This is a genomic window from Nannocystis bainbridge, from assembly GCF_028368995.1.
Classification (GTDB): Bacteria; Myxococcota_A; Polyangia; order Nannocystales; family Nannocystaceae; genus Nannocystis; species Nannocystis bainbridge.
This window is the reverse complement of sequence record NZ_JAQNDL010000001.1, coordinates 2,184,166-2,241,836: the sequence shown is the minus strand read 5'-3', so window position 1 is coordinate 2,241,836 and position 57,671 is coordinate 2,184,166. Positions and strand designations below refer to the sequence as shown.

The following is a 57,671-nucleotide window of genomic DNA, read 5'->3' as shown; positions in this document are numbered from 1 at the left end:
GCTGGTCCGCTACATGGACGGCACGCTGACGCCGCCCGAGCTGCACGAGAGCGTGGTCGCGGCGATGCGGCAGATGCTCGACGCGCACGCGCAGCCGAGCCTCGACGCGTGGCTGCGGGTGCACGCCGACCGGGCCCGCTACGCGCTGGTGTTCCGCGACATGCGCCGCGAACGCTCGCGGGCGTCGGCGCCGCTGCTGGTGGCGACCGGCTGACGGGCCCGACCCGACGTCGGGGAGGATGCGGGAGTGCGGCGTGGTCCGGCAGCGCATGGGCCCGGCGCGAACGGTTTGCCGGCGGCGCGCGCCCGGCCTTCGTGCTTAGATGCGGAGATGCGGACCAAGCCTGGGCTCGCCCTCGCACTCGCGCTGGCCGCCGGCTGCGCCGACGACGTGGCCCAGCCGACCGGGCAGCCGACGACCTCGAGCGAGGCGACGACCGGCGGTGAGACCACGGCTTCGACGACGACGCCGCCGCTGACGACGAGCACCGGCACGGTCACGAGCGAGACGAGCACGGGCGAGCCGACGGTCGGGACGACCACCGGGCCGATCGACGACGGGCTTTGCACGCGCCTCGGCGGGCCGGACGGGGCCGAGGCGCTGGCGGTGGCGATCGCCGGCCAGGTGGTCGCCGACGACCGCATCAACGCCTATTTCCTCAACGCGGAGTTCGACGGCGGCCGCTTCCTCGGCTGCCTGGTCGACCAACTGGCGACGCTCGCGGGCTGCCCGGGCGCGACCTACACGTGCAAGGGCATGCAGTCGGCCCACGCGGGGCTCGGGGTGTCGGCGATCGATTTCGCCGACTTCGTGGCCGACGTGGCGACGGCGCTCGACGCCCACCAGGCCGGGCCGGGCCAGGAGCTGACCGAGGCCGACCGGGCGGCGCTGCTCGACTCGCTGACGGCGCTGGCCGGCGAGGTGGTCGAGGATCCCGGCGACGACGCGACGCTGTACCAGCGCCTCGGTCGCAAGCCGGGGCTGCAGGCGGTGACGGGCGCGTGGCTGGCGAGCGTGACGGGCGACGCGGCGCTGTCGGGGTTCTTCGCCGGGGTCGACGACGTGCGCCTTGGGACATGTCTCGTGAGGCAGCTGGCGGACGTCGACGGGCCGGCGGTCTACGGCTCCGAGGTCGATGCGCCGGCGGGCGTCGAGCCGGGGGTGAGCGCGGCGGCGCCGTGTCGGGCGATGCAGCCGGCGCACATGGGGGTCAGCAACGAGATGCTGGGCGGGGCGCCGATCACTTCGGCGGACTTCGTGGCGATGCTGGGGCACCTCGGCGCGGCGCTGACCGAGGCTGACGACAAGGACGCGGCGGCGCTGCAGAAGGCGCTCGAGCCGCTGTGCCCGGAGATGGTGGTCGATCCGGAGGACTGCCCCGGCGCGACCGAGGTCGAGGTGTTCGCCGAGGTCGACCTCGGCATGGCGCTCGCGGACGGGGCTTACGACGGCACGCCGGCGACGATGGCCTGCGCGACGCTGATGGTGCCGCCGTCGGAGTTCGACGTGGTCGCGGGGGTGGAGGTCGAGGTCGGGATCGACACCGGCTACGCGGGCGACCTGACGATCAAGCTGCTGTCGCCGGCGGCGGAGACGGTGACGCTGGTCAGCCGCCCGGGCCTCGCCGAGGCGACCGACGACGGCTCGGGCTGCAGCGGTGACAGCTCCAACCTCGCCGCGACGGCGCCGCTGATGTTCAGCCTCGCGGGCCCGAAGGACGCGGAGCTGATGGGCGACGGCCTCGGCACCGACGGCGTGATCTGCGAGGACGACGGCGCCTGCAGCTACACGCCGAACCCGGGCGCGGCGGTCGGGCCCGATCTGGCGAGCCTGGCCGGCTCGGCGGCCCCGGGCGCGTGGCAGGTGTGCGCGGGCGACAGCTGCGGCGGCTTCACGGCGACGCTGCAGGTGGTCCGCCTGCACCTGACCCGCGGCAAGTGAGGCGCGCGCCAGGGGCGTGGGGGAGGCCCTGGCGCGCCGCGTGGTGGGCTGCTCAGGGGTCGTTGAAGGCGCCGGGCACGAGGCAGGCGGCGAGGTCGCTGCGGCGGATGAAGACGCTGCGTCCGAGCCTCACAGACGGGATCTGGCCGCGGCTGATGCGGTGATAGATGGCCTTGCGGCTGGTCTTGAGCATGGTCGCGACCTCGTCGACCGTGAGCAGGTCGAGCGCCGCGGCGTTGTCTGAGCGAGGCTTCGCGCTTTTCCTATCCCCACGCGGGACCATCGGTGCCCTCCCCGTTCCCCGTGGTCACGCTAACCCAAGCCGCGTCGGGAGCACAATGGCCGCTCGGAGGGGCTCTGGGGCTCGCTTCCGCGAGGTTCGGGGCTTGCTTCGCGGCGACCGGCGGCGCAAGACTGCGCGGCCGATGTCGCTCGCCGAGCTCCTCCACGTGTCTGGCCTGGAACAGGCGCGCCTGTTGCGGCGCCGCGAGATCCGCAGCCAGGAGCTCGTCGCGCTGTACCTGGACCGTATCGCCGCGCACAACCCCGCGCTGTCGGCCTTCGTGTCGGTGTTCGACGCGCGGGCGCGGCGAGCGGCCCGGGCCGCCGACGATGCGCTCGACCGCGCGGCGCGGCGCGGCGCGCTCGACTCGGTCCCGCCCCTGCTCGGGGTGCCGATCGGCGTCAAGGACCTCAATTTCGTCCGCGGCTCGCGGACCCGCATGGGCTCGCGCGGGGTGCTGCCGCTGTACTCGCCGATCGACGACGCGACGGTGGCCAAGCTGCGCGCGGCGGGCCTCGTGGTGCTCGGCAAGCTGGCGACGTCGGAGCTCGGGGCGCTGCCGGTGACGGAGCCTGACACGCACCCGCCGACGCGCAACCCGTGGGACCCGGCGCGCACGGCCGGCGGCTCGAGCGGGGGCTCGGGCGCGGCGGTCGCCGCTGGCCTGCTGCCGTGGGCCCAGGGCAGCGACGGCGCCGGCTCGATCCGGATCCCCTCCGCGTTCTGCGGCCTCGTCGGCCTCAAGCCGTCGCGCGGGCGGGTCGCCAACGCGTTCGGTCGCGACGACCGCACGCTGCTCTACACCTGCGGGCCGCTGGCGCGCTCGGTCGCCGACGCGACGGCGCTGCTCGACGTGATGGCCGGGCTCACCGTCGGGCGGCCGCACTGGCTGTCCCCTCCGCCATGTCCTTACGGACAGATGCTGGAGCCGTCGCCGCGCCTGCGGATCAAGCTGGCGGTCGACTCGCCGCTGGCCGCCGCCGCGCCAGAGTGGGCCGCGGCGACGCGGTCCGTCGGCGAGGCGCTCGCCGGCGCGGGCCACCGCGTCGAGGAGGTCGAGATGGCGCGGGGGTCGGTCGACGATTTCTTGCCGATCTACCAGCGCCTCCTGTCCGAGGTGCCGTGGGTGCGGGCGGACCGGCTGCAGCCGGCGACGCGCTGGCTCGTCGAGGCCGGTCGCCGCAACTCGCCGGCGCTGGCCCACGCGGCGTTCGAGGCGCTGCGCGAGCGGGTGCTGGCGTGGGTCGGTGACGCCGAGTTGGTGCTGACGCCCGCAGTGGTGGGACCTCCGCCGCCGATCGGGGCGTGGCGCGGACCCGACGGCGAGGCGGTGTTCCGCGCCTACGCGGTCTACGGGGCGTTCACGGCGCCGTTCAACGTCACCGGTCAGCCGGCGGTGGCGCTGCCGGTGGCGAGCTCCCGCGAGGGCCTGCCGATCGCGGTCCAGCTGGTCGGCCCGCTCGGCCGCGAGGATCGGGTGCTGGCGGTCGCGCGCGAGGTCGAAGCGATGTTCCCCGGGCGCCCGCGAGTACCTGTCTCTCCGAGCATGTCCTGACAGCCAGATAAATTGGCCGCCAGCGGCGCCGTCCGTCACCGCGGGCGGACAAATTGTCGCGACGGAATCTCACAGGAATGCGATGCGTTTCGCAGAGGTCGGATCGCCATCTCGGTGCGTGATCTGCAAGAGAGCACCGAGATGTGCGAGATCGAAACGGTGTCGGACATCGAGTGATCCGACACGCGGCCCCCCGCCGCTACAAAGACGCAGACCTTATCGCGGAGAACGTGCCATGACCCCCCCCAATGCTTCCAAGCTGCCCCTCTACGTGCTGACCGGCGTGTACTACCTGATGACGGCGCCGCGCTCGGTCCGCAGGCTGCAGAAGAAGCTGCTTGCGCTGACTTAATGAAACCCCGCGGCGGTCGGTTCGCCGGCCGTCTCGGGCATGTGTCCGGGCGACGCGCCCGCCCTCGACGATGGCGCGAACTTAAAATACCGACCTCTGCCACCGCGAATGTGACAGCGGTGTCAGGCCCAGTGGAGCTCGCTGACCATGGATGTCGCGGTGAACTTGCCATGGGCGTCGCGGGTCAGCTTGCTGGCCGCGACATCTGGATCGTGGGTGTAAAAGACGGTGCCGTCGTCGGCGAGGATCCGGGCCAGCAGGGCCTCCTTCTCGTCGATGAGGAGCTCCGGGAAGCGGTCGTAGCCCATGGTGATCGGCAGGTGGACCCACGGGACGCCGGGCACGAGATCGCCCATGAAGGTGACGGCGCCCCGCGGTGTCTCGATGCGTGCGAGCAGCAGCCCCGGTGTGTGACCGTTGGAGACCGTGAAGGTGTAGCCGGGCCCGAGCAGCTCGCTGCGGTCGCCGCTCACGCGCTCGAGCCGACCCGTGGCGAGGAGCAAGTCGGTGAGGCCGGGGATGAACGAGGCCCGGTCGCGCGGGTGGGGGTGCAGCGCGCGCTGCCAGGCGTCCTCGCCGACGACGTAGCTGGCGCGCGGGAATACCAGGGCCGGCGCCTGTCCTTCGGACCAGGTGGTGAGCAGGCCGCCGGCGTGATCGAAGTGGAGGTGCGAGAGCACGACGATGTCGATGTCGTCGGGCCCGACGCCGAGGGCGGCCAGCGAGTCGAGGAGGACGTGCTCCGACTCGACGACGCCGAAGCGCTCGCGCAGCTTGGGCTCGAAGAAGGCGCCGATGCCGGCCTCGAAGAGGATCGTGCGGCCGCGGTCGTCGCGGACGAGCAGGCAGCGACAGGCCAGGGAGATCCGGTTGAGGTCGTCAGGCGGGGCCCAGCGCTGCCACAGGGGCCGCGGGACGTTGCCGAACATCGCGCCGCCGTCGAGCCTCTGGGTGTTGCCGCGCACGCTGTCGAGCCGCATGCGGGCGGTGTATCACTTCTCCGCAGGCAGCGCCCGCACCAGGCGGGCGAAGGTGTCGCCGCGTTCGCCGTAATTCTTGAACCAGTCGTAGCTGGCACACGCCGGCGAGAGGACCACGGCGTCGCCCGGGCCGGCGAGCGCGGCCGCGAGCTCGACGGCCTCGGCCATGGAGTTCGCCCGGCGCGCCGGCACGAGGCCGTCGGCGAGGGGGTAAAAGGCGTCGGCCGACTCGCCGATGGCGACCAGGGCGCGGCCGCTGCGGCCCAGCAGGGCGCGCAGGGGCGTGAGATCGTCGCCCTTGGCCCGGCCGCCGGCGATGAGGACGACCGGGCGGTCGAAGCCGTCGAGGCTGGCGAGCACGCTGGCGACGTTGGTCGCCTTGGAGTCGTCGTAGAAGCGGACGCCGGCGCGCTCGCGGACGAAGGTCATGCGGTGCGGCAGGCCGTGGAAGCCCTCCAGGCCGCGCACGCAGGCGTCGTGGTCGACGCCGAGCCGGCGGGCGGCGAGCAGGGCGAACAGGGCGTTCTTGCTGTTGTGGCGGCCGGGGATCGGCAGGGCCCGGCGGGCGAAGGTCTCGCCGTCCGGGAGGACGAGGCTGTCCCCGGGGCCAGGTCCGAGGAGGCGCGCGCCGTCGGGGTCGTCGACGAGCACGAGCCGGCCGGCGCCGACGCGGGCGCGCAGGAACGACGTGAAGCCGTCGCCGGCGTCGAGCAGGGCCAGGCCGTCCGGGCCCAGGCCGGTGAACACGCGCGCCTTGGTGGCGGCGTAGTCGTCGAGGCCGGGGTAGCGGTCGAGGTGGTCGGGGGTGATGTTGAGGACCATCGCCACGTCGGTGGCGGCGTGCTCGAGGGTCTCGAGCTGGAAGCTCGAGCACTCGAGCACGAGGGCGTCGGGCGCGGGGGCGCGGGCGCGCAGGAGGCCCAGCAGGGCGGCGGCCAGCGGGACGCCGAGGTTGCCGCCGACGAACGGCTTCAGGCCGCCGGCCTCGAGCAGGGCGCCGGTGAGGGCGGTGACGGTGCTCTTGCCGTTGGTGCCGGTGATGAGGACGGTCGGCAGGCGGCCGAAGCGGGCCGCGGCGATCGCCAGGCTCAGGCTCATCTCGCCGTGGACCCGGGCCTGCGGGGCCCAGCGTCGCTGGGCGTCGCGGAAGCGGGCGGGCGGGACGCCGGGGCTCAGGATCATGAGGCCGAGCCCGGCGAAGGCCTCGGCGGGCAATTCGGCGGCGCCGAGGACCGGCTCGACGCCGGCGGGCACGGTGGCGTCAGGGTTCTGGTCGTAGAGGCGGACGCGAGCGCCGAGGAACACCAGCAGCTCGGCGGCGGCCCGGCCGCTGGCGCCGGCGCCGATGACGAGGGCGGTGGTGCGGGCGAAATCGAGTTCGGGCGGGGCCGACGAGGCGGACGGATCGGGGTCACCCGGCGAGCCCGCGGCGCTTCGGATCGCTGGGGTCGAAGCGGTCGGGTCGAGGCCGCTCGCGGACGTCGGGGGCGAAACGGCGGCCGCCGACGCGGAGGGGGCTCTCGCGTCGGCGGGGTCGGAGGGGGACGTGTGGTCGGCGGTCACGTGGGGCTCAGCGCAGCTTGAGGGTGGCGAGGCCGATGAGGGCGAGCATGAAGCTGATGATCCAGAAGCGCACGACCACCTTGGGCTCGCTCCACCCCTTGAGCTCGAAGTGGTGGTGGATCGGCGCCATCTTGAACACGCGCTTGCCGGTCAGCTTGAAGCTGACGACCTGGACGATCACGCTCACGGCCTCGAGCACGAAGATGCCGCCGACGACCACGAGGGTGAACTCGTTCTTCGAGGCGACGGCGAGGAAGCCGATGCCGGCGCCGAGCGGGAGGCTGCCGACGTCGCCCATGAAGACGCTGGCGGGGAAGGTGTTGTACCAGAGGAAGCCGATGCCGGCCCCGCACATGGCCCCGCAGTAGATGGCGAGCTCGCCGACGCCGGGGATGTGGGGGATGTTGAGGTAGCGGGCGATGTCGAAGCCGGCGATCAGGGTGCCGGCCGCGTAGGTCAGCACGAGGAAGGTGGCGGCGCTCATCACCACCGGGCCGATCGCCAGGCCGTCGAGGCCGTCGGTCAGGTTGACGGCGTTCGAGAAGCCGACCACGACCAGAGTGGCGAACGCCAGGTACATCCACTCCGGGAGCACGAAGAAATGCTCGTAGAAGTCGGTGAACGGCATCGCCAGGCGGTAGCGGATGCCCTCCGGCATGAGGCCGCTGAGCGGGCTGAAGAGGTACCAGACGGCGGCGCCGGCGATGATGAACTGCAGCAGCAGCTTCATCTTGCCGGGCAGGCCGCCGGAGTGCTTCTTGCGGATCTTGAGGCCGTCGTCGACGAAGCCGATGACGCCGCAGCCGGCAGTGACGGCGGTGGCGAGCAGGACGAAGCCGTTGCTCATGTCCGACCACATCACCGTCGGGATGATGAGGCAGAAGAGGATCAGGCTGCCGCCCATCGTCGGCGTGCCGCGCTTGGAGAAGTGCGACTTGGGCCCGTCGTCGCGCACGACCTGGCCGAGCTGGATCTTCTGCAGGGTCCGGATGAACCACGGGTAGAGGATCAGCGACAGCACCAGGGCCGTCAGCGTGGCCAGCAAGATCCGCGTGGACGTGTAGCGCAGGACGTTCAGCCAGCGCAGCCAGCTCACGTCGTCGTGAAGCGCGAAGAGCAGTTGGTACAGCACGTCGCAAGCCGGCTTGCCATGCATGGCCCCGATGGCGCAACTATTCGCCGAACGCGCCGCCAGGCGGCGCCCGGGCCGCGCGGGGAATCAGGGTGGGTGGCCGCGCGTGCGCGTCGGTCCACGTCGGCCCGCAGAGGGCTGTGCGCGCGGGTCGGAGAGCCGCGGCGATCGCCAGCGCTCGCGGGCGTCGATGTCGAGGCGTGCAGCGATGGATTTCGCCGCCGGCGCTCAGACGGGACGGCGATCGCCAGCGCTCACGGCCGATGTCGAGGCGTGAGCGATGGATTTCGGCGCCGGCGCTCAGGCGGGACGGCGGCGGTGCAGGCCGACGAGGGCCGCGGCGAGGATCACCAGCACCGCTTCGACCGCGCCCGGGACCACGCCGGCGGCGATCCAGCCGACGAGCGGGACGGCGGCGAGCAGGGCCACGAGGGCGGTGTGCAGCAGCGCGGGGGCGCGGGCGAAGATCCGCGCGAGCAGCAGCGCCAGCACGAGCACCGCCAGGAACACGCGCAGCGCCACGTCCTCGGCCCGCGCCAGCGCCGGGACGCGCGACAGCAGCAGCAGGGCGCCGGTGGCCAGCGGCAGGCCGTAGCCGAGGCCGGCGAGCCAGCGACGCAGGCGCTCGGCGGAGCGGGCCTCGCCGCCCTTCTCGCGCCGGCGGGCCAGCAGGAGCCCGCCGAGCCACGACAGGGCCACGAGGCCGGCGCCGAGCAGGACGTAGGCGAGGTCGACCAGCCACCCGGGGCCCCACTCGCCGTAGTGCAGCGCGATCGAGGCGAGGAAGGCCTGCAGGCCGGGGCCGGCCGCCGGCAGGGCGCGACAGTCCCGCAGGCCGCCGTCAGCGTCGCGGGTGAAGGAGCCGCGCTGCAGCAGGCCGTCGCCCTCGAGATCGATGCGCACGGTGCCGCTGGCGAGACCGGGGTGACGCACGCGCAGCTGGTGGACCTCGGCCTCGGGGAGGTGGGCGTCGATCAGGGGGCAGCGGGCCGCGAGCAAGCGCTGGAGGTCGGGCCGCGGGGCCGGGGCGTCGACCAGCGGCGGGCGATCGCTGGCGAGCACGTCGCGCATCAAGGCGGCCCGGTCGCCGCCATAGGCTGCGCCGCCGACGATCGGGACGACGATCAGGGTCAGGCCGAGCAGGGCGCCGGTCCAGGCCCACAGCAGCGCGGCGGGCAGGGTGAAGAAGCCGACCCACTGGTGCATGCGCATCGCCAGCGGCTGGGCCGGGCGGCGCCGGCGGACCAGGTTGCGCAGCCAGTCGCGGCGGGTGGCCAGGCCGGTGCAGAGGATCAGCGCGAGGGCGAACCCGAGCAGGCCGAGCACGGTCTCGCCGAGCAAGGGTTGGGTCAGGAGCTGGCGGTGCAGGTCGCGCACGACCCACAGCGGGCCGCGTCCCTCGGCGATCGGGGCGCCGCTGCGGGGGTCGAAATCGACGCGGACCGGGACGCGCGTGGGGCCGAAGTAGACGACCTCGATCCACGGGTGCTCGGGGCCGGCGGGGTGGATCGAGATTTCGCCGCGGACCAGGGCCGGCTGGGCCTCCAGCAGGCCGGCCAGGACGCCGTCGATCGGCTGCTCGTGGACCGGCGGGACGTCGCTCGCGGCCGCGTGCACGACCTGCCAGCGCGCGAGGGCGCGGTCGAGCACGGCGCCGACGCCCGAGCCGAAGGTCAGCACGCCCGCGAGCGCGAGCGCGCCGCCGAGGCCGCGGTGGACGGCGAACAGGCGCCGCCGACCGGAGCCCGCAGGGGCGCGGCGCCGCCAGGCGAGCAGGGCGAGGGCGAGCAGGGTCCAGATCGGGATGAAGGCGACGCTGGCGACGGTGGCGCGCTCGGCCGGGGAGTCGGGCCAGAAGCGCGCGAGCGCCCAGGTGAGCAGGACGGCGCCGAGGCCGGCGAACACGACCAGGCCGAACTGCGCGCGCGCGCCCAGCTTGCGCGGGGCGTCGGGCAGGTTCGGCGCGGGGGCGCCCCGCGGGGGCGCGTCGCCTGCTGTGAATTCGAGAGCGTCGGGTTCGCGGGGGAGTTCGACCGCCTCGATCGAGCCCGGCTCGCGCGAGGCCTCGCCCGCGAGTCCGCGGGAGCCCGGCTCGCGCAGGGCCTCGCCCGCGACCTCGAGGGCGCCCGGCTCGTGCGGAGCTTCGCTCATCGCGACCTCGCGTCCGCGCGCGGGCGGGCGCGCCAGCGCACCAGCTCGCGCTCCTGCTCGACGGCGAAGCGGCGCCGGCCGAGCACGTCGTTGAGGATCACGGCGGAGCGCCAGGCCATCAGGCTGAGCTGCGACTCGGCGATCCCGTGGGTCGAGCGGCCGCCGTTGACGATGTAGAGCCGGCCGTCGCCGGCGGCCTGGCGGCGCAGCACGAAGTTGGCGTCGACCTGCAGGCCGCCGTGCTCGTCGCGCTCGAGCGCGGGCAGCAGCGACTCGATGCACGGCGGCAGGTGCTCGCGCAGACCGGTGCAGAGGATCACCGTGTCGGCGGCGACCTCCTCGTGCTCGCCGTCGAGGTTGTTGCGGGTGTGCAGCTCGAAGCCGGACCCGCGCGGGCTCAGCGACTCCAGCTCGCGGCCCGGCAGCAGCTCGACCCGCGGGCCGGCGCGCAGGGCGGTGAGCTGGTAGACGCGGTCGTGCAGCTCGCGCAGGGTCGACAGCGAGATGCCGTCGCCGGCCAGCTTGTGGCGGGCCAGCAGCGACTGCCGGCGCGGGCGGTCGAGCTCGTGGAAAGCGGCGACGAAGCCGGGCGTGAACAGGTGGTTGGTGAACGGGCTCTCGTCGAGCGGCTCGAAGTTGAGGCGGCGCGAGACCCAGCTCAGCTCGGCGATCTCGCCCCAGCTGCCGCGCAGCAGCTCGAGCACCACCTCGGCGCCGGTCTGGCCGCCGCCGACCACGGCGACCCGGGCCCCGCGCAGCTCGAGCGGGCGCGCGAGGATGTCGATCGCGTGGAAGCAGCGCGGCCCGAGGTGGGCCCGCGCGCACTCGGGGATGGCGGGGACGCGACCTGTCCCGAGGACCACGTGACGCGTGCGCGTGCGGTCGTGGTCGTGGCGCAGCTCGAAGCCGCCGGGCACCGGCACGACGTCGCGGACCTCGACGCCGAAGCGCAGCGACGACAGCCGGCTCGCCACCCAGCCGAGGTAGTCCGCGAACTCGAGCCGCTCGATCGCCGAGCTGTCTGCGGCCAGGAACGCGTGGAAGCGGCCGTGCTGGACCAGGTAGTTGATGAAGGAGTGCGCGCTGGTCGGGCTGACCGCCGTCACCAGGTCCTTCAAGAAAGAAGTTTGCATCCGCGAGCCGCGGAACAACAGGCCCGGGTGCCAGGCGAACCGCTCGCGCTTCTCGAAGAAGCGGGCTCGCAGCTCGGGCAGCTCGTCGGCGAGCGCCGCGATGCTGAGGTTGAAGGGCCCGACGCCCACGCCTGCGAGATCGATCTCATCGTTCATCGTCCACCTCCCTCACCAACGGGTTATGCAGCGGCGGACCGAGCGCGGGCAGCGGGCGCGTGGCGCCGCCGCCGTGGCCGATCCGCAGACGGGCGCGGTTGAGGCAGATCCGCTCCATCTCCGGACGGAACAGATCGAAGCGCGCCGTCGCCTCGTGCGGCACCGAATCACAGTAGGCGGCGAGCACCGCGGACAGCAGCCGCAGGAACTCGCGCTCCGGCAGGCCGAAGCTGCGCTCGCACAGCGGCGCGACGAACCGCAGCACGCTGACGAAATAGCCGGTGTAGAGGTCGTGCACGATCTGGCCGGCCGGCAGCGCCTTGAGCCCGCGCAGCGCCGGCTCGTGATCGAAGCGGTCGTCGGCCACCCGGCGCACGTCGCCGTGCACGTCGCGCAGCAGGATCGCCGTCGGCATTCCCGCGCGCAGCACCAGCCCGAGGTTCTGCCCGTGGGCGATCACGCCGATGCCGTGGCGGCACAGCAAGTGATAGAGCGGCGCCGCGGTGCGCTCGAACAGCGCGGTCAACCACGCCGTGATCGAGGCGCCGCTCTGCTCGACCCATGTGCGCAGCAGCGGCTCGCCGCGGAGGTCGGTCTGCTGCAGCGCCGCGGCCGCGACCTCGCGCTCGTCGGCGCCGAGGCGAGCCGTCGCGCTCTCGCGCCACAGCGCCCCCAGCTGCTCGCGCAGGCGGTAGGGCGCGGCGCCGAGGGCCTCGAACTCGGGCTGCGGCACGTGCACGCCGCCGAGGTCGGCGAGCACGTGCACGCCGTGCAGCAGAGGATCGCCGGCGACGCGCCGCCGCAGCGCCGCGCCGATGCCGACGCCCTGCTCGATGTGCTCGCCGGGCAGGCCGCGCCAGCACGAGGTGTTGAGGATCGTCAGCGCCAGCTTGACGTCGGCGCGCTCGGGTCGCGAAGCGTCGGCGAGGGTGCGGATCGAGAGGCGCGGCGCGTAGGCGTCGCCGAAGCGGCCGAGCGAGACGATCGCGCCGCGCGTCAGCGCGTCGATATACTGGGCGGCCAGGTGGTGCTGCCATTGCCACGGGTGCACCGGCACCAGCACGCCGCCGCGCGCGAGCCCGGGGGCGCGCGCGTGCAGCTGCTCGAGCAGGCGGGCCCGGGCCTCGGCGTCGCAGCTCTCGTCGACCAACTGCAGCTGGCCCGGACCGGCGGCGCCGCTGCAGCGGGCCAGCTCGGGCGCGACGACGAGCCAGTGCAGCTGCACGCGGCTGGCGGACTCGGGCGCGTAGGCTGCGAGATCGGCGACGCCCCAGCCGACGCGGCCGCGGTGCGCCACCAGCTTGGGGTGGCCGTCGAGGTGCTGCTCGAGCGCGGCGCCCGACAGCGCGGCCAGCTGCGGCGCGCGCAGCTCGGCCAGGCGCGCGCACTGCTCCGTCTCGGCCAGCAGGCTGTTGTGGAGCTCCTCGAGGAACTCGGCCAGCGCGTCGGCGCCGACCCCGAGCGCGGCCCGGGCGTCGAGGATCAGCTGCACCGGCGAGGCGGCCGGTTGCTCGTCGCCGTCGCCTTCGCGGCGGGTGATGCCGTCGGCCTCGACGTGCAGCCCGCCCCACGCGCTCGGCCGCCCTGTGAACGAATAACATGTCCCATCGGACAGATCGAGCGCCCAGCGGTCGTCGCCGAGCGGACGCGGGTGCAGCAGCCCCTCGAAGCTGAGCTCGCCGATCGCCTGCGCCAGCCGGCGCCGGCCGGCCAGGCGGGCGTGGTCCTGCCACTCGGAGGTCTCGCCGGGGTTCACGTCGTCAGCCCTCGAAGGTGGCGAAGAAGCGCTCGCGGGAGAGCACCATCAGCACGGCGGTCTTGTGCGGGAAGTGGACCTCGCCCCACTCCTCCCACGGGGTGGAGTTGGCCCAGTTGCGCACGCGGGCCTGATCGACGCGCGGCTCGCCGACCAGCCGCTGCGTCCGCGGGTCGTCGAGGAACAGGTAGTGCGCCATCGAGAGGAACCACTGCCGACCCCAGCCGCGGTGACGCACCTCGGGGTCGCCGATCGCCATGTGGAACCCGCGGTCGAAGTCGTCGGCCGCGTAGTGCGGGCCGAGGCGGTCCTCCTTGGCCCAGTAGATCTCGTAGTAGGCGACCGGCCGCTCGTCGAACCAGCCGATCGCGGGGATCGTGTGCGGGTCGGCCTGCCGCTGCTCGATGTAGTCGAGCAGCTGCGCGCGCGGCCAGGCCTGCTCCCAGAATTTCGCGACCACCGGGTCGTTCATCCAGGCGCAGAACAGGTCGAGGTCGCGCGACAGATCGAAGCGCCGCAGGCTGAAGGTGCGATCGATGGCGGCGCAGTGGCGGCGGTAGAGCAGGGACTCGCCGTCGTCCTGGCGCAGGGGATGGACGATCGCGCCGGTCTGCACGAGCGGCGTGGTCGCCGGCAGTGATTCGCCGCGGTGGTGCCACAGCGGGCGCTGATAAAACGCCTCGCGGGCGACGATCTCCCGCCCTTCCGCGTGGACATGCGCGAGGTGGCGCAGGCCGAGGCGGCCGGTGAACAGGCGGTCGCTCACCAGGTCGCGCGCGCGTGGGTCGAACTGTTCCCACGCGATCGTCGCGTGATCGTCGGCGAGGTCGAGCGTGAAGGGCCGGGCGCCGTCGACGTGGCCGGTGAACCGCGACGGCGCGAGCTGGGTGAGCTCGACCTGGACGTCGCCGTCGAGATCGGCGGCGCGGCCGGAGGTCGGCGCGGGCGAGTCGACGGGCGCGCGGTGCAGCGGGTTTGCGATCGGGCGGTAGATCGTGAGCGGGTCGGCGAGCGAGACCTCGTCGACGCCGCCGGCGAAGCAGCGCGCATTGGCCTTGGTCCACAGCTCGGGCGAGCGCAGCAGGTAGTCGATCGCGCGCGGGTCGGCGGGCGCCGCGGCGCGCAGCCCCTGCAGGCAAGCGCGCAGGTGCTCGAGCAGCAGGCCCTGGTCGAGGCCGGGGATCATCGCCAGCGAGGCGACGGTGTTGAACACGCCGTTGATGACGACGGAGTAGGCCCACACGCGCTCGGCCAGCGGCGCGCGGAACACCGCCCGCTCGAGCCCGGGCACGCGCTCGCCGTGGCGGCGCAGCGCGAGCTCGGTGTACGCGGTGCCCTGGGCGTCGCGGAACCACGCGCGCGCCGGGGTGAGGCCGTCGTCGGCGAAGCCGATCACCAGGTTCTGCTGGTGGGCGCTGAGCAGTAGGCCGAGCTCGGCCTGGGCGGCGACGATCGGCGCGAACGCGACGGCGAGGAAGCGGACGAACCACGCCTCGGCGAGGGCGATCGGGCGCACGCCGAGGCGCGCGGCGGCCCGCTCGAGGCGGACGGCGAGGCGGCTGCGGCCGCTGCGGGGATCGTCCTGCAGCAGGGTCGCCAGCATCTCGGCCGGTTGGCCTTCGCGGAACGGGTTGTCGCGCAGGGCGAAGAAGCTGACCGAAGGGCCAGGTTGATTCTGATCGTCGCGCAGGCCGAACCACGCCGGCTCGCGCAGGATGTGGAAGTCGGGGTGAAGCGGCAGCGGGGCGTCGGTGTCGCCGAGCACGCGCCCGAGCAGCAGGCCGCGGTCGAGCTCGGCCAGCGACAGGGTCCGGCGCGAGTTGGTGAGCCGCACCGGCAGCGACTGCTTGAGCATGAACGGCGCGCCGTCGCGGTGCAGCGTGCGCAGCGACGAGGTCACCGACCACGCGCCGCCGAGCGGACCGAGCGGGACGAGCTCGCCGCGCCGGCGACCGGCTTCGAGCGAGGGATCGTCGAGCAGCGCGCGGTGCTGCAGCGGGTGCAGCGGCAGCAGCACGAACTCGGGCCCGACGGTGTCGGCCTGGGCCGCCCACGCCGGGTCGCTGGCGACCAGGCGCGCCAGCAGGGATGGTGCCTCGTCGCCGCCGTGGAGCAGCCGCTCGCGCCGGACCGCCCACACGCACAGCGGCGTGCGCCCGCGCAGCTCGGGCACGAGGTCGTCGTCGCCGTCGCCGAGCCCCTCGCGCAGGCGCGGGGCCGGGTGGACCGAGTGGCCGAGCAGCAGGCCCTGCTCGGCGGCGATGAAGCCGAGCGGCTCGCTGAACAGGACGTCGAGGTCGGCCGCGCGCGCGCTGACGGTGGCCTCGAGGTTGGCCGCGCTGGCGCGCACGCGGGCGACGAAGCGATCGAGACCTGGCCCGGAGGACAGGCCGAGCGCGGCGGCGACGGCTGGCTCTTCGACCAGGCGGGCGACCAGGCGGGCGAGCGGCAGCGGCTCGCTGGCGCCGGCGGCGTCGCGCCAGCGGGCCTGACCGCCGGCGATCCGGCCGACGCCGAACGGCCGCGCCAGCGGGACCTCGATCGCGCCGCCCTGGACCGGCATGGCCAGGCGCAGCCACTCGCGGCCGGGCGCGCGCTCGCTCGTCCAGCCGTCGAGCTCGCGCACGAGGGCGCTGAGCAGGGCCCGGGCGGACGGCTCGAGCACGAGGTCGTCGGGTTCACCGAGGGTCGTGGGTGCGCGCGCGGTCATGGCTCACTCCGGGATCACGCACGCGCCGACGTGGGCCTGCTCGGGCGCGGTGGCGCCGATCGTCTCGCAGGTGGCGCCCATGCCCTGGGCGGTGCAGGTGTTGTCGGCGCTGCCGGTGTCGCAGTAGTCGGTGCAGCAGAACGCCTCGGGCGGGCAGCCGGCGACCCGCTGCGAGCAGTGCAGGCCCGGCGCGCAGCTGATCGCGGTCTCGCAGTCCTCGCCGATCGCGTGGCCGTCGGTGCCCTGCGGGAAGCATACGAAGCCCTCGGGCTCGCGGAAGATGCAGGCCTCGTCGGCGGTGCAGCCGACGGCCAGCAGCGGGTCGCAGATCGGCGCGCACACCGGGAGCGCGCCGATGCCGACGCAGCGCTGGTCGTTGCCGCACACGTCGCCGACGCACAGCGGGTAACACAGGCCCTCCCACGGCGCGCCGGTGGTGTCGAAGGCGCCGATGCACCACGAGGTCTCGTCGCAGTCGTCGGTGCCGGCGACCACGCCGTCGTGATGACAGGCGTCGCCGGCCGCGTTGTCGCCCTGGACCGGCAAGCACACGAACTCCCAGTCGGCGGCGCCGCGCCGCAGCACGCACTTGAACTCGTCGGGGCAGTCCTGCAGGTCGGCCTGACACTGGGCCTCGGCGGGATCGGTGGTGCCGCCGGTGGTCGGCTCGGCGGTCGTGGTCCCGGTGCTCGCGTCGGTGCTCGCGGCCGTGCTCGCGCCGGTCGTGGTGGTCACGCCTCCGTCGGAGGTCGCGTCCGTCGCCGACCCGGTGGTGCCACACGCGAGCACGCACGCCGCCGAGAACAGGACAACGAGGGGTCGTCGCAAGCTGGTTCGCATACGGCGGAAGGTATTGTTAAGCGATAATGATTTTCAAAATTAAACGTGCCGGGCTCGGGGAGAGAATTCTCAGGCTATTTGCGCCACTTCATGTGGATTTTGACATTCAGAATCGTGACACGGCCGTGAACTCGTTCGCGCCGACGGCCTCGACGTCGGAGGCGCATTCGCGAGGCTGCTCGCAACCCGAGACGACGACGTCGGTGAGATGTCACGGGTGTCACGGCCACGCGCGTGGGGTCCAGAAGCTGCGAGCGACGAGCGCCACGTGCATGGCGTGAGCGGGACAGCGAGCCGCCGCGGGTGAGGCCGAACGCGAGCTGCGGGGATGCTCGCGCGGCAGGAGGATGGCGTGAGCCGGACGCACGAGTTGCCGCGCGTGAGGCCGAACGCGAGCCGCGGGGATGCTCGGGCGTCAGGAGAAGGCGTGAACGGGACGCGCAGCCGCTGCGCGTGAGGCCGAACGCGAGCCGCGGGGATGCTCGCGCGCCAGGGGAATGGCGCGAGAGGGACGCACGAGCCGCCGCGTGAGCTCGCCAGCAGAGCGCGCATGCGGCAGAGCGCGAGCCACGGCGACGCACGCGCCGCGTCGATGAGACGAGGTGCACTTCGCGACGCCGCACGCGCGACGTCGCGGCGCCTTCGCAGCGTCCGGATGATTCGCAGGCGCCGCGCGCAGATCTTGGCGCGGCTCGCTGCGCCGGCGAGGTCACGCGAGCGCGCTCACGCGGACGCGGGCGGGCGCAGCTCGAAGCGGTGCAGCGCGTGCGAGCGCAGCACCTCGGGCTTGCGCGCGCGCAGGTACGAGAAGGCGAGGCGGTGCTTGAGCGGGACGCGGCGGCGCAGCTCGGGCGGCAGGTCGAGCATGGTGATCGAGTCGAGGCAGCGGTGGCGACCCCAGGCCTCGATCGTGCGCGGATCGTCGCAGCCCCACACGAACGGCGCGTTGTAGGTCTGCATCATCGGCCGCGACTGGCTGGCGATCGCGCGCCGGGTCACGGTGTCGAGCACGAACTGGCTGCCGGGGTAGGCGGAGGCGATCGCGTTGAGGCCGCGACGGACTGTCTCTTCGGTCAGGTAGACGAGGACCGCCTCGGCGATGAACAGGAACGGGCCGTCGCCGGCGGAGCCGAGCTGGGCCAGCCAGTCGTCGTCGCCGAACGCGCCGGGCAGCATGCGCCGCCGCGCGGTGTCGCTGAAGAACCGCCGCCGCAGCGCCAGCGAGTCGGGCAGGTCGACGTCGAACCACCGCATGGCGCCGTTGTCGACCCGCTCGAAGCGAGTGTTGAGCCCGGTGCCGATCTCGACCACGGTGCCGCCCGGGTGCATGCGCAAGAACTCCTGCACCCAGCGATCGATCATGACGGTGCGCAGACATGCGCGAAAGGCCAGGTCGCGCTGCGAGGCGAACCGCCGCTCGAAGTCGTAGTCCAGCTGCGCGACGATCTCCTGGGCCCGCGGGTCGCGGAGGATCGGCCGGCGCCGGCCAGTCTCGATCGCGCGGCACCACAGCGGGATCATGAGCGTCTCGCTGACGTCGCCGAGGGCGACCGTTTGCTTGTTCGTCATGGGGCGGAGTTAATAGTGAAATTGATTTTCACTGTCAAAGTTGAGCCAGCGCACGTCGCAAGCCGGCCTGGGGCGCGTTTCGTGCGAGTCCGCGCGATCGATTCGCACGAGCGCGGCGCTCTGGCGAGAGGGTCGCGGCGTTCGTGATCGAAGGAGCGGTCGGATGCCCCCCGGTGCGACGTCCGTCGTCCAGGAGCTGGCCGTCGGCGAGCGGCTGAGGGACGCGATCGGCATGATTTTTTGTACATGTGCTTTTGGACATGTCGTTTCGACCATGCACAGATGCACCGACGAGCTCGGTCGCTCGACGCGATCACGTATGAGCCGCGCCTTCGCGTCGCGACGACGAGCTCGCGCGCCGCGAGCGACGAGCGATCGGCGGCGCGCCGCGGCGCGGGCTTCGCGTCTTGCGACGCGACGGGTGACGGGTCGCAATTGCGAGCCCCGGCGGGTTCATCGCGCGCATCGGCGAGCGCCGGAGCGCGGTGCGAATACCTGCGCGCGTGGCCGACACGCGCCTGCCTGGACAAGCCGGGCCGAGGCCGCGACACTGGGCGACCGCCGTCTCGAACGAGGTGATCGTCTTGCCCATGAATTATGCCGCCCGCGCCGCGCTCCTGTCTCTCCTCGTCGCCTGCACCCCGAGCGAACCGGGCTCGACCGACACCGCGGTCGACTCGGACGCCTCGACGGCGACGACGCTGACGACCGTCGACACCGACCCGACGACCGGCGGCAGCGAGACGACGAGCGCGACCGACACCACGCTCGGCACCAGCGATCCGAGCACGACCACGACCGACGCGACCACCGAGGCGCTGCCGACGACCGACGCGACGACGACGTCGACGACGACCTCGACGACCGACGCGACGACGACGACGACCGACGCGACGACCACCGAGACGACCGGCGGCAACCCGCTGTGGGACTCGCCGAACCTGTGGTACTCGGTCGAAAATCACCTGATGTACATCGAGATCGATCCGTCCGACGGCTCGGTCGTCGCGCTCGTGCACAACGAGCTGGTCGCCGACGCGCCGCTGATCCACGGCCAGAACGGGCTGACGATGCTCGAGGACGGCTCACTGATCGGCTCGCGCGAGTCGGCCGAGGGGACCCAGATCTTCCACATCGCCGCGCCGCCGACCACCGAGGATACGCCGGCCCAGGCGACGCTGCTGGGCACGGTGCCGAACGACGGCCAGGCCCAGCCGATCCGCATCGAGGCGCTCTACACCGACTGCGACGGCCGGGTCTACCTCATGGACACCGGCGAGGACGTGGGCAACACCGAGGGCAACCGCCTGCTCCGCTTCACCGGCGCGTACCTCGACGGCGACCTGACGTTCGAGGTGATCACCGACCTCGGCAACGCGTCGGTGGCCGACATCGACGACATGTCGCCGGGCATCGTCGAGGGCGAGGTCAGCGACAGCCTCGGGTTCGCCATGGACTCGAGCAACCTGTGGCAGATCGACTACACGACCGGCACGGGGACGCAGCTGGCCCAGACCGACGGGACGTGGGGGATCCACGCGCTCGGAGGGCCGCTGTTCGACGACCAGCAGCCGCGCCTCTACATCCTCAGCTCGGGCGACGTCCAGACCGGCGCCGAGCTGATGCAGGTCGACCTCGACGACTTCACCGATTCGCAGCCGCTCATCGTCGGGCCCGTGCTCGGCCTGGACAACGGCTACAACGGCTGGAGCGGCCTCGCCGGGCCGCTCACCGAGTGCATGACGACGATCCCCGGGTGAGACAAGAGCGACCTGGCCTTCGGGACAGGATGTGGAGGATGGCCCCGGCGCACGCGGGCGCGGCGGGCCTGCGCCGAGAGGGCACCGCGTTCGCCGGGCCCGGCCGGCGACCTGGCCTTCGGGACAGGATGCGGTGAATGGTCCGCGCGCAGGCGCGGCGGGCCTGCGCCGAGACGGCCGCCGCGTTCGCCGGGCCCGGCCGGTGCGACCTGTCCCTCGGGACACCTTTAATATTTGACGCCGAGCCAGGCGCGCCAGGCCTCGGGCACGTCGTGCAGCGGCAGCCGCTGGGCGAGGGTCATCGGCGTCCACTTCGGCCGGGCCGGGCGGGTGCGCAGCGGCAGGCCGGCCTGCTCGGGGGTGCGGCCGCCCTTGCGCCGGTTGCAGGCGGCGCAGGCGGCGACGACATTGGTCCAGGTGGTCTTGCCGCCGTCGACGCGCGGGACCACGTGGTCGAGGGTCAGCTCGTGGTCGCTGTACTGCACGCCGCAGTACTGACAGCGATGGTTGTCGCGCAGGTACACGTTGCGGCGCGAGAACCGGACCACCTGCGGGCCCGGACGCGCGGCGTGCAGCAGGCGGACGACCGAGGGGGTGGGGAAGCCGCGGTCGACGGTCCGGACCTCGCGCTCGTAGCTGGCGAGGACCTCGACCTTGGCGAGGAAGCTCAGGCACAGGGCACGCCGCCAGGAGATGACCTTGACCGGCAAGAAGCCGGGATCGAGGACCAGCGTGTGCATGAGGCTCCCCATCCACGAGGCTAGCATGACCCGGCGTCGACGCGGCCACGCCCGCGTGACGGCTGCGACGCAGGCGCGCGCCGACGCGCGAGCATCGGCGCGGGCGAACGCGAGCCGGGCCCGCGCGCGGGGCCGCCGAACGCCGGGCCGCGCAATCACAGGTCCGATCGGACATGTCCCGTAAGACATGTGATGGGACAAACGCCGGTCGGCGCCCGCCGCGACCGCGCCGAACGACCGGGGGACGCTCGCCCCGTCGCGGTCCCCGGGCCCCCGGGCACCCCGTGTCCGCGCTGCACCGCCGACCCGCTGCGCAGCCGCCGCGGCGGGCCCTGCCGAAGAGTGGCGCGCGGCCGCGTCGGGGTGCTAACGGTCTCCTCGTGCACTTCACCCCCGAGACCCTGGCCGCGACCTCCGGCGGACGGCTGCTCCGCGCCGGTTCGCGGGAGATCCGCGGCGCCTTCGTCGACAGCCGCGACCCCGTGCCGGGCGGCCTGTTCGTGCCGATCGTGGCCGCCCGCGACGGCCACGCGTTCATCCCCGACGCGATCCGGGCCGGCGCCGCGGCGATCCTGCAGGCGCCGGGGCGTCCGCTGCCGGACGATCCGACGGTCACGGTGGTCGAGGTCGAGGACACGTTCGCGGCCCTGACAGCGCTCGGCGGGGCGGTCCGCGAGGCCTGCAGCGGGCCGGTGGTGGCGATCTCCGGCAGCAACGGCAAGACGACCACGCGCGCGCTGATCGAGGCGGTGCTGCGCAGCCGCCACGGGCGCGTGCTGGCGACCCGCGGCAACCTCAACAATCACCTCGGGGTGCCGCTGTCGCTGCTCAACGGGCCGGACCACCCGGAGGCGATCGTGCTCGAGCTGGGGATGAGCGCGCCCGGCGAGAACGAGCGGCTGGCCGCGCTGGTGCGCCCCGACGTCGCCGTGATCACCAGCGTCGCGCTCGAGCACCTCGAGTTCATGGGCAGCCTCGAGGCGATCGCCGCCGCCGAGGCCGAGCCGCTGCGCCACGTCCGACCCGGCGGGGTCGCGGTGGTGCCCGACGACGAGCGGCTGCTGCCGCCGCACTTCCCACCTGGCCTTTCGATCCTGCCCTTCGGGGAAGGTCCGGAGGCGTCGGTGCGGATCGTCGGGGTCGAGCTCGACGAGCGCACCCACGCGACCTTGCGGCTGCACCTGCCCGGCGGCGAGGTCGAGGAGATCCGCCTCAGCCTGCGGGTGTTCGGGGCCCACAACGCCCGCAACGCGGCGGCGGCCCTGGCCGTCGGGCTGCACCTGAACTGCCCGGTCGGGCCGATGATCGAGGCGCTCGAAGGGGTGCTGCCGGTCGGCGACCGCGGCCGGGTGCTGCGCTTCGACGAGCATCACCTGCTGATCGCCGACAACTACAACGCCAACCCCGGGTCGGTCACGGCGGCGCTGCAGAGCCTGGCCGCGCTGCGCCCGTCACGGCCGGGTCCGCTGGCCGCGGTCATCGGCGACATGCTCGAGCTGGGCGAGCGCGGGCCGGAGCTGCACGCGGAGGTCGGCCGGCTGGCGGCGGCGCTGGGGCTCGACGCGCTGTTCACCTTCGGCACGCTGTCGCAGGCGGCCGCCGACGCGGCCAAGGCCGGCGGGATCGCGTCATGGCACGCCGGGCTCGGCGTCTCCGACCTCGTCGCGGCCGTCCGCGCCACCTTCGCCGAGCGACCGGGCGCCCTCCTGGTCAAGGGCAGCCGCGGCATGCGGCTCGAGCGGGTCGTCGAGGCCCTGCTGCAGGCGCCGCCCAAGGCCGTGTAGACTGTGGCCATGCTCGCCGCGCTCGCCGTCGTGTCGCTCGCCCTCACCCCGCCCGCCGGCCTGCGCAGCTACGAGGGGCCCGAGGCGGTGATCGTGGATGGCGCTTCGGACATGTCCGATCGGACCTTGCCCGAAGGTCATGTCACGCTGATCCACCACGCGGTCGCCGGTGACGCGACCGCCGCGGAGGCGCCGGCCGCCGCGGACAACATGCCGCGCTATTACCCCGCGCCGGTGAGCGACGCGCAGTGGCAGCGGCTGGCCGGGCGGCGGGTGCTGGTGATCCTCGGCACCGCGGGGCGCGAGTGCGTGACGCTGACCCGCGCCGACAAGTCGGCGGTCTACTACGTGCACCCGAAGAACGGCGCGCAGCAGGCTCCGCTGGGGGCGGTGACGGCGGTGCACGAGAACTCGTGGGAGTGCGTCGAGGGCCGCGAGTCGACGCCGTCGGAGTGGGCCCGCGTCGGCGCCGGCGTCGGCGTCGGCTTCTCGGCGGTCGGCATGCTGATGGGCGTGCTCTACGACGCCGGTCGCGCCGGCAAGACCGACCCGAGCGACTACGGCATGAAGCACTTCATGTACGCCAGCCTCGGCCTGACGACGACGCTGCTCGGCACGCCGATCGTCGCCATCGGCGGCGCCAGCACCGGCCGGGACCTGCGCGTGCGCGGCAAGCTGTGGGCCCGCGGGCTCGGCTACGCCCTCTACGCCGGGGCGGCGGTGTTCAGCGCGCTGTGGCTGATCGGTCAGTACGGCGACAAGGAGCCGCTGCGCTTCGTCGGCGTCACCAGCCTGGCGGGCGGGCTCGGGCTGGCCGGCTCGGCGTTCATGGCGGTCGACGCCCTGTCGTCGCGCGCCGAGCTGAAGACGCTCGAGCGGCAGGACACCGGCGTGGGCAAGACGGCCCGCCGCGGTCAGCTGCACCTGGGGGCAGGTCCTTCGGGCCAGGGCTTCGGGGTCGCGCTCGGCGGGAGGTTCTGAGTGGAGGCGGCCTACGCCCGGGTGCGCGCGGCCACGGAGGGGCTGGTCGCGGGGCTGCCCGCGGAGGACCTCGCGGTCCAGAGCATGCCGGACGCGAGCCCGGCCAAGTGGCACCTGGCGCACACGACGTGGTTCTTCGAGACGTTCGTGCTCGGCCCGGCCGACCCCGGCTACCGCCCGTTTCACCCGCAGTTCGAGGTCCTCTTCAACTCGTATTACGAGTCGGTGGGCCCGCAGTTCAGCCGGCCGCGCCGCGGGCTGCTGACGCGGCCGACCGGGGCCGAGGTGCTGCAGTACCGGACCCACGTCGACGCGGCGATGCTCGAGCTGCTGGCCCGCGGCGGGCCGGCGTGGCTGGTCGAGCGGGTCCGCCTCGGGCTCGAGCACGAGCAGCAGCACCAGGAGCTGATCCTGATGGACCTGCTGCACCTGTACGCCCAGAACCCGCTGCGGCCGGGGCTGCGGGCGGAGGCGGCGCCGCCGTCGTCGCGACCGGCGGCGCCGCTGCGCTGGTGCCCGGGGCCGAGCGGGTTGCGCGAGGTGGGCAACGCCGGCGCGGGCTTTCATTTCGACAACGAGGGCCCGCGCCACCAGACGCTGCTGCGGCCGCACGCGCTGGCGTCGCGCTGCGTGACCAACGCGGAGTACGCGGAGTTCGTGGCCGACGGCGGCTACCGCCGCAGCACGCTGTGGCTGGCCGACGGCTGGGCCCAGGCGCAGGCCGAGGGCTGGACGGCGCCGCTCTACTGGTACATGTCCCAGGGGACATGGTGGCAGATGACGCTCGGCGGGCCGCGCCCGCTCGACCCGCACGCGCCGGTGGTCCACGTGTCGCACTACGAGGCCGACGCGTTCGCCCGCTGGGCCGGCGCCCGCCTGCCGACCGAGTTCGAGTGGGAAGCGGCGGCCGAGGGCGCGCCGGTGGCCGGTAACTTCGTCGATTCGGGCCGCCTCCACCCGACCGTCGCGGACGCGCCGCCGCAGGCCGAGCCCCGGCCGGCGCAGCTGTTCGGCGACGTGTGGGAGTGGACCGCGAGCGCGTACTTGCCGTACCCCGGCTATCACCCGCCGGCGGGCGCGCTCGGCGAATACAACGGCAAGTTCATGTCGAACCAGATGGTGCTGCGCGGCGGTTCGTGCGCTTCCCCGCGGGATCATTTGCGTGCCAGCTACCGCAATTTCTTTCCGCCCCGGGCGCGGTGGCCGTTCACGGGGATCCGTCTCACCAAGGATGCATGATGCGACCGCTCCACCAACGCCCGCGCGATGACGAGGCGACGCAGGCGCCAGCCGACGGGTTCCTCGCCGACGTGATCGAGGGGCTGTCGCGCCCGGTCAAGCGCCTGCCCTCCAAGTATTTCTACGACGCCCGCGGCTCGCACCTGTTCGAGGCGATCTGCGAGACCCCGGAGTACTACCTGACCCGCGCGGAGATCGAGATCCTCGGCGACCACGCGATGGAGATGGCGGCCGCCGTCGGCCCGCGCCGGATCATCGTCGAGTACGGCAGCGGCGAGAGCATCAAGACCCGGCTGCTGCTCGACCACCTCGACGCGACCGCGTACGTGCCGGTCGACGTGTCGGAGAAGCCGCTGCTGGCCGCCAGCGCGGCGATCCAGGCCGAGTACCCGAAGCTCAAGGTGCTGCCGCTGCACGCCGACTTCACGCGCCCGTTCGCCCTGCCGGTCGGGGCGCTCGGCCGCAGCCTGGTGTACTTCCCGGGCTCGACGATCGGCAACTTCGACCCGAGCGAGGCGACCGCGCTGCTGCGAAACATCGCCCGCGCGCCCGGCTGCGAGGGCGCGCTGGTCGGCATCGACCTGGTCAAGTCGAAGTCGGTGCTCGAGGCCGCCTACAACGACCGCGACCTGGTGACCGCGGCGTTCAACCTCAACCTGCTCCACCGCATCAACAGCGAGCTCGGCGGTGAGTTCCAGCCGGGCCGCTTCGCCCACCGCGCCGTGTTCAACGAGGCCGCCAGCCGCATCGAGATGCACCTGGTCAGCAAGATCGACCAGGTCGTCGGGGTCGGCGGCCGCAGCTTCAGCTTCCGCGCCCGCGAGTCGATCCTGACCGAGCTGTCGCACAAGTATACGCTGGATGGCTTTTCGGACATGTCCTCCAGCGCAGGTCTGACGCTGACCCAGGCGTGGACCGACGACGCGGCCCGCTTCGCGGTGGTCCACCTGGTCCGTCGCGCGGCCTGAGGCGAGGCCTGCAGGCCCCCAGGGCGCGAGGCGGCCCGCCGGTCCGCAAGGCGTGAATCGGCGCCGACCCGAGAACTGCAGGTCGGTCGCGCGGCGCGGCGCAGCTTGAGCAGGCCGCGGGCGCGACGTACCGTGGCGACATGCTCCGCGCCGCGGCCCTCGTCACGCTCGCCTCGCTCGCGCTGTCTGCCTGCTCCGACGACGGTGGCGGCCGCGCCTCGGCCACCGCGGCGATCGTCTCGGGGGTCGGCACGCTGCCGCAGACCAGCGAGGACGCGACGTCGACCGCGGCGCCGACTTCGACCGGCGAGGCGGCCGGCACGAGCGCGAGCGCGACCGAGGACGAGGCGACGAGCGCGGTCGACCCGAGCGGCGCGAGCGGGCCGAAGTTCGACATCGGCGAGACGCCCGACGCCGGGCCGCCGCCGCCGCCCAAGGCGTGCCTGAAGGTCGACCTGCTGTTCGTGGTCGACAATTCGGCGAGCATGAAGAACGAGCAGGACAACCTGGTGGCGAGCTTCCCGGGCTTCGTGCAGGAGATCCAGCAGCAGCTCGAGGACGCGGAGAGCCTGCACATCGGGGTGGTCGCGACCGACAAGTACGACGGCAACGAGAGCCCGTGCGGGGTGCTCGGCGGGCTCATCACCCGCACCAGCGGCAGCAACTCGAGCAAGGCGACGTGCGGGCCGTATGTCAGCGGCCAGCGCTACATGACGGAGCAGGACGACCTGGCGAGCAAGTTCGCCTGCGCGGCCCAGGTCGGGACGGCGGGCGACAGCAACGAGAAGCCGCTGCAGGCGGCCCTGCGCGCGCTGGGGCCCGAGCTGGGCCAGCCCGGCCAGTGCAACGAGGGCTTCGTCCGCGAGGACGCGCTGCTGGTCCTGGTCGTCATCACCGACGAGGAAGAGGACGGCTCCTCCGGCGACCCACCCGACTGGTTCAACGAGCTGGTGGCGCTCAAGGGCGGGGTCGAGACCAACATCGTGACGCTGGCGCTGATCGGCCCCGAGAACCCGGAGTGCGCCAGCGCGGCCGAGGTCGCGTACCGCATCGTCGAGTTCGCCGAGATGTTCACCTACGGCAGCATCGGCCAGATCTGCGCCGACTCGTTCCAGCCGTTCTTCCACGACGCGATCGCGGTCATCGACCAGGCCTGCGAGAACTTCGTGCCGCCCGGCTGATCGCCCACGCGCCGCGGCCCGGCCGCCAGGCGCGAAAGACCTGCGCAAAAGGACAGGTGGGACGGCGGGGGCCGGAGTTGGCTCACGCGTCCCCGCCGGGCCCGCCACGGGGGAGCGGCTAAGCTGACCCGAAGCTCGCCCGCTTCGCGGGCCCGGACGAGGTGCGCCGTACCCGGTGAGGACAAGACGACGCGTGGAAGGAGCGCGCCATCATGTCCACTGCGTGGATCTATCTGTTCGTCGCCGGTCTGCTCGAGGTCGGCTGGGCCCTCGGCCTCAAGTGGAGCGACGGCTTCGACTTTCGTAACAAGCCGCTGCCGACGCTCGTCACCGTGGTCGCCCTGGTGGCCAGCTTCGCCCTGCTGGCCCAGGCCAGCAAGACGCTGCCGATCGGCACCGCCTACGCGGTGTGGACCGGGATCGGCGCCGCCGGGGCCGCGATCGGCGGGATGATGCTGCTCGGCGAGCCGGTGGCGCCGCTGCGGCTGCTGTTCTTGACGATGCTGGTGGTCGCCATCGTCGGCCTCAAGTTCAGCGCCGGGCCCGCCTGACCCGAGCGGTCGCTGAGGACATGTCATCGAGGACATGCCCTCATAGACATGTCCTCGATGACATGTCGAGAGGGACATGCCCTTCGGGGCATGTCCCTGCGGGCACGTCACTCGGGGGTGCCGCAGCTGGCCCAGCGGAACAGCTGATCCTCTTCCTCGGTGGACAGCGCGGGCAGGCCGGCGGGCGGCATCTCGCCCTCGTAGACCTCGTGCATGGCGGTCTGGGCGTGGGTCTTGGCGGCGGCGTAGACGTCGAAGTCGACGCCCGGGGGCGCGTTCACGCGGCTCGCCCCGCTCAGGGTCGAGGCGTGACAGGTGGTGCACTTGCCCCACACGGCCGTCATCTCCGAGAACTTCGGCGTCGTCCCGGTGCTGCAGTCGATCTCGGGGCCGTCGCCGGCGTCGTCCTTGCCCTCGCCGCCGCCGCAACCCGCGGCCGCCAGCGGCGCGAGGACGAGGGCGAACATCAACGTACGAAGGTCGGTGAACAGGGTGTGGGCGCGCGAGTAATTCATGAGCGTGTCGATCGCGGCGGACGATAGCCAGCGCCGGCCACGAGGCGCAAGAATCCGTTGTCGCGCACGCGGCCGCGATCGCCGACGCGCAGCGGCGCCCACGGGCGCGCACGCCCGCGCCGTGATGTCCTGTGTGGCAGGGGGCCCTGGACCTCGCGCATGGCCGCAAGCTGACGTTAGGGAAGGTGTGGCGAGCTCAGCCGCCGGCTGTCCCGAGAGACATGTGAGGCGAGAAGGTCCGGCGGTCAGCGCTGACTGTCCGCGCGGCGGCTGACCGAAGGGACAGGCGGGCTGCGCGTGGAAGATGTCCGTCAGGTCAGGGCCGAACCTGCGCGCGGGGCGGGCTGCCCGAAGAGACAGGCGAACGCGGCGCGCGAGAAATGTCCGTCCGGTCAGCGCCTTTGCGGGCTGCCCGAAAGGACAGGCGAATGCGGCGCGCGGAAGATGTCCGTCAGGTCAGCGCCCAACCTTCGCGTGACGGGCTGCCCGAAAGGACAGGTGAGCGTGCGGCGAGATGATCCAGGGAGCGGCGCCGAACTTCCCATGCGGGTGCTGACCCGGGGGCGACGTGGCGCCGCAGAGGTCCTTGGAGCAGCGCCGGTTCTCCGGGCGTCGGTCTGGCCGAAGGGACAGGCGAGCCCACGGCAAGGGCAGGCAGCCGCCGCGTCGCAGCCGACCTGCCCGAAGAACAGCCTGTCAGCGCGCCAGCCAGGCCGGGAGCTGCTCCTCGGCGATCAGCTGGTCGACGGTCTTGCGCGCGCGCGTGACCGCGAACTCGCGCCCGTGCACCATCACCTCGGCGGCCAGCGGGCGCGAGTTGTAGGTCGAGGCCATGGCCATGCCGTAGGCGCCGGCGCTGAGGACCGCGAGCAGCTCGCCCGGCTCGGCCGCGGCGATCAGGCGGTTCTCCGCCAAAAAGTCGCCGCACTCGCACACCGGCCCGACGACGTCGGCGCGCAGCGTCGGCCGCTCGCCGGCGGCCACCTCGACCGGGACGATCGGGTGGTACGCGCCGTAGAGGGCCGGGCGCAGCAGGTCGTTCATCGCCGCGTCGACGATCACGAACTCGCGCTCGCCGCTGCGCTTGCGCCCGATCACCTGCGTGAGCAGCACGCCGGCGGTGCCGACCAGGAAGCGGCCCGGTTCCAGCACCAGCTCGAGGCCGAGCGGCGCGACCGCGGCGGTGAGGGCGGCGCCGAGGCGCTCGACGTCGAGCTCGCGGTCGGTCGGCGCGTAGGCGATGCCCATGCCGCCGCCGAGGTCGAGCTGGCGCAGCGGCGCGCCGTCCGCCTGCAGCGCGCGCACGAGGCCGCACAGGCGCTCGAAGCTGGCCAGGAACGGCGCGGCGTCGAGGATCTGCGAGCCGATGTGGCAGGCCAGGCCGACCAGCCGCAGCTCGGGCAGGGCGCGGGCGCGGGCCGCCACGGCCGCGCCGTCGCTCATGGCGATGCCGAACTTGCTCTCGCGCAGGCCGGTGGCCAGGTACGGGTGGGTGTCGGGGTCGATGTCGGGGTTGAGGCGGAGGGCGACGGCGGCCACGCGGCCGAGGGCGCGGGCGCGGGCGGCCACGCGGTCGAGCTCTGCCACCGACTCGATGTTGATCGCGCGCACGCCGGCGGCGATCGCCGCGTCGAGTTCCGCGTCGAGCTTGCCGACCCCGGAGAACACGATCTTGTCGGCCGGCACGCCGGCCACGAGGGCCCGCCGCAGCTCGCCGCCGGACACGATGTCGGCCCCGGCGCCGAGCTGCGCGAGGTGAGCCAGGACCGCCTGGCTGCTGTTGGCCTTGACCGCGTAGGCGATGAGCGTCGGGTGCGAGCGGCACGCGCGGGCCAGGGCATGAAAGCGAGCGGCGATTTCGCCGGCGCCGTACACGTACGTCGGCGTCCCCACGGCCGCGGCGATCTCGGCGAGCGCCACGTCCTCGACCGCGAGCCGGCCGGCGTGCACGCGCAGGCCCCAGCGCGCCGGAGCGGCGAACACCGGCGCGTGATCGGGGCCGGTCTGAACCACTTCGGAGCTTACCACGCGGACCTCATCGCCTGGCTCTTGCCACGCGGGGCGGCGCACTGTCAAACCCGCTCCCGCGCCGGCTCCGCGGGCCTCTGCTCGCGGGTCCGCCGCGAGAGGGGCGTGGCCCGCCACAACTCTTTGCCGGCGCACACAAGCTTGCTAAGGTTGGATCGTCACCCTCAGGCCACCGGCAAAAGGAGGTAGCTGATGAACCAAGCAGATCGTTGTGTGTGTCGTCTTTGCGCTGCGCCTCGACTGTCCTGCTCTTCAGGAGGTGCGCACTAGCCTTTGCCGGGGTCTGAGGCTCGCTTCGCCGAGCCGCCCCTTCCCGTGTCCGCTCTGCGGGGCGGGCACGCAGTGACACCCCCGGTCGCGTGATCGCGGCCGCAAAGTCACGCTTCCACCGGTTCGCCCCGCGCGGACCGACCCTGCGACGGCGCCGCCGCGCCGCCGAAAGTCACCCACTGGTCAGCCCGGCGACTGACCGCGCGCCACGCCCGTGGCACCCGGCCCACCGCGGCCGGAAACCCCTGACGGGGCTCGTCCCCCGCAACTCGAACCGGCATCGCGCCCGAGGTGACCCGCGGCGGAGCATCGTGCTCCGCCGCTTCTTGTTTGGTTCGCCGGACGCTTCGTCGCGGGCCTCGAGGCAGCCGCGGGCTCGCCCGGCGAGGCAGGGCGCAGGCGACCGCGCGAGGCAGCCGTGGGCTCGCGCGCCCACGCGAGCCAGGGCGCAGGCGACCGCGCGGGGCAGTCGTGGCCTCGCGCGCCCGGGGAGGCGCAGGCGACCGCGCGAGGCAGCCGTGGGCTCGCGCGCCCGTGCGAGGCAGGGCGCAGGCGACCGCGCGAGGCGTCGCGGGCGACGAACAAGCCGCGGCTGGCCGCGGGGTCAGCCGCGCATGGCGCGGGCGAATTCCTCGCGCGTGACGAGCGAGGCGTCGCGCAGGGTCGCGACCAGGAAGGCGTGCGCCGGGTCCTCGTCGTGCGGCCCGAGGCGGACGAAGATCGCCGGCATCGCGTCGCGCAGGCCGAGCGCGAACGCCTGGTAGCGCGCGCGCGAGACGGTCGTGCCGCGCGGCACCAGCTCGATCCACTGGCCGGTCCGCGTCCGGCCGAGGCCGTGCGTGTCGAGCTCGCGCTTGAAGTCGGCCCAGCCGGCGTCCTCGACCGGCTCTACGCGGAAGCGCAGCGTCACCTCCGGCTGGCCCCACCACGCGTCGGGCTCGGCGATGGCGACGACGATCGGCTCGACGAAGGCGTCGCCCAGGATGGCGATCGCCTCGGCGTCGGAGATGGCAGCGTCCGTCATGCAGCCACGGTATCCGCGGCGGCCGCGCCGCACAAGCGGCCGCCGCGCGTCCCGGATGTTCGATGGGGCATGTCCGCGGGGAAATGTCCGATCGGACATGGCGCAGAGGCCATGCCCGAACAGACATGTCCCTCAGAGCAGGTGACCGCTCTTGTCGCGCTTGGTCGCCAGGTAGCGGCGGTTGTGCTCGCGGGCCTCGGCGATCAGCGGCTCGCGGCGGGTCACCGCGACCCCGCCCTGCTGCAGGCCGGCGATCTTGCGCATGTTGTTGGTGTGCAGCACGACCGAGCCGACCTCGAGCGCGCGCAGCATCGCCGCCGCGACCGAGTAGTCGCGCAGGTCATCATCGAAACCCATGTGGAGGTTGGCCTCGACGGTGTCGAGGCCTTGCTCCTGGAGGTGGTAGGCGCGGATCTTCTGGGCGATGCCGATCCCGCGGCCCTCCTGGCGGAGGTACAGGATGATGCCCGCGTCGCCGCCGGCGATCCGCTGCAGCGCCAGCTCGAGCTGGTCGCGGCAGTCGCAGCGGAACGAGCCGAACACGTCGCCTGTCAGGCACTCGGAGTGGATCCGCGTCGGCACCTCGACGCGGCCGCGGACGTCGCCGCGCACGATCGCCACGTCGTCGAGCGTGCGGCCGACGTCGTCGATGAACGACACGATCTCGAACTCGCCGTGGCGCGAGGGCAGGCGCGCCCGGGCGAACACCTGCGCATCGCGGACGGCGCGCAGCGGCCGGGCCTGGAGGTTGTTCGGCACGGGCATGCGGTGCCTAAGGTCTGTCACGCGCGCGACGAATCAACAATGCTCTGGTAGAGCTTGCTCGACGAGCGGATCCCCTCGTCCATGCTGTCGAGCACCAACTGCAGCAGCTGGTCCTGATCGAGCCGAAGCACGTCGTAGTACGTCTGGCGCTCGTTGTGGTGCAGGATGCACGGCCAGTAGTTCTCGGCGATCAGGATCGCGTTCATCGCCAAGCGCGCGACGCGCCCGCTGATGTCCGGCCAGGGGAAGATCCGGATCAGCTCGCGGTGGACCTCGACCGCCAGCTCGATCGGGTGGGCCTTGCGGCACTCCTCCGTCCGGAACCAGTCGGTCAGCTTGCGCATGCGGTAGCTGATCTTGTCGGCCGGCGCGAGGTCGTGGAAGTACATGCGGTGGATCGGGTTGTCCTTGCGGTACTGGACCTGATCCTTCTTGCCCTGCGGCAGCAGCGTCTGGTGCAGCTTCTTCAGCCACTCGAGCGACAGCTGCAGGCGCTGTCCGCGGGTCTCGAGCAGCATGTAGATGCCGTCGCGCACCGCTTTGACGTGCAGATACGCGGGGATCAAGCTCGGCGTCGAGATGATCTCGTCGTCGATCGCGGCCTTGATCTCCGCGACCGACAGCATCTGCCCCTCGAGGGCGAAGTCGTGGAAGATCCACGACATCATGAAGCGCTCGTCGAAGTTCCGACGCTGCGCGGCATTGAGCATCCCGAGCTTTTCCCAGAGGAGCTCCGAGGACTCGAAGAGCTGGCGATAATTCTTCATCCGCGTCGAAAGCACGGCGGGCTCCCTCGAAATAAGGCAGCGCAACCTACAAATTTTGGCCCCGGGGGGTCAATGAAAAGCGTCCAAAGTGCCGTTTTTGCCGGCTAATTTTCGACGTAGACGCCCTCCGTCCACGGCCGAGTCCGGCGCGGGCGCCCCGCGCGGGCACCTCCCCGGCGCCGGCCGGTCCGGTTTTTTGACCGGGCCGGCCGGCGCTGTCACACCCCCCTGGCGCGCCCGCGATGTCCTCCGAATTTCACAGGCCGGTTCTGGTCCGCGAGGTCTGCGAGGCGCTGACGCCGGCGCTCGTGCGCGCCGAGGCGCCGGTGTTCGTCGACGCGACCTGCGGCGGGGCCGGGCACACGCTCGCCGTCCTGGCCGCCTACGCCGCGGCGCGACCGGACGGGCCCAAGCTGCGGGCCATCGCCCTCGACCGCGACGAGGAGGCGCTGGCCGAGGCGCGCCAGAAGGTCCCCGCCGACGTCGAGCTCGTGCACTCGAGCTTCCGTCACTTGCCCGCGGTGCTCGAAGCGGCCGGCGTGGCGGCAGCGACGGCCATCCTCGCCGACCTCGGAGTGTCCTCACACCAGCTCGACACGGGCGCGCGCGGCTTCTCGTTCCAGGCCGACGCCCCGCTCGACATGCGGATGGACCCGAGCCGCGGCATGTCGGCCTCGCAGCTGCTGGCCGACATCAGCGTGGGGGAGCTGACCCGGATCTTGCGCGACTACGGCGAGGAGACCGACGCCTCGCGGATCGCCACCGCGATCGTGGCGGTGCGGCCGACCACCACCGGCGTGCTGGCGAAGGTCGTGGCCGCGGCCATGAGCGCGCCGCAGCGGCGCAAGCTGGGGCTGCGGATCCACCCCGCCACGCGCACCTTCCAGGCGCTGCGGATCCGCGTCAACGACGAGCTCGGCGAGCTCGATGCGCTGCTGAGCGCGGCCCCCGAGCGGCTGCAGGTCGGCGGTCGCCTCGGCATCATCACGTTCCACTCGCTCGAGGACCGCGCGACCAAGCAGCGGTTCTCCGCCCTGACCCGCGCCGAGCAGCCGCCGCCCGGCTTGCCGATCGCCGCCCGCGACCTGCCGCAGCCCCGCTTCGTCGTGCCCGCCGGCTACCGCCAGGGCGCCGCGCCCGGCGACGCCGAGGTGGCCGCCAACCCGCGCAGCCGCAGCAGCCGGCTGCGCGTCGTGGAGCGCGCGCTGCCATGACGCCGCCGCCCACCACCGCGCCCGCGCGCGGCCGCAACGGGCGGCGCGGCGCGACCCCGGCGAACTTCGAGCACGGCTTCCAGCGCGCCGACGACGGCCTGCCGCCGCCGCCGCCGCGCCGGCCGACCGGGCTGCCGCTGGTGTTGATGCTGGCGCTCGGGCTAATGACCGCGGCCGGCGTGGTCCAGGTGCGGACGCGGGCGCGGGTGCTCGAGCTCGGGGCCGACATCGCCGAGCTGACGGCCGAGCACGGGCGCCTGCTCGACGAGAAGCGTCGGCTCGAGGCCGAGCGGGCCTACCTGCGCCACCCGGACTACATCGAGGACGTGGCGGCCGGGCGCATGCAGATGGTGCCGGCCACGCCGGACCGGCTGCAGGCGATCCGGCTGCGTGACGAGTCCAATCAGACCGGTCCCAAGGGACATGGCGGATGAGACAGGGCGGATCGAACATGTCCGAAAAGCGCGGCAACACCATGCGCAAGAACCTGATCCCCGCGCCGATGGCGAGCGACATGCGGGCGGTCGGGCGGCGCGCGTCGCTGGTCGGCGCGGCGATCTGCGCGGCGCTGGTCGGCGCCGGGGTCAAGGCGACCCGGCTCGCCACCGTCGAGCACGAGGCCTACGCCGAGCAGGGCAACCGCCAGCAGCTGCGTAGCTTCAAGCTGGCGGCCAGCCGCGGCGAGATCGTCGACCGCGACTTCATGACGCTGGCGGTCGACGACCGCGTACACAAGATCGCCATCAACCCCCGCCTCGTGCGCGCGCGCGGGGCCGAGGAGGCGCTCGTCGAGGCGGTGCTGGAGCTCGAGCCCGACGAGAGCGCCGATTACCTGCGCGAGGAGATCGCCAAGGACAAGGCCTATCGCTTGCTGCGCCTGCCCCTGTCCGACGCGCAGGTGACCGCGCTGCAGGCCAAGGGCATCCCCGGCGTGTCGTTCGAGCCGTCGACCGCGCGCGTGTACCCGCGCGGGCTCCTGGCCTCGCACGTGCTCGGCCGCGTCGGCGCCCAGGGCAGCGGCACCGCTGGCGTCGAGCTCGGGCTCGACATGCAGCTGCGCGGGCGCGAGGCGCTGTCGCCGGCCTACTTCGCGGCCGGCAAGAAGCTGCTGGTCGACGGCGTGCCCGACCCCGGGGTCGCGCGCGGCGACACGGTGGTGCTGACGATCGACTCGGCGATCCAGGCGATGGTCGAGGAGGAGATCAACACCCTCGTCCGCCAGTGGAACCCGGTCGGCACCTCGATCCTGGTGCTCGACCCGCGCAACGGCGAGATCCTCGCCCTGGCCAACCGGCCGACCTTCGACCCCAACCACCCGGTCGAGAAGGCCCAGCAGACCCAGAACCTGGCCGTGCAGGCCGCCTACGAGCCCGGCTCGACGCTCAAGGCGGTGACCGTGGCGGCCGCGCTCGAGCTCGGGGCGGTGCGCGAGAACGAGACGTTCTACTGCGAGAAGGGCCGCTGGAAGTACACCCCGCGCAACACGATCCACGACGCGCACGCGGCCGAGTGGCTGACGGTGACGGAGATCCTGGCGGCGTCGTCGAACATCTGCACGACCAAGATCGCCGACCGCCTCGGCAAGCAGACGCTCTCGAAGTGGGTCAAGAAGTTCCACTTCGGCGAGCGCCCCGGGGTCCAGCTGCCGGGCGCGACCGCGGGCCTGTTGGCGCCGCCGGAGAAGTGGTCCGACATCCAGATGGCCAACATCGCGTTCGGCCAGGGCATGGCCGCGTCGCCGCTGCAGGTGACCGCGGCCTTCGGCGCGCTGGCCAACGACGGCGTCTATCACGACCCCACCATCGTCCAGAAGATCCTCGACGCCCGCGGCGGCAGCGTGTGGGAGCACGCGCCCGAGGGCGAGCGCCTGGTCCGCAGCTCGACCGCCAAGTCCGTGATGCGCATGCTCGAGGACGTCGTCCACACCGAGCTCGGCACCGGCAACAACGCCCACGTCGCCGGTTACCTGGTGGCCGGCAAGACCTCGACGGCGCAGAAGGCCGGCACCAAGGGCTACGCCGACGGCATGTACTACTCGAGCTTCATCGGCGCGCTGCCGGCCCGCGCGCCGCGGGTGGTGATCCTCGTGTCGGTCGACGTGCCCGAGGGCGCCCACTACGGCAACGACGTCGCGGCCCCCAGCTTCGCCCGCCTCGGCGGGCAGATCATGACCCACCTCGGGGTGCCGCGCGACGACGGCAAGACGCCGCCGCCGCCGAAGCCGGTGGTGGTGGCCGCCAAGCAGATGGAGGCCGCGCTCGGGGTGCTCGCCGAGATCGACGGCGAGCCGTCACTGCCCGGCTCCGACGAGCGCGGCAGCGGCACGGCCCACCCCAAGGTCACCACCGGCATGCCCGACTTCACCGGCCTCACGCTGGCGCAGGCGCTCGACCTCGCCGGCCGCAACCACGTCGAGCTGCGCGCCTCGGGCTCCGGCATCGCCGTGTCGCAAGACGTGACCCCCGGCCAGGTCGAGAGCGGCAAGGTCGTGCAGGTCGCGTTCGCGCCGAAGAAGTGACGCCTGCGAGAGCATGTCTGTGAGGACATGTTCTTCGAGACAGAGCACGAGGCTGAGCGCTGGCCGGTCGGGCGGACCGCCGAGGCGCGGCGCGGTAGAACCCGGCCGGGAAGCGATGAGTCGTCCGCGCTGCGGCCCACGTGACGCCAGTCGAGCCCGCGCGGTCGCACGAGGCAAGCCGCCGGACGACCCGAGGTGACATGCCGGCCGGGCGTCGACGCGTCCTCGGTCGAGCTCGAGGAATCCCATGTCTCACGGGACATGCTCAATAGGACATGGTTCCTAGGACATGCCTCAGGGGGCATGTCCTCGAGGTCACCTGCCGCGCAGCGCCGCCAGGTACACGTGCAGGTACCCGCGGTAGCGGTGCGGCAGCCCGGGCGCGACGCGGCGGTGCAGGGCCGGCACGGCGTGGAACGGCACGGCGGGCCAGCCGTGGTGCTCGGCGTGGTAGGGCATGTTCCAGAACAGCCACCTGACGACCGCGTTGCTGCGGATCGATCGCGTGCGCGCCAGCACGTCGCCGGTGGTCGGCATGCCGGTGTGCTCGGCCGCGAGGTACGGCCCGAGGACCACGTGCGCGCCGGCCAAGCCGGCCAGCAGCCAGCCCAGCGGCGGCCACACCTGCCAGGCCAGCAGCGCCAGCGCGGCCAGGCCGGCGAGGATCCGCCGCGCCTCGGCGATCGTCGCCGGGCGCTGGGCCGCGGGCAGCCACGGCAGCCACTTGTCGAACCACTGCGGCCCGCGCGGCACCACCAGGGTGAGCAGCACGATCAGCTTGCCGAGCAGCAGCGGCAGCCCGCTGAGCACGATCAGCGCCGCGATCGGGTTCTTGGGCCAGGCCGCCAGCTCGAGGTTGCCGCCGGGGATCTCGGGGTCGCCGACCTCGTGGGTCTTGCGATGGTGCTCGAAGTGGAAGGCGACGAACGCGGTCGGGGGCAGCAGCGACAGGTTCGCGGCGATCTGCAACACCCGGCGGTTGAGCTGCTTGCTGGCGAAGGCGGTGCCGTGGCCGGCCTCGTGCATCGGCGCGAACATCGACGCCAGCAGTACGCTGTAGGCCGCGAACGCCGGCCAGAACCACCACGCGTCGGCGTCGGCGAGCGCGACCACGGCGGCCGCCGAGGCCGCCAGCAGGGCGAGCTGGACCGTGAACCTGCGCAGCCCGGGACCGTCGCGGCGGGCGTACAGCTCGCGCCGCTCGTCCGCGGTCAAGGTCGTGGTGCTCGAGAACTCGCCCTCCATCGCGCCCCCTCGTGCCGCGCCCGCGTCGGCGCCGTGCCTCGCTAGTTGTTGCGGCGGCGCAGCGCGCCCTCGATCGACTCGAGCTCGTTGATGTAGAGCTCGCCGCCGACGTTGCCGCGCGGGTTCACCAGCAGCGAGCCGACCCGCCGCGACACCGCGATCGGCACCAGCCGCGACCCCGGCACCAGCGCGAACGGCCAGCCCTTCGGCTGCCACAGCCGCAGCGAGTCGACCTCGGTGAAGGCCGCGATCACCGGGAAGTTGCCGAGCCGGTCGACCTCGAGCGGCTCGTCAGGGATGCGGCCCGCGGGGTTGATGGGCATCAGGAAGGTCGCGTTCATCACCGCCACGTAGACCCGCTGGCGCGCGTCCATGTCGCGGCGCACCGCCAGCTGCTTCATCGCCCGCACCAGGTCGGGGTTGCGCGTCGGCTCGGGGTCGCCGAGCTGCAGGTCGAACGTCGCCGGCGCGTCGGCCTCGACCCCGAAGATCTGGGCGAACAGGGCCAGCAGCTCGTCGGCCAGCTTGCCGGCCGCGTCGGCCCCGACCAGCCGCACGTCGCGGAACAGGTTGTTGAAGCCGCTGCGCTCGAAGTAGCCGCGATCGCCGAGCGACCGCAGCCGCGCCGGGGTCAGCTGGGCCGCGGCCCCGAGGTAGAAGTTCGACACGACCTCGACCGCCAGGTCCGACCCGCCCAGGCGGCCGTGCACGACCACGTAGTGGTCCCCCGCAGCGACGACCAGGTGGTTGTCGGCCCCGCCGCTTTCGGTGAGCTGCTGCAGGGACGTGACGAGCCGGTCGCGGGTGAGCGTGGACATGCGGGGGCGGGGGCGAAGATAGCAGAGCCGTCCGCGCGCGCCCGACCGCGCGCCCGCCACCGTGTGCGCGATCGGGCACGCCGCCGGCCGGGCCCGCCGCTGGCCGCGGCCCTCGCCATGCGTCACCCTGCGAGGGATGTCCTGGTTCGCCTCCTCCGACAAGGTTCAGATGCCGCGCCCGCACGAGGCGCTCCCCGGCCGCGACACGGCGATGCCGGTCGCCGCGCAGCACGTGGTCCTCGGCGGCCCGATGTCCGCGCCGTTCCCCGCCGGCGCCGAGATCGCCATCTTCGGCCTGGGCTGCTTCTGGGGCGCCGAGCGCAAGTTCTGGCAGGTGCCCGGCGTGATCTCGACGATGGTCGGCTACGCGGCCGGCTTCACCCCCAACCCGAGCTACCGCGAGGTCTGCAGCGGCCGCACCGGCCACAACGAGGTGGTGCAGGTGGTGTTCGACCCGCAGCGGGTCCGCTACGAGGAGCTGCTGCGGGTGTTCTGGGAGAACCACGACCCGACGCAGGGCATGCGCCAGGGCAACGACGTCGGCACGCAGTACCGCTCGGGGATCTACTACACGAGCGAGTCGCAGAAGACCGCGGCCGAGGCGTCGCGCGAGGGCTTTCAAAAGCGACTGCGCGACGCAGGCTTCGGCGAGATCACGACGGAGGTGCTGCCGGCGCCGACGTTCTATTACGCGGAGGACTATCACCAGCAGTATTTAGAGAAGAACCCGGGGGGTTACTGTGGGATTGGTGGCACCGGAGTATCGTGCCCCACGGGCATTTGAGAATACCTCGACCCTGCGGCCGCGCAAGCGGACGACCGGTCGACGCGTAAACTCGCATGATCTCCCTGCTCTCGACCGAGTCGAGAATCCCTGAACGCCACCCCCGCTTCCGCCCGCCGCTGATTGTCATTTCCGCCGAGGCGGTCGTGGTCGCGGCATGAGGAAAGGGTAGCTCTGGGGGCGTGCCGTTTGGCTTAGGATAGGACGCAGACCCCGAGGAAGCCGAGTTCTGGGGGAAAGGCGCCGAAGTAGTCCTGATAAGCGATGCACGTGCGGCCCATCTCGCATGATTCCGGGACGCCGAGGTCGCATAGCGGCTGGCAACACCCGTCGTCCCCGAGGGCGATGCAGGTGGGATCAAAGTCTTTGGGAACGCATCCCATTCGATCAACGCAGCGCCTGCTGACATCGAAGCCACAGGACTGACCGAGCCCCGCCGCACTGAACTCCTGTGAACAATGCGCGTCGAGCAGATCAGGCTGCTGGTCGTCCAAGTAGCAGACCTCGAACTCCGGACAGGGATAATTGGAGAGAGGATTGCACTGTTGAGGCCCCTGGCAGTCCTCGTCGCAGCTTGGCTGTGAATCGCACATCTCGGTGGGATCGACAACCCCATCCCCGCAGCTGGTGACTGCGCAATTACCCAAGAAACAAACCTCGCCTGCCGTTGTATCGCATTCGGAATCGGCGTGGCACTGGGCGCAAGTCATCTCTTCGGGGAACAGCTCGTTGTACATCTCAAGCGCCGACCGGCAGGCATCAATGCAGAGTTGCGCCTCCGCGTCGCTGCCCTGCCAGCAAGAGCCGTTCTCGCCGAAGCCCATCTGCGCCTCTGGCAGCCCTCCGGGCGATACTTCGGCGATGCAAGCAAGATAGCGCTGGCAGATTTCGTGCGGGTTCGACCCGCCGGTTTCGGTGCCAGACCCGAAGCTCGTGTTGGGGCCGTCAGTCGTAGAGCCCGCGCTGTCCGACCCAGACGGACTCGACGATGGCCCAGAAGTCATCGTGGTCGTCGTGCCAGGGGTCCCCGAGGAATCGTCTTGGCAAGCAAATATGCAAGCTGCAACGAGCAGGAAGGCAGTGGAGGCTCGAAAGCGCGTGCGCATGCTCCTTTTATACAAGCGAGGGGGTAACCGCGCAAGCGTCCGGGCGCGATTTGCGCGCGCTGACGCTCACACGGTGAAGTGCACGATGACGAGCAGGTCACGTACCGACCCGGCCTTGAACCGACGATAAGTGATCCCATCGATAGTGTACTCCTCTCGATGGGCCTCGGGGATTTGCCCGTCCGCGATCTTTACCTTGAAGGCGCCAGGCGCCTCCGTGAGGTCGCCCCAGCGAGTCGTCGGCAAGCCCCCGAGGATCGCCGCGTTCGGCGTCAGACCCTGTGCTTCCCCGACCGCGACGCCGGCGCTCTCGAGCTGGACGCCGCCGATGGGTGTCTCGAGGTCTGGGACGAGAACCAGGCGCACGGCGTTGATTTCCAGTCCCGGCGAGGTTGCCCCGAGATATGGGAACCGCTCCGCGGTGAGGTCCAGGTCGAGTTCCAATGGCCTTCTGCGGCGGTGCCGATGACCGCGCCTTGGTCGTCCGCGTAGACGAAACGGAAGTGGTGTACGATCAATTTGATATTAGATACCCCAAGCACAGCCATTTGCGACCGGAGGATCTCCTGGATCCCCTGACACGTTCGCAGCGGATGGCGATCGTATCTGAAGGCCTCGTCGCACCGGTCCAGCAAGCCGGTAGTTCAGGGCCCTCAATGGAGTTTACCCTCGATGGCTCCGCGCTCGCGTTGAATTGGGGTAGCACCTCTGCGAGCGAGCTCGCGGATGCTCTGGTGACGAGGTCTCCGGTGGACGGCGTGCGGTTGTTGGATCAGGGGTTCTCCCTTATCGAACAGTTTGGCGAGCTCCGGGAGGCCAAGCGGATCTTCACGGCCGTAGTAGGACAGCCTGCCCGCGACAACATATTAACATTTCGATGGGTGCCGGAAACCTCAGCGAGCGAGTTGATCGCCGGGATGTGGCCGACTCCGGCGCCGACTCGATTTCCTGTCGAGTCTCTCTGTAGCGAGACTTTGCTGTGTGCGCATGTCGTCGGAACACCGTCGGCCGGCGCCCTCGCTCCGCTGGCGACGGGGAGCTTCGCCCCTGAGCGGGTATCTGAGCTGCTTGACACTCTCGGCCTCGCAAATTCTACTCTCCTTATCTTGTTCGCGGTCGAGCAGTGGCCCAACGCCCTCGCTGCGATCGTCAATGGGCTACCCCCTGAGCTGCGTGCGATTTATGACAACACGACGGATGTCGGCGTCGCTGTCGAGGACGCGGGGCAAGGACTGGCAGTAACGGTGCTCGTCCGAACGCTCCCGGCGGCTGCAGCCTCACTCGTCGGCCTGGTCGAGGGCCGAGGGGGCGGGGGACATCCGGCGCGGTCCCCCAAGCGCGGCAAGCCGGTGTTCGGTGTGGGCGGACTGGCCGTTTACCTTTACGCCTGGGCGGACGAGCAAGGGGGATGGGCAATCCTCACGACGCAGCCGGAGAGGGTGAAACGCCACCTCGACTCCGCACCCGAGGCTCCACGCCATTACAAACTCGCTATTCAGGTGGCGGACACTCAAAAGGTTCCAGGCCTGGGCGATCTGGGCATCGGTGCAATGCTTGCTTCAGCTCGCTTGGAGCTTTATCAGACGGGCGATCAGGTCTCCGGCAGCATTACGAAGCTCCCTTGACAAAGCTTCCCGCGTGCTCTCGGACCCGAGCATGATCCGAGGGCCGCCGTTCACGGCGGGTCGGGTCGGGCACAGGCCGGCGAGCTGCTCGTGCCAGCCGCAGATCCCTTGCGGCCAAACTTCGGCCGGACGATCCGGGCGACGACGAGGGTCGTTGTCGCCGACGAGGTACGGGCTCCAAGCGCCAGCCAGATGATGCCTCATAGATATATGACCGTAAGGACATGTTAGGCTGCATGCGCGAACGAGCGCTTCGGTGCCGCCTCGGGTTGACAGCGATATGAGACGCAGGCCACCCTCGCGCGCACCATGCCGAAGCACCCCCCCGCGAAGCCCGCTCATGTGCCTGCCGATGCGTTCTGGGAGGATGAAGTCTGGAACTCGGGGCCCAAGGACGCCACCGGGCGGCGGGTCGGGACGTGGACCTCGTGGCGCGCGAGCGGCGAGGTCGAGTGCGTGGAGGAGTGGGGCGACGGGACGCAGCGGCTCGAGTATCGGCGGTTCCATCCGGACGGCTCGGAGGCGCAGCGCGGGGCGAAGAATCTTTTAAAAGATGCGTGGACGGGGCTGATGCGGTGGAGGCGGCTGGACGGGCCGTCGCCGGAGGACAAATACTGGGACCCGGACCTTGGCGAGGCGGTGCGGGTCATCGAGCGCGAGTTCGACGACGACGGTTACATCGCCACGGAGCGGACGTTCGACGCGCAGGGGCGGCCTGTGGCGCGCGACGGCGAAGCGCTGCCGCCGCGGCCGGCGAGCGTGCCGGCGGAGGCGTTCTACGACCCGGAGGTGGACGCCTGGGTGCTGCAGCGGAGCGCGATGGGGACCGGCGAGCTCCGCGGGGAGCGGCGCCAGTGGGACCGCAACGGAGTTCTCGCGGAGCGCAGCCTGCACGAGCCCGCGGGGCAGCCGCGCGAGGAGGATACTTATAGCAGTGGTGCGCTGTCGATGACCAGGCGGTGGGCGGAGAACGGTGATCTGGTGCAGTCGTTCTATTATGATGACACCGAGCCGCCAGCGGTCCGCAGCGCGACGCTGTACCGCAATGGCGATAACGATCGCACGGAGACGTTCTTCGATCCGGCGGGGAAGCGGCTGTACTCGGTGCGGATGGAGGAGGTCGGGCCGCACCACGTGCGCCGCTATTACGAGGACAGGCTGGTGTTCGAGGCGCAATCGGGCGAGGACCCGGAGCAGCCGCCGCGCAAGGTCGAATACTACGAGCTGTCGGGCGCGCTGCTGGTCTCGTATGCGTCGTCGGGCGGGGGCAAAGGGGTGTGGACGCTGCACGATTCGACGGGCGCGGCAGAGCTGACGATGGCGACGGACGGCGAGCACTCGCTCAACGAATATGACGGTTGGAGCTGCTTCCTGCCGGGGTTCGCCGCCTATGACGAGGAGCAGACGCAGGACGATCCGTCGTTCGTGCGCGAGGCGTTTCACCAGGCCCACGAGGAGAACGTCACTGCGGAGGCGTTGGAGCGGCTGGAAGTGTCGCCGGAGCTGAAGGCGGCCCTGGGTCCGGGCTCGTGGGCGCGGGTGGAGACGGCGTTCGGCGCGGGCAAGGCGCTGCCGCTGTACGTGAAAGGGGTGCTGGCGGACGAGCCGGCCATCGCGGAGTATTCGCTGGGGCAGATCTGGCCGGAGATCGAGCATCAGGGCAGCGTGTATCCGGCGACGTATCGGGTGGCGACGGCGCTGGCGACGATGCTGCCGCTGCAGGGGTCGCGGCCGGCGGTGGAGCGGCGAGTGATCGAATTCCTGGTCCAGGTGCTGCAATTGCCGTACATCACCGAGACGCGAAAGCCGTACGAGGCGTGGATGACGGCGATGCGCCCGTCGCTGGCCCGCTTCATGGCGCTGGCGAGCGGCGAGGACGAGGAGCTGGCGCGCGAGGGTGAGTTCTTGATGGCGCACGCGGGGCGCGGGCAGCGGGAGACGATCGAGTTCTTCGCGCAGCGCCTGCGAGCAGGAGCGACGCCGGGCGAGCGCGGGCGGGCGGCGATGGGGCTGGGGATGACGGCCAGCGCGGAGGCGTCGCAGGCGGCGTTCGAGGCGGCGTTCGCGGTCGAGAGCGACCCGATGGTGCGCTTCCTGCTGGCGGTGCTGCTCGACTCGCGCGCGGAGGAGCCGGCGCCGGCGTGGATCGCAGCGATTGAGCCGTACGTGATCGACGGTTCGCCGATCGACGAGGCGATGGTGGCGCTGGAGCCGTTCTTCCGCGGAGACGCGGCCGAGGTGGCGCGCGACCATCTGCCCGACGAGGTGCTGGCACAGCACATGGGCGGCTTGATCGCGGTGATGCACGAGCAAGATCCGCTGTCGCAGGTGACGACGCTGGAGACGCTGTTCGGGGTGCTGTTTCCGGACGGCGAGCCCGAGCAGCTGTCGCCGGTGCAGCGCCGGGCGCTGCGAGCCTGCGCGGATGTGGTCGACGCATTCCCCAACTTCGTCAATCACGCGGAGGTCTTCGGCGACTTCGATCTTCCGTATGACTCGTTCGAGCTGCGCCAGCTCGCGGAGCGCGAGGAGCCCCCGGTTCGTGTGAGCGCGAAGCCGGCGGGGGCGGAGAAGTCAGGGAAGAAGACCGCGAAGGCGGTGAAGAAGTCGGGAGCCAAGAAGGCGGCGAAGAAATCGGGGACGAAGACCGCGAAGACTACGAAGAAGTCGGGAGCCAAGAAGGCGGCGAAGAGGTCAGGGCCGACGAAGAAAACCGCGAAGGCCGGGAAGAATTCGGGGACGACGAAGACTGCGAAGGCGGTGAAGAAGTCGGGGGCGAAGAAGACGGCGAAGAAGTCGGGGGAGAAGACGTCGGGAACCAAAAAGTCGGTGACGACGAGGACCGCGAAGGCGTCGACAAAGTCGGGGGCGAAGAAGTCGGGGACGACGACGACGGCGAAGAAGGCTGCGAAGAAGTCGCCGACGAAGAAGGCTACGAAGAAGTCGGGATCGAAGTCGCCAGGGGAGAAGGCGAAAAGGTAGTCGCGCCGAGCAGGCGTGGTCGAAGCGCGAGAACGTGCGCGGGCACGGACCTCGCGCCGGGTTATACTTGGCGGCGATGAACGAGGTCCTCGCCGCGCGCATCGTCGACTCCCGGGAGCAGTCCAGGGCGCTGGTGCTCGTCGCGGCGATCGGGGTCGGATTGCTCGGCGTGATGGTGGGCGGGGCCCTGTGCTTTTTCGGGAGTTTTGAGATGGAGTCCGTCGGACGCGATCCTGTGCCGACGGCGCTCGGCGGCGAGAACGCGGCGAATGGGTGGAGCTGGCAGTTCGTCGGGATCGGCGTCATGGTCGGCGCGGTGGCGACAGCCGTGGCGGTTAACCGCCTCGGCCTGAGCCGGCGCAGCCGGGCGATCGCCAGGATTCAGGGCCTGCTCGAGCGTGGCTCGCGGGCCCAGGCGCGGGTGGTCCAGGCGCAGCGCGTGACCACGACGAAGCTCAGGCTCGCGGTGGGGGTGAACGGGCCGGTGGCGCCGTTCACGACGCTGGTCGACACGGCGAGCGACGCGGCGGAGTTCGTGAACCGGGCGGTCGAGGTCGCGTACGACCCCGCGAATCCGGCCGTGTTCGTGCTCGTGCCGAACTGGTAGGACTGCGGGTCGCCCTGACGAGCATCTTTGCGGTTTGCTCGAATCCCGCCCGCGCGGCCACGTGAGCCGCGGGCCCGCCCCATTCACAGGTGCCGCGTCTCGGCGGGCGGGTGCCACCAGTCGTCGGCGCGGCCGTTCATGTAGACGACCGGCGCTGCGACCAGGTCGGCGGGCTCGAGGTCGTCGAGGCAGGCGATGTTGACCGAGACGTACGCGCCTTCGTTCCACTCGGCGGCGTCGACGAAGTCGTACGGGGTGACGCCGCAGTGCTTGCAGTGGCCGCCGCTCGTCGCGTCCGGGCGGTATTTGCTCAGCGCGTCCTCGCCGCCCATCGCCCGGAAATCGCCCGGCTGGACCTTGACGCTCCACCAGCGCCGCTTCCAGCAGCTCGTGCAGTTGCACTTGCCGGTGCCCTGCGAGAGGTCGATGTCCGCCTCGAAGCGCACCCTGCGGCACGCGCAGCTCCCGTGGTAGGTCCGCTTCGAACCGCCGCCCGCATCCGTGGTCGTGTCGCTCATGCTTTTTGAACCTTTCTCGCGTCGGAGACGCGCTTCCAGGGATACCAGGGGTTGAGGACAGGATCGGTCCTCGATTATCCTGGCGCGGTGAAGGCCTCGACGCGGGTGCTGCGGCTCCTCTCGCTACTTCAGGCCCGGCACGAGTGGTCGGGCGACGAGCTGGCCGAGCGGCTCGAGGTCGATGTGCGCACGGTCCGGCGCGACGTCGATCGACTGCGCGAGCTCGGCTACGCGGTCGAGGCGTCCTCGGGGCCCGGCGGCGGCTATCGCCTCGGCGCGGGCACGAGGACGCCGCCGCTGCTGCTGGACGACGACGAGGCGGTGGCGGTGGCCGTCGCGCTCGGGGCGGCGGCGGGCACGGTGGCCAACCTGCAGGCGGTGGCGCTGCGCGTGCTGGCCAAGCTCGATCAGCTGCTGCCGTCGCGCCTGCGCCGTCGCCTGGGCGCGCTGCCGGAGGTGACGCTGTCGCTGCTCGACCGGCGGACCGCGGCGGACCTCGGGGCGTTGACGGCGATCGCCGCGGCTTGCCGCGATGAGGTCGAGCTGCGCTTCGATTACGGCGACCGGGACGGGAAGTCGACGACGCGCCAGGTCCAGCCGCTGCGGCTCGTGCACACCGGCCGGGTCTGGTACCTGGTCGCGTGGGACCTCGGGCGCGAGAGCTTGCGGACGTTCCGGGTCGACCGCGTGGCGGCGAAGCTGATCCGCGGGGCCCGATTCACGCCGCGCGAACTGCCGGAGGACATCGCGTCGTACGTGTCGCGGTCGATCGCGGTGGCGCCGTACCAGCACCAGGCGCGGGTGCGCCTGTACGGGTCGCCGGAGCAGATCGCCGAGCGCGTCCCGCCGTGGACGGGCCTGCTGGAGTCGTCCGACGCGAGCAGCGCGGTGTACGTCATCGGCGCCGAGTCGGCCGAGACGCTGGCGGCGCTGATCGTCCACGCGGGCCTCGAGTTCACGCTGCTCGAGCCGGCGGAGCTGGCCCCGACGCTGCAGGCGATCGCGGCCCGACTGCAGCGCGGGGTATGCTCGTGACGCTCCGGTACCGGTTCGTGGCGAGCTTCATGATCGAGAAGGGCACCGAGCTCGAGCATGGCGACGAGCAGCTCGAGGCTGCTCATCGCGGTCGACACGCAGGGACACGAGCGCGGGTCACTGCGGGTTGATGATCTTCAGCTTCAGCCCGCCCGGGTACGCGTACGACGTCACCGGCGTGTAGCCGATGTTGAGGATGCCGAACGGGGCGTCGCTCTCGGCCAGGTGGGCGCCCTCGTCGATCGGGAAGTCGGCGACCTCGTAGCCGCCGACGGCGTAGTAGCCGGTGACGGTCTGGCCGTCGATGACGACGTCGGGGTTGCCGGCGAGGCGGATGATCTGGGCATAATGGATGGAGTAGCCGGTGCCGGTGACAAAGGCATAACGGTCGAGGAACTGCTCGACCGGGACCATCTGGTACATGGCGGGGTCGCCGGTGCCGGCGCCGCCGCCCTCGCCCTCGAGGTATTGCACGGGCATGAACGGCTTGTCGCCGTCGAACACGAAGCTGGTGTTGTTGGGGATCACGAGCTCCTTCCACTGGCCCTTGTTGAGCACGAAGGGGGTGCCGGCCTGGACCGGGGTGGTGGTGATCGTGGTCTGGTCCTCGCCGGCGTAGACGCGCCAGTAGTGCTTCTCGGAGCCGCGCTTGGGCGAGTGGGCGCCGATGTACTGCTTGCCCCAATAGTCGAGCGGGATGACCTGCTCCTCGAGGTGGTCGCAGAAGAAGACGTTGGCGGGGACGTTGGCGCAGTTGACGGCGCCGATGACCCAGATCGGCTTGTCGGCGTGCACGAAGGTGCCGGACAGGTCGGCGTCGTTGGGGGCGCGGACCTGCATGACGTCGAAGCGGTTCATCATGACGCTGCCGGTCTGGTTGGCGGCGACGCCCGGCACGCCGGCGCCGGCGACGGTGCCGATCGGCGGGGTCCACTGGACGGTGGTGCCGTCGGTGGTGGCGACGACGTTGAAGTAGCTGGGGCGGTCCTCGCCGCCGACGGTGTCACCATAGGCGGTGATGACGTGGTCCTGCCGCAGGGCGTGCTCGGGCAGCAGCATCGACGAGTCGTTGGTGGCCTGGGCGGTGATCGGCGAATGTTGATAGGCGACGATCGGGATGGTGCTCTGGACGCGGTAGACGCCGCCCTTGCGCAGGGCGCTGACCTTCATGAAGGGCTGGTTGGTGAGCTGGAACTCGAGGGTGACGCCCGGGAGGAGGTTGGCGGGCATGCCGGAGGGCTGCTCGTTGTTGGTGCCGTCGGGGGTGAAGTAGAGCTGGACGGAGGCGGTCTTGGTCTTGGAGGTGTTGCCGACCACCAGCGAGTCGACCTGCTCGTAATCGTAGTTGTCCTGGCGCACCGCGAAGAAGGAGCAGCCGACCGAGCTGGGGGTCTCCTCGGCGAGGCTGCACAGCGAGAGGCACTGGCCGCCGGCGCAGGTCTCCTCGAGCGCGCAATCGACGGGGGGCTGCCAGCCGTCGCCCTGGTCGTTGCATTCTTTGTAGGCGTCCTCGCCCTCGCAGACCTTTTGCCCGGGCTTGCAGAGGTCGGTCGAGCAGGCGCCGTCGATGCAGGCGCCGCCGCCGGGGCACGGCTCGGGATCGAGGGTCTGACAGTCGTCCTGACACACGAGCTGCTGGCCGTCGCGGTCGCAGCCGGCGAGCTCGCCGGGGACGCAGAGGCAGGGCTGGGTGGTGCCGGTGGTGCTCGTGGAGGGGTCGCTGGCCGTGACGACGCCGGTGCCGGTGGGCGAGGTGGTGTCGGAGCTGGCGGTGGTGGAGGACGTCGTGGTCGAGTCGCTGGCGCCGGCGGTGCCGCTGGCCTCGGTGGTCGAGGAGGTCGGTGCGGCCTCGGTCGAGGTGGGGCCCTGGGTGTCGGTCGCGGGGGCCGTCGCGGTCGCGGTGCTGCCGTCGGTCTGGCTGGCGGACACGGCGGAGTCGTCGCCGCCGCAGCCGACGAGGACGAGCGCGGCCGCGGTGAGGGGTAGGCTGAATCGATGCATGCCGCGATTGACCGCCGTCGGCCCCGGCGGCGCAAGCCCTCGCGCCGCCAGCAGGACTGCGTCGACGCACGCGCGGGCCCGGGCGCGCTGCGAGGCGCGCGTGGGGCCGTCGCGGACGAATCAGCGGATCGTCGGCGAGGGGGCGCGGATCGGCTCGGGCGGGTCGACGGGCGGCCTCTTGTGCTCCTGCGTGGCGTCGGGCCGCTGGGCCCGCGACCACGGGGGCAGCTGCACGGCGCGACCGCTGCGGGCCGACTCGAAGATCGCCTCGACCACGCGGAGGTCGGCCAGGCCCTCCTCGCCCGACGGCTCGGGCTCGCGATCCTCGAGCACGCAGCGCGAGAACTCGAGCAGCTCGGGGGCGAACTGATCGCGCTTGGGGAATTTTTGCTCGCTGCGCTTGCCCTCGGTGGTGATGGCGAGCTCGAGGCCCTGCTCGTAGTCGTAGATCGGCTCGGCGTGGAGGTCGCCCTCGGTGCCGACGACGCGGTAATAGCCGGCCGACGAGCCGCCGAGGCTGACGGTGAGCTGGGCGACGCGGCCGCTGGCGAAGCGGAGGATCGCGGTGGTGGTCTCGTCGACGCCGTCGAAGCGGGCGTCGCCGCTGCTCGACACGGCGGCGAGGACCTCGGTCGGCTCCTCGCGGAACAGGTAGCGCACGGCGTTGATCGGGTAGACGCCGAGGTCGAGGAGGGCGCCGCCGGCCAGCTCGCGGCGGGTGCGGATGTCGCCGGGCCGGACCTGCTGGGTGAACAGCGAGCTGAACATCCGCGGGTCGCCGATCTTGCCGTCCTTGAGGGCCTCGATGGCCTGCAGGTTGGCGGCCTCGAAGTGGAGGCGGTAGGCGATCATGAGCTTGACGCGGTGCTCGCGGCAGACGGCGATCATGGCCTCGCAGTCGGCGACGGTCGGCGCCATCGGCTTCTCGCACAGGACATGGACGCCGATCCGCGCGGCGCGCTCGGTGAACTCGCGGTGGTGGGTGTTGGGGGTGGCGATGAACACGGCGTCGACGCCGGCGCGCTGCAGCACGGCCTCGAATTGGTCGTAGTCGCCGAGGTGCTCGATGCTGGCGTAGCGCTCGGGCAGGGCCTCGCGCTTGATCGGGTCGCCGGAGACGAGCGCGACCAGCTCGGAGTTCTCGCCGGCGTTGGCGAAGGCCGGCAACACTGCGACCTGGGCGATGTTGCCGGCGCCGACCACGGCGTAACGGGCCTTTTTGCTGGGTGTCTTTGCGGTCATGCGCGGCGAGGCTGGGCGAAGGGCAGGGCGCGTTCAATGCTCGCACCGCAGGCGGGCCGAATGGCGGGACGACGCGGGCTCCCGGACGCGCTGCGGAGATTGTCGCGCAGGAGCCGCGGCCAGGCGCGGATTCGCCGCGACGGCAGCGGGCTCGGCCGTGTAGGATGAATGGAGCACCCGCCGGTCCGAGCCGTGGCGGCCGCGGGCTTGCGCAGGGCGAGCACACCGCTCACGGTGCCTGCGTGAGCGAGACACCGCTGGGTCATCGTCGCTGGGCCATCGCCGACGGGTACATCCCCCGGGAGAGTCACGGACCCGAGCCGGAGATGACGAGCCACGAGACGGCTTCGATCCTCAACGCCTCGGGCCACGACGCCCACGTGCGATTCACGATTTACTTCGCCGACCGCGAGCCGGCCGGGCCCTACGAGGTGACGGTGCCGGCCCGGCGGACCCGCCACGTGCGCTTCAACGATTTGAACGATCCGGAGCCGATCCCGCTGGGCACCGATTTCTCGTGCGTGATCGAGTCGGACCAGCCGATCGTGGTCCAGCACACGCGCCTCGATTCGCGGCAGGCCGAGAATGCGCTGATCACGACGATCGCGTTCCCGGCCTGACCTCCCCTCCCTCGCGCCGCGAGGGGTTCGCCTGTGGTGATTTCACGATGACGAACGATTCACCGCTGTTGCTCGCGCTGGGTAGCATCAACCTCGACCTGCAGGTCCGCGCCGACCGCTGGCCCGGGCCGGGCGAGACGTTGCCGGTCCGCGACCTGCTGCGCACGGGCGGGGGCAAGGCGGCCAATCGCGCGTTCCTGGGCCGGAGGCTCGGCGTAAATGCCTGTCTTTTGGGTCATGTCGGGGACGACGATTTCGCCGACGAGGTGCTGCGCGGGCCGCGGGAGGTCGGGGTCGACGTCTCGCACGTGAAGCGGGTCGCCGGGCAGGCGACGGCGCTGGCGATGATCGTGGTGCGGGACGACGACGGCGACAAGACCATCCTGCTGGCGGCGAACGCCAACGAGGCGTGGCAGGCCGGCGACGCCGAGGCGGTGGTGAAGGTCATCGCGGCGGCGCCGGCGGGCTCGGTGCTGACCGTCGACCTCGAGGTGCCGATCGACGTCGTGCGCGCGGCCGCCAAAGCGGCGCGTGAGCGAGGGTTCAAGGTGGTGCTCGATCCGTCGCCGGCCGGCAACATGGAGGACGACCTCTACGCCATGATCGATGTCGTCACCCCCAACCCCGAGGAGACGCGCGGGCTCATCGGGCTCGACGTCCAGACCGACGAGGATGCGATTCGCGCCGGCGAGCAGCTGCTGGCCCGCGGGGTCGCGGTCGCGTGCGTCAAGCTGCGCGCCGGCGGGACGGCGCTGGTGACGGCGGACCAGCAGGAGATCGTGCGGCCGCTGGCGGTGCCGGTGGTCGACAAGACGGGGGCGGGCGACGCGTTCGCGGGGGCGCTCGGGGTGGCGCTGCTCGAGCGGCAGGAGCTGCTGCAGGCGGTCAAGTTCGCGGCGGCGGTGTCGAGCCTGGCGGTGACGGCCTACGGGTCGCAGCAGGCGTACCCCGATCGCGGGGCGGTCGAGCGGGCGCGTGGAGGCCGGGAGCGGCGGTCTTGAGCCCGCACGAGCGCGACGGGGCCCGGCTGGCGCCGTGGTCGATCGTCTACGAGTCGTTCGAGCGCGAGCGCGAGGGCCAGCGCGAGGTGCTGTGCGCGCTCGGCAACGGGCATTTCGTGACGCGCGCGGCGGCCCCGTGGGCGGTCGCGGGCGAGTCGCACTATCCGGGCACGTACCGCGCGGGGCTCTACAATCACAAGACCAGCGTCGTCGACGGCGAGCCGCTCGCGCACGAGGGTCTCGTCAATCTCCCGAACTGGTTGCGGATCGACGTCGGCCTCGGCGACGGCGACTGGTTCTCGCCCGAGCGGGTGACCGTGCGTGAATATCGGCAGGAGCTGGATCTGCGGCGCGGCCTGCTGGTCCGCACGATTCGCTTCGAGGTCGACGGCCTGCGCGCGACGCTGCACGAGCAGCGGCTGGTGCACCTCGGCATGCCGCACCTGGCGGCGCAGCAGCTTCGGCTCGAGCTCGCGGGCGCGGGAGCGCGGGTCCGCCTGCGCTCCTGGCTCGACGGACAGGTGACGAACGCCAACGCCGAGGAGTACCGCGGGGCCGACGGCGAGCACCTCGAGCAATTCGAGGTCGCGGCGCCGGGGGCGGGCGTGCTGACGCTGCGGGCTCGCACCTGCGGCTCGCGGCTCGAGTTCGCGGTCGCGACGCGCACGCGCGTGCTGGTCGAGGGCGGCGAGGTCGAGCCGCTGGCGCCGCTGGCCGACGGGGCGCGCAGGGTCGGGCTCCACACCTGCGCCGCGCTGGAGACCGGCGGCAGCGTCACGCTCGAGAAGATCGCCGCGCTGTACGCCCGCCACGATCGCACGATCCGCGAGCCGCTCGACGCGGCCGCCAGCGCGGTCGCCGGGGCCCCGGACTTCGCGGCGCTGCTGCCGGCGCACACGCGGGCGTGGGCCGAGCTGTGGGACCGCTTCGACGTCGAGGTCGAGGACGAGCAATCGACGACGACGACGCTGCGGCTGCACCTGTTTCACATCCTGCAGACGGTCTCGCCGCACACGATCGGGCTCGACGCGGGGATCCCCGGGCGTGGCTGGCACGGTGAGGGGTATCGCGGGCACGTGTTCTGGGACGAGCTGTTCGTGTTCCCGGTGCTCGCGTATCGCCTGCCCGAGCTGGCGCGCTCGCTGCTGCTCTATCGATTCCGGCGCCTGCCGGCGGCGCGGGCCGCGGCGCGGGCGGCCGGGCTGCGCGGGGCGATGTTCCCGTGGCGCAGCGCCAGCGACGGCCGCGAGGTCAGCGAGCCGCGGCGCAAGAACACGCGCTCGGGCCGGTGGATCGCCGACAACAGCCGACTGCAGCGGCACATCGGCGCGGCGGTGGCCTACAACGTCTGGCATTATTACGAGATCACCGGCGACCGCGAATTCATGGCCGAGCACGGGGCCGAGATGCTGGTCGAGGTGGCGCGGTTCTGGGCCAGCGCGGCGCAGTTCGAGCCGGCGCGCGAGCGCTACGTGATCCGCGGGGTCGGCGGGCCGGACGAGTTCCACGACGCGTACCCCGAGGCCGCCCGGCCCGGGGTCGACAACAACGCCTATACCAACGTGATGGCGGTGTGGACGCTGCTGCGGGCCCGCGAGGCGCTGGCGCTGCTGCCGGAGGGGGCGCGACAATTGCTGGTGGACCGGCTGGGGCTCGGCGCCGACGAGCTGCGGACCTGGGAGGACATCACGCGGCGGATGTTCGTGCCGTTCCACGGCGAGGGGCTCATCAGTCAATTCGAGGGCTACGAGCGGCTGGCCGAGTTCGACTGGGACCTGTACCGCGCCCGCTACCGCGACGACATCCACCGGCTCGACAACATCCTCGAGGCCGAGGGCGACACGGCCAATCGCTACAAGGTGTCGAAGCAGGCCGACGTGTTGATGCTGTTCTACCTGCTGGCGCCGGAGGAGCTGCGCGCGATCTTCACCGGCCTGGGCTACGCGTGGGACGACGCGATGCTGGCGGTCAACGCCCGCTATTATTTGCGGCGCACGTCGCACGGGTCGACGCTGAGCCGGGTGGTCCACGCGTGGGTGCTGGCGCGCTGCGATCCGGCGCACTCGTGGCAGATGTTGCGCGAGGCGCTGGGCAGCGATCTGGGCGACATCCAGGGCGGGACGACGGAGGAGGGGGTGCACCTCGGGGCGATGGCGGGCACGATCGACATCTTCCAGCGCTGTTACACCGGGCTCGAGGCGCGCGACGGGGCGCTGTGGCTGCGGCCGGCGCTGCCGGACGAGCTGAAGAGCGTGTCGTTCCGCGTGCGCCACCGCTGCGCGTGGGTGTCGCTGACGGTCCGCAACGACGGGGTGACGGTGCAGGTCGACGACGACGCGGAGCACCCGGTGACGGTGCGCATCGACGGGCAGGCGGAGACGGTCCAGCCGGGGGCGCGGCGCACGTTCGCGGTCGCGCCGGCCAGCGCGCGCAAGCTCGGCGAGTGCCTGGAGGCGCGATGAGGCTGGCGTATCACTGCTCTCACGAGCAATTTGCGCCGAGCGAGCTGCTGGCGCTGGCGCGGCGGGCCGAGGCGGCCGGCTTCGACGCGGTGACCTGCTCGGATCATTTTCACCCGTGGAACGAGCGCCAGGGCCACAGCGGTCACGCGTGGACGTGGCTCGGCGCGGCGCTGCAGGCGACGTCGTGCGGCTTCGGGGTGGTGACGGCGCCGGGTCAGCGCTACCACCCGGCCGTGCACGCGCAGGCGGTGGCGACGCTGCTCGAGCTGTTCCCCGGGCGCTTCTGGCTGGCGATCGGCAGCGGCGAGCTGCTCAACGAGGGCATCACCGGCGAGCCGTGGCCGCTCAAGCAGCGCCGCAACGAGCGCCTGCGCGAATGCGCGGAGGTGATGCGCGCGCTGTGGGCCGGTGAGACGGTGACGCACCGCGGGCTGGTGCAGGTCGAAGCGGCGCAACTCTACACGCGACCGCGCGAGCGGCCGGCGCTGTTCGGGGCGGCGATGACGGCCGCGACGGCGCGCTGGCTGGGCGGCTGGGCCGATGGGCTGATCACGGCGGCGCAGCCGGACCAGGGGCACGCGCGGGTGATCGAGGCGTTCCGCGAGGGCGGCGGCGCCGGCAAGCCGGTCCACCTCAAGGTGCAGCTGGCGTACGCGCGCGACGAGGCGACGGCACTGCACGAGGCGTGGGCGCAGTGGCGCACCAATGTGCTCGCCAGCGAGGTGCTGGCCGAGCTGCGCACGCCGGGGCAATTCGAGGCGGCTGCCGAGTTCGTGACGCCGGAGGCGATCCGCGGGCCGGTGCGGGTGGCGGCCGATCTTTCGCAACACGCCGAGTGGCTGGCCAAAGACGCCGAGCTGGGGATCGATCTGGTGTCGCTGCATCAGGTGGGCGGCGAGCAGGGGCGCTTCATCGATGATTTCGCGGCGAAGGTGCTGCCGCAGCTGCGAAACGGCTGAGTCGGGTTCGCTTTCGGTATAGAGGCAATCACGGGAGGACGCTCGCTCGGTCGGGGAGCTGCCCGGATTGCAGCGAGCCGGGCAGCGCTTCGAGCGAGCGGCGGCGAGGCGCTGCTCGAGCCCCGCGCCGGGCTCGTGGTCGCCGCGCGGGGCGTCGTGGCGCATTCACGGGGCGGGCGTCGGCGAGAGGTCGGTGGCGAAACAGGGGCCGCAGGCCATGCTTGCGGGCGTGCGGATGGACGAATCCTCGCGCCGCCGGTTCCTCGCGCTCGCGGGCGGCGGCGGGTTGGTCGCCGCGCTCGGGTGCCGGGCGAGCGGGGCCAGGTCGGAGCTCGTCAAGCCGTTGCCGGACGCGCTGTTCATCCGCCACGGGGCGCACAACGCCGAGACGCGGCTCGAGAGCCTGTCGCCGGGGCAGCTCGTCACGCCGAACGATCGCTTCTACGTGCGCAACCACGGGCCGACGCCGCGGCTGTCGGCGGCGGGGTGGCGACTGGAGATTCATGGGGATGCGGTGGCACGGCCGGTGAGCCTGACGTACGACGAATTGGTCACGCTGCCGTCGCGGACGATCACGCGCTACCTCGAATGCGCGGGCAACGGGCGGGCCTTCTTCGCCGAACTGCTCGGGTTCGCGGCCGACGGCGATCCGTGGCGCGACGGGGCGTACGGAGTGGCGACATGGACGGGGGTGCCGCTGGCGCGTCTGCTGGGCCTGGCGGGCCTGCGCGACGGGGCGGCGTGGGTGATGCCGGTGGGGCTCGACGGCGACGGCTACGCGCGGCCGCTGCCGCTGGCGAAGGCGATGATGGAGGATACGATCCTGGCCTATCGCATGAACGGCGGGCCGTTGCCGATGGACCACGGGTTTCCGGCGCGGGTGGTGGTGCCGGGGTGGATCGGGGCGGCGAGCGTGAAGTGGGTCGGGGCGCTCGAGGTGTCGACGCGCGAGCCGATGGTGCCGGCGAACACCGAGGACTACGTGCTGCTCGGCGCCGACTATCCGCGGCCGCCGCCGGTGCTGACGACGCAGGTGATCCGCAGCGCCGTCTGCATGCCGTGGCCGGGGCTGCTGCCGGCCGGGCGGCGAACGATCTACGGCCTCGCGTGGTCGCCGTTCGGCGCGATCGCCAGGGTCGAAGTCAGCCTCGACGGCGGGCATAATTTCACGCGGGTGGCCCGGCTGATCGGCGACGACCTGCCGGTCGCGGGCACGTGGTGGCAGCTCGAGCTCGAGGCGCCGCCGGGGGAGCTTTCGATCACGCCGCGCGCGGTCGACGAGCATGGACATACGCAGCCGCCGCTGTCGCAGCAGCGGCTGAACGACAAGGGCTATCTGTTCGCGGCCCCGGTGCCGCACCCGATCCGCTTCGTGTAGCGCGGAGGTTCGCGTCGATGCCTGTGCGCGATGTCGCGGCTGCGGCGATGACGTCATCACGCGGCTCGCCGCGGTCGCGCCGGAGCGGGATGCGCGAGGGGGCGTGACGACATTGCGCGGCTCGGATCCGCCGAGCGCGCTGCGCGGGGCGCGTCGTGCGACGTCGGGTTCGGTGTTCGTGCAGCTGCAATCGAGCGAGCTGCGCGAAGCACGGCCGTGCCATTGCCGATGCGCACACCGAATAATCGTTGTGGGTCGCGGCTGCGTGCTGTGGGCCCCCATGTGGGGGCCATGGGCCCGGTCCGCGATTCTTCTTGACGGAGTGTGGGCGGTCGGGATAGCGAAGGGATGAGCTAGGATTCGTGTGCCTGTGCAGCGATATACCCTGTTTCCGAGTCGTACCTGCCGAATGAGGTGGGGGCAGGAATTGGTGTCACTGGCACGTTCGGACCTGGCGCGCCCGGGCGCGTGAAGCCCCGGCTCCGCGGCTCCGCGCCGCGATCGACCGACCCCATTCATCGACCACGTTCATCGACAAGGACGCCGCCATGACGCATCGCCTCATTGCCCGGAAGCATCGCTCGACCGTACTGCTCACACCGCTCTCCATGCTCGCGCTGATCGCGGGCGGATGCGATCCGGAGGTCGAGAGCGACGCCGAGCTCGACAGCGTCGACCTCGCGGTCGCCGAGGCCGACTTCACCGACGCCGGCCAGCCGAAGATCCTCAGCCACGCGGAGCTGTTCGCGGGCGTGGACGACCCACCGCCGGCGCCGGGCGCCGACGAGGCGAGCGACGAATTCTCGTCGGCGGACGAGCAGGACGGCGAGGCCATCTACGGCGGCACGACGGTGCCGGTGT

47 protein-coding genes and 1 riboswitch (2 of these 48 only partly in view) are annotated in these 57,671 nt (G+C 71.9%); of the genes, 24 read left to right on the top strand and 23 right to left on the bottom strand.

Annotation, left to right across the window (positions count from 1 at the left end):
• Window positions 1-214, top strand: partial view of a hypothetical protein gene (locus POL25_RS08745; protein ID WP_272085464.1) — the 3' end only. The gene continues 599 nt to the left of window position 1, outside the view; only the last 214 of its 813 coding nucleotides appear in the window; its start codon lies off the left edge, out of view; it ends in the stop codon at window positions 212-214.
• 117 nt (window positions 215-331) lie between these two features.
• Window positions 332-1,942, top strand: coding sequence for a globin family protein (locus POL25_RS08740; RefSeq protein ID WP_272085463.1), 1,611 nt, complete (start codon window positions 332-334; stop codon window positions 1,940-1,942).
• A 52-nt stretch (window positions 1,943-1,994) separates the two neighbouring features.
• Here POL25_RS08740 and POL25_RS08735 read toward each other — a convergent pair whose 3' ends face one another.
• Entirely contained in the window at window positions 1,995-2,225 is a 231-nt protein-coding gene (locus POL25_RS08735; RefSeq protein ID WP_096333764.1) for a helix-turn-helix domain-containing protein, read from the bottom strand.
• A gap of 142 nt (window positions 2,226-2,367) precedes the next feature.
• Between POL25_RS08735 and POL25_RS08730 the strand changes: the two genes are divergently transcribed.
• Window positions 2,368-3,780: an amidase gene (locus POL25_RS08730; RefSeq protein ID WP_272085462.1), complete on the top strand. Its 1,413-nt coding sequence runs from the start codon at window positions 2,368-2,370 to the stop codon at window positions 3,778-3,780.
• Window positions 3,781-4,254: 474 nt separating this feature from the next.
• On the opposite strand, the gene POL25_RS08725 is transcribed toward POL25_RS08730, so the two are convergent.
• The 9 genes from POL25_RS08725 to POL25_RS08685 all read right to left on the bottom strand — a co-directional run bounded on the left by POL25_RS08725 (window position 4,255) and on the right by POL25_RS08685 (window position 18,122).
• The gene (locus POL25_RS08725) at window positions 4,255-5,112 is read right to left on the bottom strand and encodes an MBL fold metallo-hydrolase (RefSeq protein WP_272085461.1); all 858 of its coding nucleotides are present in this window, start codon (window positions 5,110-5,112) and stop codon (window positions 4,255-4,257) included.
• Window positions 5,113-5,124: 12 nt separating this feature from the next.
• Window positions 5,125-6,675, bottom strand: coding sequence for a UDP-N-acetylmuramoyl-L-alanine--D-glutamate ligase (murD, locus tag POL25_RS08720; protein WP_272085460.1), 1,551 nt, complete (start codon window positions 6,673-6,675; stop codon window positions 5,125-5,127).
• A 7-nt stretch (window positions 6,676-6,682) separates the two neighbouring features.
• On the bottom strand, window positions 6,683-7,807 hold the full coding sequence (gene mraY / locus POL25_RS08715; protein ID WP_272087243.1) for a phospho-N-acetylmuramoyl-pentapeptide-transferase: 1,125 nt from the start codon (window positions 7,805-7,807) through the stop codon (window positions 6,683-6,685).
• Between the two features lie 300 nt (window positions 7,808-8,107).
• A complete protein-coding gene (locus tag POL25_RS08710; protein WP_272085459.1) occupies window positions 8,108-9,958 on the bottom strand; it encodes a PepSY-associated TM helix domain-containing protein in 1,851 nt (616 codons plus the stop codon).
• Window positions 9,955-11,247 carry a lysine N(6)-hydroxylase/L-ornithine N(5)-oxygenase family protein gene (locus POL25_RS08705; protein ID WP_272085458.1) on the bottom strand — a complete coding sequence of 431 codons (1,293 nt, stop codon included), beginning with the start codon at window positions 11,245-11,247 and terminating at the stop codon, window positions 9,955-9,957. Before POL25_RS08705 ends, POL25_RS08710 begins: the two co-directional genes overlap by 4 nt.
• Entirely contained in the window at window positions 11,237-13,003 is a 1,767-nt protein-coding gene (locus POL25_RS08700; RefSeq protein WP_272085457.1) for an IucA/IucC family protein, read from the bottom strand. The genes POL25_RS08705 and POL25_RS08700 overlap by 11 nt, the downstream gene beginning before the upstream one ends.
• Before the next feature lie 4 nt (window positions 13,004-13,007).
• Window positions 13,008-15,713 (bottom strand): GNAT family N-acetyltransferase, encoded by a 2,706-nt coding sequence (locus POL25_RS08695; protein WP_272085456.1) that lies wholly within the window; start codon window positions 15,711-15,713, stop codon window positions 13,008-13,010.
• 3 nt (window positions 15,714-15,716) lie between these two features.
• Window positions 15,717-16,541 (bottom strand): hypothetical protein, encoded by an 825-nt coding sequence (locus tag POL25_RS08690; RefSeq protein ID WP_272085455.1) that lies wholly within the window; start codon window positions 16,539-16,541, stop codon window positions 15,717-15,719.
• 735 nt (window positions 16,542-17,276) lie between these two features.
• Window positions 17,277-18,122, bottom strand: a complete 846-nt coding sequence (locus POL25_RS08685) for a class I SAM-dependent methyltransferase (RefSeq protein ID WP_272085454.1) — start codon at window positions 18,120-18,122, stop codon at window positions 17,277-17,279.
• A 590-nt stretch (window positions 18,123-18,712) separates the two neighbouring features.
• Here POL25_RS08685 and POL25_RS08680 point away from each other — a divergent pair.
• Window positions 18,713-19,882, top strand: coding sequence for a hypothetical protein (locus POL25_RS08680; protein WP_272085453.1), 1,170 nt, complete (start codon window positions 18,713-18,715; stop codon window positions 19,880-19,882).
• A 227-nt stretch (window positions 19,883-20,109) separates the two neighbouring features.
• Here the strand turns inward: POL25_RS08680 and POL25_RS08675 are convergent, their stop codons facing one another.
• Window positions 20,110-20,622: an HNH endonuclease gene (locus POL25_RS08675; protein WP_272085452.1), complete on the bottom strand. Its 513-nt coding sequence runs from the start codon at window positions 20,620-20,622 to the stop codon at window positions 20,110-20,112.
• A gap of 380 nt (window positions 20,623-21,002) precedes the next feature.
• Between POL25_RS08675 and POL25_RS08670 the strand changes: the two genes are divergently transcribed.
• From POL25_RS08670 to POL25_RS08645, 6 genes are all read left to right on the top strand, one after another.
• On the top strand, window positions 21,003-22,406 hold the full coding sequence (locus POL25_RS08670) for a UDP-N-acetylmuramoyl-tripeptide--D-alanyl-D-alanine ligase (protein WP_272085451.1): 1,404 nt from the start codon (window positions 21,003-21,005) through the stop codon (window positions 22,404-22,406).
• A gap of 9 nt (window positions 22,407-22,415) precedes the next feature.
• Window positions 22,416-23,387, top strand: coding sequence for a hypothetical protein (locus POL25_RS08665; RefSeq protein ID WP_272085450.1), 972 nt, complete (start codon window positions 22,416-22,418; stop codon window positions 23,385-23,387).
• The gene (gene egtB / locus POL25_RS08660) at window positions 23,388-24,626 is read left to right on the top strand and encodes an ergothioneine biosynthesis protein EgtB (RefSeq protein WP_272085449.1); all 1,239 of its coding nucleotides are present in this window, start codon (window positions 23,388-23,390) and stop codon (window positions 24,624-24,626) included.
• A complete protein-coding gene (gene egtD / locus POL25_RS08655; RefSeq protein WP_272085447.1) occupies window positions 24,623-25,594 on the top strand; it encodes an L-histidine N(alpha)-methyltransferase in 972 nt (323 codons plus the stop codon). Before egtB ends, egtD begins: the two co-directional genes overlap by 4 nt.
• A 140-nt stretch (window positions 25,595-25,734) precedes the next feature.
• On the top strand, window positions 25,735-26,775 hold the full coding sequence (locus POL25_RS08650) for a hypothetical protein (protein WP_272085446.1): 1,041 nt from the start codon (window positions 25,735-25,737) through the stop codon (window positions 26,773-26,775).
• Window positions 26,776-26,907: 132 nt separating this feature from the next.
• Window positions 26,908-26,971: riboswitch (guanidine-III (ykkC-III) riboswitch) on the top strand.
• A 16-nt stretch (window positions 26,972-26,987) separates the two neighbouring features.
• The gene (locus POL25_RS08645; protein ID WP_272085445.1) at window positions 26,988-27,326 is read left to right on the top strand and encodes a DMT family transporter; all 339 of its coding nucleotides are present in this window, start codon (window positions 26,988-26,990) and stop codon (window positions 27,324-27,326) included.
• 107 nt (window positions 27,327-27,433) lie between these two features.
• On the opposite strand, the gene POL25_RS08640 is transcribed toward POL25_RS08645, so the two are convergent.
• From POL25_RS08640 to POL25_RS08620, 5 genes are all read right to left on the bottom strand, one after another.
• Window positions 27,434-27,841: a hypothetical protein gene (locus tag POL25_RS08640; protein WP_272085444.1), complete on the bottom strand. Its 408-nt coding sequence runs from the start codon at window positions 27,839-27,841 to the stop codon at window positions 27,434-27,436.
• A gap of 696 nt (window positions 27,842-28,537) precedes the next feature.
• Window positions 28,538-29,869: a diaminopimelate decarboxylase gene (gene lysA, locus POL25_RS08635; protein WP_272085443.1), complete on the bottom strand. Its 1,332-nt coding sequence runs from the start codon at window positions 29,867-29,869 to the stop codon at window positions 28,538-28,540.
• An 874-nt stretch (window positions 29,870-30,743) separates the two neighbouring features.
• Window positions 30,744-31,163: a hypothetical protein gene (locus POL25_RS08630; protein ID WP_272085442.1), complete on the bottom strand. Its 420-nt coding sequence runs from the start codon at window positions 31,161-31,163 to the stop codon at window positions 30,744-30,746.
• 132 nt (window positions 31,164-31,295) lie between these two features.
• Entirely contained in the window at window positions 31,296-31,928 is a 633-nt protein-coding gene (gene ribA, locus POL25_RS08625) for a GTP cyclohydrolase II (protein ID WP_373372070.1), read from the bottom strand.
• Window positions 31,929-31,945: 17 nt separating this feature from the next.
• Window positions 31,946-32,710 (bottom strand): Fic family protein, encoded by a 765-nt coding sequence (locus tag POL25_RS08620; RefSeq protein WP_272085440.1) that lies wholly within the window; start codon window positions 32,708-32,710, stop codon window positions 31,946-31,948.
• 227 nt (window positions 32,711-32,937) lie between these two features.
• Between POL25_RS08620 and rsmH the strand changes: the two genes are divergently transcribed.
• From rsmH to POL25_RS08605, 3 genes are read left to right on the top strand one after another with little or no spacing between them, the layout of a single operon-like run.
• Window positions 32,938-33,909 (top strand): 16S rRNA (cytosine(1402)-N(4))-methyltransferase RsmH, encoded by a 972-nt coding sequence (gene rsmH, locus POL25_RS08615; RefSeq protein WP_272085439.1) that lies wholly within the window; start codon window positions 32,938-32,940, stop codon window positions 33,907-33,909.
• A complete protein-coding gene (locus POL25_RS08610) occupies window positions 33,906-34,343 on the top strand; it encodes an FtsB/FtsL family cell division protein (RefSeq protein ID WP_272085438.1) in 438 nt (145 codons plus the stop codon). Before rsmH ends, POL25_RS08610 begins: the two co-directional genes overlap by 4 nt.
• Window positions 34,344-34,360: 17 nt before the next feature.
• Window positions 34,361-36,427, top strand: a complete 2,067-nt coding sequence (locus POL25_RS08605) for a PASTA domain-containing penicillin-binding protein (protein ID WP_272085437.1) — start codon at window positions 34,361-34,363, stop codon at window positions 36,425-36,427.
• Between the two features lie 315 nt (window positions 36,428-36,742).
• On the opposite strand, the gene POL25_RS08600 is transcribed toward POL25_RS08605, so the two are convergent.
• Both POL25_RS08600 and POL25_RS08595 read right to left on the bottom strand, forming a co-directional pair.
• Window positions 36,743-37,672, bottom strand: a complete 930-nt coding sequence (locus POL25_RS08600) for a fatty acid desaturase (RefSeq protein WP_272085436.1) — start codon at window positions 37,670-37,672, stop codon at window positions 36,743-36,745.
• A gap of 41 nt (window positions 37,673-37,713) precedes the next feature.
• Complete coding sequence (locus POL25_RS08595) at window positions 37,714-38,490, bottom strand: SseB family protein (RefSeq protein WP_272085435.1); 777 nt, start codon at window positions 38,488-38,490, stop codon at window positions 37,714-37,716.
• A gap of 136 nt (window positions 38,491-38,626) precedes the next feature.
• On the opposite strand from POL25_RS08595, the gene msrA reads away from it, so the two are divergent.
• Window positions 38,627-39,274 (top strand): peptide-methionine (S)-S-oxide reductase MsrA, encoded by a 648-nt coding sequence (gene msrA, locus POL25_RS08590; protein ID WP_272085434.1) that lies wholly within the window; start codon window positions 38,627-38,629, stop codon window positions 39,272-39,274.
• 194 nt (window positions 39,275-39,468) lie between these two features.
• On the opposite strand, the gene POL25_RS08585 is transcribed toward msrA, so the two are convergent.
• Window positions 39,469-40,380, bottom strand: coding sequence for a hypothetical protein (locus POL25_RS08585; RefSeq protein WP_272085433.1), 912 nt, complete (start codon window positions 40,378-40,380; stop codon window positions 39,469-39,471).
• Window positions 40,381-40,446: 66 nt separating this feature from the next.
• Window positions 40,447-40,824 carry a hypothetical protein gene (locus POL25_RS08580; protein WP_272085432.1) on the bottom strand — a complete coding sequence of 126 codons (378 nt, stop codon included), beginning with the start codon at window positions 40,822-40,824 and terminating at the stop codon, window positions 40,447-40,449.
• Between POL25_RS08580 and POL25_RS08575 the strand changes: the two genes are divergently transcribed.
• From POL25_RS08575 to POL25_RS08565, 3 genes are all read left to right on the top strand, one after another.
• Entirely contained in the window at window positions 40,824-42,005 is a 1,182-nt protein-coding gene (locus POL25_RS08575; protein ID WP_272085431.1) for a hypothetical protein, read from the top strand. The genes POL25_RS08580 and POL25_RS08575 overlap by 1 nt on opposite strands.
• 309 nt (window positions 42,006-42,314) lie before the next feature.
• Window positions 42,315-44,987, top strand: coding sequence for a hypothetical protein (locus POL25_RS08570; protein ID WP_272085430.1), 2,673 nt, complete (start codon window positions 42,315-42,317; stop codon window positions 44,985-44,987).
• A gap of 76 nt (window positions 44,988-45,063) precedes the next feature.
• Window positions 45,064-45,594 (top strand): hypothetical protein, encoded by a 531-nt coding sequence (locus POL25_RS08565; protein WP_272085429.1) that lies wholly within the window; start codon window positions 45,064-45,066, stop codon window positions 45,592-45,594.
• A gap of 83 nt (window positions 45,595-45,677) precedes the next feature.
• Here POL25_RS08565 and POL25_RS08560 read toward each other — a convergent pair whose 3' ends face one another.
• Window positions 45,678-46,112, bottom strand: coding sequence for a GFA family protein (locus POL25_RS08560; protein ID WP_272085428.1), 435 nt, complete (start codon window positions 46,110-46,112; stop codon window positions 45,678-45,680).
• An 87-nt stretch (window positions 46,113-46,199) separates the two neighbouring features.
• On the opposite strand from POL25_RS08560, the gene POL25_RS08555 reads away from it, so the two are divergent.
• Entirely contained in the window at window positions 46,200-47,147 is a 948-nt protein-coding gene (locus tag POL25_RS08555; protein WP_272085427.1) for a helix-turn-helix transcriptional regulator, read from the top strand.
• 117 nt (window positions 47,148-47,264) lie between these two features.
• Here the strand turns inward: POL25_RS08555 and POL25_RS08550 are convergent, their stop codons facing one another.
• On the bottom strand, window positions 47,265-49,148 hold the full coding sequence (locus POL25_RS08550; protein ID WP_272085426.1) for an IgGFc-binding protein: 1,884 nt from the start codon (window positions 49,146-49,148) through the stop codon (window positions 47,265-47,267).
• Window positions 49,149-49,268: 120 nt separating this feature from the next.
• Window positions 49,269-50,390 carry a Gfo/Idh/MocA family protein gene (locus POL25_RS08545; protein WP_272085425.1) on the bottom strand — a complete coding sequence of 374 codons (1,122 nt, stop codon included), beginning with the start codon at window positions 50,388-50,390 and terminating at the stop codon, window positions 49,269-49,271.
• A gap of 242 nt (window positions 50,391-50,632) precedes the next feature.
• Here POL25_RS08545 and POL25_RS08540 point away from each other — a divergent pair, with 242 nt between their 5' ends.
• The 6 genes from POL25_RS08540 to POL25_RS08515 form a co-directional block, all read left to right on the top strand.
• Complete coding sequence (locus POL25_RS08540) at window positions 50,633-51,010, top strand: sensory rhodopsin transducer (protein ID WP_272085423.1); 378 nt, start codon at window positions 50,633-50,635, stop codon at window positions 51,008-51,010.
• A 47-nt stretch (window positions 51,011-51,057) separates the two neighbouring features.
• A complete protein-coding gene (locus POL25_RS08535) occupies window positions 51,058-52,011 on the top strand; it encodes a ribokinase (RefSeq protein ID WP_272085422.1) in 954 nt (317 codons plus the stop codon).
• Window positions 52,008-54,473 (top strand): glycoside hydrolase family 65 protein, encoded by a 2,466-nt coding sequence (locus POL25_RS08530; protein ID WP_272085421.1) that lies wholly within the window; start codon window positions 52,008-52,010, stop codon window positions 54,471-54,473. Before POL25_RS08535 ends, POL25_RS08530 begins: the two co-directional genes overlap by 4 nt.
• A complete protein-coding gene (locus POL25_RS08525) occupies window positions 54,470-55,432 on the top strand; it encodes a TIGR03885 family FMN-dependent LLM class oxidoreductase (RefSeq protein ID WP_272085420.1) in 963 nt (320 codons plus the stop codon). Before POL25_RS08530 ends, POL25_RS08525 begins: the two co-directional genes overlap by 4 nt.
• A 235-nt stretch (window positions 55,433-55,667) precedes the next feature.
• Window positions 55,668-56,810: a sulfite oxidase gene (locus tag POL25_RS08520; RefSeq protein ID WP_272087242.1), complete on the top strand. Its 1,143-nt coding sequence runs from the start codon at window positions 55,668-55,670 to the stop codon at window positions 56,808-56,810.
• A 608-nt stretch (window positions 56,811-57,418) separates the two neighbouring features.
• Window positions 57,419-57,671 carry the beginning of a S1 family peptidase gene (locus tag POL25_RS08515; protein WP_272085419.1) on the top strand. Its footprint extends 1,100 nt past the window's final position, so only the first 253 of its 1,353 coding nucleotides appear in the window; its start codon is at window positions 57,419-57,421; its stop codon lies beyond the right edge, outside the window.

Coding starts and splice junctions, on each gene's coding strand:
- POL25_RS08740 (WP_272085463.1), top strand. CDS start 332: ATGCGGACCAAGCCTGGGCTCGCCCTCGCACTCGCGCTGGCCGCCGGC.
- POL25_RS08735 (WP_096333764.1), bottom strand. CDS start 2,225: ATGGTCCCGCGTGGGGATAGGAAAAGCGCGAAGCCTCGCTCAGACAAC.
- POL25_RS08730 (WP_272085462.1), top strand. CDS start 2,368: ATGTCGCTCGCCGAGCTCCTCCACGTGTCTGGCCTGGAACAGGCGCGC.
- POL25_RS08725 (WP_272085461.1), bottom strand. CDS start 5,112: ATGCGGCTCGACAGCGTGCGCGGCAACACCCAGAGGCTCGACGGCGGC.
- POL25_RS08710 (WP_272085459.1), bottom strand. CDS start 9,958: ATGAGCGAAGCTCCGCACGAGCCGGGCGCCCTCGAGGTCGCGGGCGAG.
- POL25_RS08705 (WP_272085458.1), bottom strand. CDS start 11,247: ATGAACGATGAGATCGATCTCGCAGGCGTGGGCGTCGGGCCCTTCAAC.
- POL25_RS08695 (WP_272085456.1), bottom strand. CDS start 15,713: ATGACCGCGCGCGCACCCACGACCCTCGGTGAACCCGACGACCTCGTG.
- POL25_RS08685 (WP_272085454.1), bottom strand. CDS start 18,122: ATGACGAACAAGCAAACGGTCGCCCTCGGCGACGTCAGCGAGACGCTC.
- POL25_RS08680 (WP_272085453.1), top strand. CDS start 18,713: ATGAATTATGCCGCCCGCGCCGCGCTCCTGTCTCTCCTCGTCGCCTGC.
- POL25_RS08675 (WP_272085452.1), bottom strand. CDS start 20,622: ATGCACACGCTGGTCCTCGATCCCGGCTTCTTGCCGGTCAAGGTCATC.
- POL25_RS08665 (WP_272085450.1), top strand. CDS start 22,416: ATGCTCGCCGCGCTCGCCGTCGTGTCGCTCGCCCTCACCCCGCCCGCC.
- egtD (WP_272085447.1), top strand. CDS start 24,623: ATGATGCGACCGCTCCACCAACGCCCGCGCGATGACGAGGCGACGCAG.
- POL25_RS08650 (WP_272085446.1), top strand. CDS start 25,735: ATGCTCCGCGCCGCGGCCCTCGTCACGCTCGCCTCGCTCGCGCTGTCT.
- POL25_RS08645 (WP_272085445.1), top strand. CDS start 26,988: ATGTCCACTGCGTGGATCTATCTGTTCGTCGCCGGTCTGCTCGAGGTC.
- POL25_RS08640 (WP_272085444.1), bottom strand. CDS start 27,841: ATGAATTACTCGCGCGCCCACACCCTGTTCACCGACCTTCGTACGTTG.
- POL25_RS08630 (WP_272085442.1), bottom strand. CDS start 31,163: ATGACGGACGCTGCCATCTCCGACGCCGAGGCGATCGCCATCCTGGGC.
- ribA (WP_373372070.1), bottom strand. CDS start 31,928: ATGCCCGTGCCGAACAACCTCCAGGCCCGGCCGCTGCGCGCCGTCCGC.
- rsmH (WP_272085439.1), top strand. CDS start 32,938: ATGTCCTCCGAATTTCACAGGCCGGTTCTGGTCCGCGAGGTCTGCGAG.
- POL25_RS08610 (WP_272085438.1), top strand. CDS start 33,906: ATGACGCCGCCGCCCACCACCGCGCCCGCGCGCGGCCGCAACGGGCGG.
- POL25_RS08605 (WP_272085437.1), top strand. CDS start 34,361: ATGTCCGAAAAGCGCGGCAACACCATGCGCAAGAACCTGATCCCCGCG.
- POL25_RS08600 (WP_272085436.1), bottom strand. CDS start 37,672: ATGGAGGGCGAGTTCTCGAGCACCACGACCTTGACCGCGGACGAGCGG.
- POL25_RS08595 (WP_272085435.1), bottom strand. CDS start 38,490: ATGTCCACGCTCACCCGCGACCGGCTCGTCACGTCCCTGCAGCAGCTC.
- msrA (WP_272085434.1), top strand. CDS start 38,627: ATGTCCTGGTTCGCCTCCTCCGACAAGGTTCAGATGCCGCGCCCGCAC.
- POL25_RS08585 (WP_272085433.1), bottom strand. CDS start 40,380: ATGCGCACGCGCTTTCGAGCCTCCACTGCCTTCCTGCTCGTTGCAGCT.
- POL25_RS08575 (WP_272085431.1), top strand. CDS start 40,824: ATGGCCTTCTGCGGCGGTGCCGATGACCGCGCCTTGGTCGTCCGCGTA.
- POL25_RS08570 (WP_272085430.1), top strand. CDS start 42,315: ATGCCGAAGCACCCCCCCGCGAAGCCCGCTCATGTGCCTGCCGATGCG.
- POL25_RS08565 (WP_272085429.1), top strand. CDS start 45,064: ATGAACGAGGTCCTCGCCGCGCGCATCGTCGACTCCCGGGAGCAGTCC.
- POL25_RS08560 (WP_272085428.1), bottom strand. CDS start 46,112: ATGAGCGACACGACCACGGATGCGGGCGGCGGTTCGAAGCGGACCTAC.
- POL25_RS08550 (WP_272085426.1), bottom strand. CDS start 49,148: ATGCATCGATTCAGCCTACCCCTCACCGCGGCCGCGCTCGTCCTCGTC.
- POL25_RS08545 (WP_272085425.1), bottom strand. CDS start 50,390: ATGACCGCAAAGACACCCAGCAAAAAGGCCCGTTACGCCGTGGTCGGC.
- POL25_RS08535 (WP_272085422.1), top strand. CDS start 51,058: ATGACGAACGATTCACCGCTGTTGCTCGCGCTGGGTAGCATCAACCTC.
- POL25_RS08525 (WP_272085420.1), top strand. CDS start 54,470: ATGAGGCTGGCGTATCACTGCTCTCACGAGCAATTTGCGCCGAGCGAG.
- POL25_RS08520 (WP_272087242.1), top strand. CDS start 55,668: ATGGACGAATCCTCGCGCCGCCGGTTCCTCGCGCTCGCGGGCGGCGGC.